Origin of the sequence: Micavibrio aeruginosavorus EPB (assembly GCF_000348745.1) — a bacterium.
Classification (GTDB): Bacteria; Pseudomonadota; Alphaproteobacteria; order Micavibrionales; family Micavibrionaceae; genus Micavibrio; species Micavibrio aeruginosavorus_A.
Window position 1 is genome coordinate 2,013,629 of sequence record NC_020812.1, and the last position, 57,671, is coordinate 2,071,299.

Genomic DNA, 57,671 nt, shown 5'->3' on the forward strand with positions numbered 1-57,671 from the left:
CAACCTGAACGACCTGGCTTTTATCACCAAGGTTCACCCGCTGGATCTGTGGCTGGCACACGAAAACACCAAGACGGATACGCCGTTGTCGTGGAGCGATGCCTACGCCGCCGCCACCGCCCCGAACGCAGAGGGCGAAACAGTGATGAAGGATATTTATTCATGGCTGTTGAAACCCCACAAAATGGAAGCCCAGAACAAACGTCTGCGCATCATTCTGGAAGAAGACGCCTTCAGCCATATTCACAAAATGTGGGCGAAAAACGGGTTTTCCTTTGAAAAGATGACGCCGTCACTGGGCTCCGCCCTGGGCGATTCCGGCGACACGCCGGCGGCTCTGGCCGAATTTTCCGGCATCATCGTCAACGGCGGCATCCGTAAACCCAGCATCCGTTTCACCGACATGACGCTGGCCCCGGATACGGAGGAACGCGAGCGCGCCTACACCCGAAAGCCGGAAGAATCCGTGCGCGTAATGCCACAGGAGGTCGCAGACGTTGCACTGGAAACCATGCAACTGATCGTGCGCGACGGGACCGGATTCCGCGCCGGGAAAGTGGTTCTGGATGACGGCCGCGTTTTGAACGTGGGCGGTAAAACCGGAACAGGTGACAACCGCGATAAATTCTTTACCGCGGGCGGCGGCATGACGTCCGCCGAGGTGAAGAACCGCACGGCTACTTTTGTGTTTGAAATTGATGACCCGGTTTCGGGAAAACGCTTCTTCGGCTCCGTCCTGCTCTATGTTGACGGTCCGAATGCCGCCAAACATAAATTCACCAGCGCCGGACCGACTCAGGTGTTGAAAAACATTCTGGTCATGCTGAAGCCGTTCCTGAACGAAGCCTGCGGCGTCACGGCCCCCGTACAAACGGCGACACTGGACAGCAAGAAAAACACGCCAAAGGCCCCAGCCCCGTAAGGACAAGCACCGGCCGACAACCGCAGGCAATGTGCCTTATACATTTACACGCACCCGTGAACGTCATATCGTTCACGGGTGTTGTTTTACGCGCAGGAAAGGCCACCAAACATTATGAATAATTTTCACAATATCCTGTTTGTCACCCTCGGAACCGACCATAAAGCCGAAGGCCTGAAACAAGCCATCAGCGTGGCTCGGAATAACAACGCCAAGCTGAAAATCCTGATTCTGGTCCCTGAAATGCCCGATGCCATGCCGGACTACCGCAAGCAACTGGATGATTTGATCCTGACCCACACGCGCAATCTTGTTGAAACCGCATCCGCCGCATTGCATGGACCACATACACCGCTCAACATCACCTATGATATTGAAGGCGGCAGCACCGCGGCCATTCGCATTATTCAACACGCGATAAAAGGCAAACACGATCTGGTCATCAAGGACGCCGACGTACGGGACGGCAACGCCGGGTTCAAGGCCCTGGACATGTCCCTGTTGCGCAAATGCCCCTGCCCCGTCTGGCTGTGCCGTCCGATCCCGGATTCGCGCGAAAATATGAGCATTGCCGTCGCCATTGATCCGGAAAGCCCGAACGCATCAGCCCACGCACTGTCGATCAGAATGCTGAAATTGGGGCGCGCCATGGCCGATACGTGCAATGGGACACTCAACATTATTTCATGCTGGGACCTACCCTACGAGGCCGCCCTGCGGGACAGCGCGTTTTTAAGCCGGCCTGAAAATGAAATCGAACATCACATTCGCGCCCGCGCCGCCGAACATCGCGAAGCGTTGCAAGGTCTGCTGGACGAAGCCGGGCAAACGGATCGTCAGGTCGTGCATCACCTGCGTGGCATTCCGGAGGATGTCATTCCGTCACTGATCCGCAACCATGGTATTGATGTCCTGATTATGGGCACCGTCGCCCGCGGCGGCATCGCCGGATTTATCATGGGCAATACGGCGGAAAATATCGTCCAAAACCTGACATGCTCCCTGTTGGCCCTGAAGCCGGATAATTTCGTTTCACCGGTAAAAACCGGGTAAATCAAAAGATAAACTTTGTTTTTTCATAAGTTTTGCATCGCATCACACTTGTATTTTGACAAATACAAGGGGCTGCGGCACCGTCCCCATCCTTATTCATAATTGACACTTTTAACAGGGGACAACCATGTCATCACTGAATGTAAGCGTAATGACCAAATTTCTGAAAGCAGCCGCACTGGGAACCGCATTGGCCGTTGCTGGCGGTGGTTGCGCCGCCGTGGGCGTTGGCGTACCGGGCGGTGGCGACAGCGTGAACACCGACCTGTTCAAGGACGAGAAAGATTTTCTGGCTCGCATGGACAAATTGAAATCCGTCACCGGCACCGACAAAGTTGTGACCAAAACCGAAGTGCTGAACATCCTGGGCGTGAAAGCGAAAAAATTGCGCAACATGGATCGTTCGGAAATTCGTGGCGCATTGGAAGGCACCGGCCCGAACGCGATGCCGCTGGTGAAATCCACGCTGACCGCCGACGTTCTGAAATGCCTGCAGGGCTCCAGCTTCCAATATGCGGATGATAACGGCAAATACGCCTTTAACAACCCGATCCGTTGGCAGAAAGAAACCAAGGGCTTCAATTACAATGTTCAAATGATTTTCAACACCTGCTCTGGCAAAGAGCCGGTTGTTGACACCGTTCTGGACAGCGGCGGCCCGACCTACAGCAAACGCAAGAAAACCGTGTTTGACCTGATCAACTCGGACAGCTTCTCTCTGCCGGGCATGTAATATTTTCATACATAAAACCCCCGCCCGGTTTGCGCCGGACGGGGGTTTTATTATGTCTGCGCTTTACAGCCCGAATTGATATCGCGCCAGAACGCCGATGATATGGTCATCAACACCATCTTCCTCAGTATTCTTCCACCCCGCTTCCAGCGTCAGGCCATTTTGGAAATCGTATCCGGCGGACATCTGGTTCAGATGATCGTCAATATCATCCGCACCCGTAACATCAATATTCCGCATCGTATGCGCCAGCGTCAGGTTCCAACGCTCATCCAATATCGTTTTGACACTGCCGCTCAGATAATCGCGGCCTTCGCCATCAACACCACCAAAATTCTGGATATCCGTATATTCGGCAAACAGGTCCAGATTGATGCGTTCATTGACAATCACGCGATGCCCCAGCGTCGCCACCCAGCCGGATTCATCCGCGCCACCCGTGGCATGATCGGCATCCCCCTCGCCGAGGAAACGATATCCTAATTTATAATACAGCCCATCGACGCCGGCGACATTGTCGCCATCCAGCCCTGCAACAAAGGATGAAAAATCTTCTGTATTCGATGCGCCACCGTCGTCTTTTTCAACCGTACCGCGCCCGCGAATAATGGACTGGCTCAAAATTGTTGTATCGGTGAAGAACGTCGATCCGGTCAGTGTATGCGTGCCCATCGTTTCGGTTTCAAACGCATAGGAAACGCCAAAGCCGATTTTTTCGGTGATTTCGTAATCTTCGGCGAAATCTTCGCCCCAGATCCCGCGCCCCCATTCCCAGCCAAAACCAAACGCCGGATTGAATTTCCCGGCAAACACGTGCCATGGACCATGCACGAAATTCAGTTTGATTTCCTCGGCATAAATCCCTTCATCTTCGAAAAATAAATCATCACCCGGCTCCGGATCGCGCACAGGCTCCAACACCAAGGTACCGTCGATATAAAAGTGATCATTCAATGTCAGCGTCGGCGCGACCTCGGTGCGGAAGAACATATTGGTGCGGTGATTGTCATCATTCGACGAATCCACCCCGCTTTCGCTTTGCAATTCCATCAGGACATCGGCACTGATGCTCTGGGCCTGCGCCTGACCACCGCACAGGGCGCTCGCGAATAAAAAAGAATAAAAACAATGCGATAACTTCATTTCGAGTCCCTTATGCTGGCTTTAGTTCTTGCTTAGAAATTTAGCCTATGCTAAATATTAAACATAGACCTAAATTGTATAAGGAACAACACCCCATGTCACGCGCCCATCGCACGTTTTCTTCCCGCCGCTTCACGGTTCTGGCTTTATTGACGTTGATCCTGGCCACCCCCCAGACCGCCGCGGCGGAGCAGGAAAAAATCAAGGCCGTGACCACCTTCACCGTCATCGCCGATATTGCGCGGAATGTCGCGGGCGATGCGGCCATCGTCGAATCCATCACCAAACCCGGTGCCGAAATTCACGATTACCAACCCACCCCGCAGGATATTATCCGCGCACAGGGGGCCGACATTATCCTCTGGAACGGGATGAATCTGGAACGCTGGTTCGAAAGGTTCCTGCAAGACGTCAAAGATGTACCCAGTGTTGTGGTGTCCGACGGGGTTGAACCCATATCCATTTACGAAGGCCCCTATACCGGGAAACCGAATCCACACGCGTGGATGTCGACCGAAAATGCCATTTTATATGTCGACAATATCCGCAAAGCCTTCATCGCCGCCGATCCGGCCAATGCCGATATTTATAACAAAAACGCCAGCGCCTATACGGACAAAATCCGCACCATCAAGGCGGATTTAACCCCGATGCTGGACAACATTCCCAAAGACCAGCGTTATCTGGTCACCAGCGAAGGGGCATTCAGCTATCTCGCCCGCGATTTGAAGATGAAGGAAGTGTATTTGTGGCCCATCAATGCGGACCAGCAGGGCACCCCGCAACAGGTGCGCGCCGTCATCGACCGCGTGCGTGAAAAAAATATCCCGGTCGTGTTTAGCGAAAGCACCATTTCCGACCGCCCGGCCAAACAGGTGGCATCGGAAACGGGCGCGGCCTATGGCGGCGTTCTCTACGTCGACTCGCTCAGTGAGCAGGATGGCCCGGTCCCGACCTATCTGGATCTGCTGAAAGTGACCACACACACCATTGCCGAGGGATTTCAGGCGGCCATGAAGAAAACTGCGGAGAAAAAATAATGAACGACGCCACAATTCACCTGCACAATGTCGGCGTGACGTACCCGAACGGGCACAGCGCCCTGCATGACGTCAATGTCACGCTGCATTCCGGGGTGATTTGTGGCTTGGTCGGCGTCAACGGGGCCGGGAAATCGACCCTGTTCAAAACCATGATGGGGTTTATCACCCCCACCACGGGCACGGTGACCATCGCCGGACAAAGCGTGAAGCAGGCCCTGCGCCGGAACATGGTGGCTTATGTCCCGCAGACGGAGGAAGTGGATTGGAACTTCCCCGTTCTGGTCGAAGACGTGGTGATGATGGGGCGGTACGGTCATATGGGATTCCTGCGCAACCCGAAACAGCCCGACCGCGATGCCGTGGACAGCGCCCTGAAACGCGTCGGCATGCTTGATTACAAAAAACGCCAGATTGGCGAACTGAGCGGCGGGCAGAAGAAACGCATTTTCGTCGCCCGCGCCCTGGCACAAGGCGGATCCATCATCCTGCTGGACGAACCGTTCACTGGCGTGGATATTAAAACCGAGGCGTCCCTGATCGAATTGTTCCGGTCACTGGCCGCCGAAGGGCGCATGATTTTGGTGTCCACCCACAATTTGGGCAGTGTGCCCAGTTTCTGTGATGAAGTGATCTTGATCAACCGGACCGTGATTGCGTATGGGCCAGTTGAAACAACCTTTACCGAAGCGAATTTGACGAAAGTCTTTGGCGGCATGCTGCGCCACCTGCAACTGGCGGGACGCGATTTGCATGATGACGAAGATTCACGCTGCGTTACGGTTCTGACCGATGATGAACGCCCGCTGGTTCTGTACGGAGAACAGGGCGGGGAACGGATCGTAAAAACAGGGCGCGATAAACCATGATCGACCTGCTTCTCGAACCCTTTACGTATATGTATATGGTGAAAGCCATTGGCGTCAGCGCGCTGGTCGGATGTGTTTGCGCGTTCTTGTCCTCTTATCTGATGCTCAAGGGCTGGTCCCTGATGGGGGATGCGCTGGCTCACTCCATCGTCCCCGGCGTGGCGTTGGCCTATCTCTTGGCGCTGCCTTATGCCGCCGGAGCCTTCTTCGCTGGCCTCCTGGCCGCGGGCAGCATGGCGCTGGTCCGGCAAAAAACGAAATTGCGCGAAGACACCATTATCGGACTGATCTTCACAACATTCTTTGCCGTTGGCTTGTTGCTGGTGTCCATCAACCCGATGGCGGTCAATATCCAATCCATCGTTCTGGGGAATATTCTAGCCATTTCCGATTCTGATGTAGCGCAGGTTGTCATCATTTCCGTGATCTGCCTGATCGCGCTCACTTTAAAATGGCGGGATTTGTTGGCGGTGTTTTTTGATGAAAAACACGCCCAATCCATCGGCCTGCATGTCATGCCGCTGAAAATTTTGTTTTTCACCCTGCTCAGCGCCGCGACCGTGGCCGCGCTACAGACCGTGGGCGCATGTCTGGTCATCGCCATGGTGGTGACACCGGGGGCCACGGCCTACCTTCTGACCGACCGCTTTGGCCGTTTGATCGCCCTTGCCGTGACCATCGGGACGTTGACCAGCGCCATGGGGGCCTATGCCAGCTATTACCTGAACGCCAATCCGGGTGGATTGATTGTCTGTTTGCAAACCCTTCTGTTCTTCGGTGCCTTTTTGTTTTCACCGAAATACGGGTTGGTGCCGCGCAAACGCGCCATGCGCAACGCCGCGATGGGGGTGTAGGACATGGACACGCTGTATTCATTCCTGATCGAACCGCTGTCGCATGATTTTATGCAACGCGCCCTGATCATCTCCACCATGATCGGCGTGGTGTGTTCGGTGTTTTCCTGTTTCCTGGTCCTCAAGGGCTGGTCCCTGATGGGGGACGCCGTATCGCATGCCGTATTGCCCGGCATTGCCATTGCCTATGTCATTGGCATGCCGATGGCGATTGGCGCCTTTGTCGCCGGACTGCTCTGCGCCGTCGGGACGGGGTATTTAAAAAATAACAGCCGGGTGAAGGAAGATGCCGTGATGGGTATTCTTTTTTCCGGTATGTTTGCGCTCGGCCTCGTCCTGCTGACCAAAATTGAAACCGACGTGCATTTGCTCCACATCCTGTTCGGCAACGTCCTGGGAGTTTCCACCCGCGATATGGTTGAGGCGGGAAGTATTTCCGCCATCGTCACCGCCATCATGGTGATCAAACGCCGCGACTTGATGCTGTATTGCTTTGACCCGGCCCACGCCGCCGTTCTGGGCCTGCCCATCAAATTCTTGCATTTCGGCCTGCTGATCCTTCTGGCCCTGACCATCGTTTCCGCATTGAAAGCCGCCGGCATTATTCTGGTGGTCGCCATGTTGATTGCGCCGGGGGCGATTGGCTTCCTGCTGACCCGGTCGTTTGACCGCATGATGATGGTGGCGGTTGGTGTTTCGGTCTTTTCCTGCCTGGCCGGAACGATTATAAGTTTCCACATCGATGCGGCGACGGCCCCATTGATCGTTGTTATTCAATCCCTGTTCTTTCTGGGGGCTTTGGTGTGGTCCACCACGCGCCGCCCAACGGTAAAGGCACACACATGACCCCGAAAAAGAAGAAACTGGTTCTGGCCGATCCGCAGACGCAATCGCAATGGTTTTCCCGCGTGCGCGAAGCCCATCAGACGGAAACCACCGAAGATTATGTGGAACTGATCGCCGATTTGATCGACGCGCAACAGGAAGCCCGATTGAGCGACCTGTCCACCCGGCTGGGCGTGTCCCATGCCACGGCCAGCAAGGTCATATCCCGCCTGAAGGATGAAGGGTATGTGGACAGCGAACCCTATCGATCCATCTTCCTGACGGATACGGGCCGGGCGCTGGCGCAAAAATGCAAGGAGCGGCATGAAATCGTTCTGGCCTTCCTGATCCGGCTGGGCGTGCCACCGGATACCGCCGAATTCGACGCCGAGGGCATCGAACACCATATCAGCGCCGAAACATTGGACATTTTCCGCCGCTTCAAGGGCTAAGCCCCCCTTTTCCACCGCCGACGCCTGTGCTAGTCATAAAGCCCAACAGACACACATAATAACGGTGAGCGGACTATGACGATTGAACAGGCGCTGGAAGCGGTTTACGCCTCTCTCGACAACGACAACGAAAACATTGATGAATGCATTGATGCGCTGAAAGCCGCCTTGAAAACCAATGGCGCGGCCAGCATCACCGTCGATCCGGCCCGCCTGCCGCAAAATAACCGTCAGGGTCGCAAAATGATGCAATCGTATTTCAAACGCCGCGGCGTTACGGTTGTTTTTGCATAAAAATCAATATTTTACCCGATATATACAGATCCTTGGCCCAACGCCTATATAATTGAAGGACCATCCTTTGGTAGTATGGCCGCACATTATGGGACGGGATCGGGTTTATGAGTGGCATTGAATTTTTTGGCATCGCCTGGGACATCTGGCTGATTTACGGCCTGATCATTGGCGTGTTTGTGGCGTTCCTTCTGGAGCGGATGCCACCTGACATTATCGCGCTCGGCGCGCTGGCCGTTCTGATCCTGACCGGAATTCTGTCCACCAAGGATGCGCTGAGCGTGTTCAGCAACCCGGCTCCCATCACCATCGGGGCCATGTTCATTATTTCCGCCGCACTGGAACGCACAGGATGTGTTGAGTATCTGGGGCGCAGCATCAATCGTTTCGCAGGCAAGGGGCAATTGGGTCTGATCCTGGCGGTCACGCCCGTGGCGCTGGTGATTTCGGCGTTTATGAACAACACACCCGTCGTTATTGTTTTAACACCCGTCCTGATCGCGCTGGCGCGCAAGATGGACATCGCATCATCCAAGGTTTTGATCCCCCTGTCCTATGCCGCCATTCTGGGGGGCACCACGACACTGATCGGCACATCCACCAACCTGCTGGTCAGCGGGATTGCGGAGAACAGCGGTGCGGCGCGCTTTTCCATGTTTGAAATTACCGCCCCCGGCTTGATCCTGGCCGCGGCCGGAACCTTGTTCATGGTGCTGATTGGTCGCCATCTGTTGCCCACACGCCAATCGCTGGCCAGCATGATCGGCGGCGGCACGGGTAAGAAATATATCGCCCAATTGCTGGTCCCGCACAATTCAGCCCTGATCGGACAAAAATTGACCAGTTCGATGCTGAACAAGGGCGAGGACACGCACATTCTGGACGTCATCCGTCACGGCGATTCCATGAAGGATCATCTGGATGAATTGTTGCTGAAAGCCGGTGACCGCATCGTCATGGAAACCAACGCCGGGGAAATTCTGGGTATCAAGGAATCCGGCGCCGTCGAATTTGACACCACCACGCTCAGCGATTTCGAACCGGTCAGCGCATCCCAAAACGTCGTGGTCGAAGGAATCGTGGGCAACAATTCCCCTCTGATCGGGAAAATGGTATCCGCCCTGCGCTTTCGCCGGAATTACGGCGTTTACGTGGTCGGCGTCCATCAGGCCGAGCACCGCACTGCCATCGGCGGCCCCAAGCGCCAGCAATTGCAAATGGGTGACGCCCTGCTGCTGGAAGGCCCCATTCAAGGCATGACGCAATTGTTCGAAGACAGCGGCCTGGTCAATCTGACCGTTCAGGAAGAACAGCCCATGCGCCGGAACAAGGCCCCGCTGGCCGTTCTGACCCTGATCGCCGTGGTCGGGCTGGCCGCGCTGGATGTTATGCCGATTGCGGCATTGGCGATTGTTGGCGCGTTTTTCGTCACCGTAACCCGCTGCATCGAACCGCGTGATATTTACAAGACCATCGACTGGTCGATCCTGTTCCTGATTTTCGGCATGTTGGGATTGTCATTGGGCATGGAACGCACCGGCGCGGCGGCGCTGGTGGTGGAACAAGTGGTGCAACTGGCCGAAACGCTGGGCGGGCCGCTGATGATTTTGGCGGTGTTCTATATCCTGACATCCGTCCTGACGGAAATTGTCAGTAACAATGCCGTGGCCGCCCTGCTGGCCCCGATTGCGATTGGCGTGGCCACATCACTGGGGCTGGATCCCAAACCGTTCCTGGTTGCGGTCATGTTCGCCGCCAGCGCCAGCTTCGCCACACCAATCGGTTACCAGACCAACACATTCGTCTATGGTGCGGGCGGATATAAATTCAAGGATTTTCTTGTCATCGGCATACCGATGAACCTGATCATGTTCGCGGTATCAATGGTTGTGATCCCGAAATTCTGGCCGTTCTAAAAATCAAACGTCCATCATTTCATCCCGCGTGATCCAGAAAACCTCACCCTGGCTATCCTCTGTATCCAGCCAGAGGAAGGGCAGATTGGCATATTCATCATCAATGATGTGCCGCCCGGTGCCAATTTCACACAACAGGCCCCCATCATCATTCAAATAATCGGGGGCATCCGCCAGAATGCGGCGAACAATATCCATGCCATCCCCGCCGCCATCCAGCGCCATGGACGGTTCCGCACGATATTCCGGCGGCAACACCTCCATCTCCGCCGGGTCGACATAAGGCGGATTGGTGATGATCAAATCATATTTTTTACCCTTCAACGGCGCAAACAAATCACCGTGATGCAGGCTGATGCGATCCGTCAATTCCAGTGTCTTCACATTCAATTCCGCAACAGCCAGCGCATCCTTGGACAAATCTACGGCATCCACCGTTGCGTTCGGGAACAAATGCGCCGCCAGAATGGCCAGACACCCCGACCCCGTGCACAGATCCAGAACGGATGTAATCTCCCACGGATCGGAAATGCCGATAAAGCCATCTTCGGCACAGAGAATTTCACCAATATAAGAGCGCGGCACAATCACGCGTTCATCAACGTAAAACGGAATGCCCTGAATATACGCACGGTTGAGCAAATAGGACGCCGGTTTACGCGTCGCAATGCGGGCATTGATCAAACTGATCATCTTCTCCCGCTCTGCCCCGATCAGTCGCGCATCCAGATACGGCTCCAACTGATCCACGGGCAGGTGCAAACCTTCCAGCACCATAAAGACCGCTTCGTCATAGGCGTTTGTGGTGCCATGGCCAAAAACAACATTCGCCTCAATCATGCGGCTGACGCCATAGCGAATAAAATCGCGCACGGTCAAAAGATCATCAAGAGCGGAAGAAGATGAGTGCGGCACGGTTTCAGGGTCCTGTGGTTATGGGGGGGGTCAAAGCCACATCCCTTGTACCATTCTCCCCCCCGCCCTGTCACCCGCGGGCTTGATCATCCGGCACACAGCACATCCACAACGCGGGCAATTTTATACCCCTCCGCCGGGTGCTTCACCCCGCGGACCCGCTTTTGCAGATATTGGCCCAGGACAAAAGGGTCATAGGATTCCGGCATGCCCGTCGGTCCGCGCGCATCATCATCCGCCGCCAAATCATCCGTCATCTGATCGTTCGACAGGGGCATCCAATCCGGTTCATCCGCAATCAGAGAATCCATGGAAATACCCAGCGTGGTGCGCAGGCGGACAAACCCCTCCACCGGGATGCGATCTGATCCCGCCTCATATTTCTGCACCTGTTGGTACGACACCCCCAGAATATCGGCCAGATCCCGTTGCGACAGCCCCACCACCTGTCGCAACAGGCGCAGATTTTCACCGATTTTTTCGTTTATATTCAAATCACTACGATTATCCTTGGCCATATCCGCCCCATCCATTAAAATTATAAAAGTTGCAATCAACTTTTATAAAAGTAACTCCGGACCCCATCCTTGGTCAAGGCCAAAAACAATTTTTACGTGTATTTTTGATTCATGGCACCAAAACCCGACACCAACGCTGAAACAGATTCCGATTTCATCGCACGCATTGCGCGCCTGGTCACCCGTGCCGGGGGCCAGAACGCATTGGCGCGCGCGAGCGGATTATCGCTGGGCGCCATTCAACGTTACCTGAAGGGGGGCGAGCCCACGCGCGGCGCGCTGATCCGTCTGGCCACGGCGGGAAATGTATCGCTCGACTGGCTGGTCTATGGCGGCATGGATGAACAATCATCGCCCGCGCACAATCCTGTTCCGGTCTACGGCTTTGCCGAATGCGGATTACAGGGGTGGTACAATCCCGTGCGGTATAAAATCAACGCGACGCTGGATTGGCCGGACCCGGAACTATACGCCGTGGTGGCCAGCGGGTTGAGCATGGTGCCCGAGGGAATTCACCCCGGCCATATCTGTATCATATCCCCCAACACACGGGCGCACACGGGCGATGCCGTGCTGATCCGCCGCAATGACGGCGCATCCACCATCAAACGACTGGTGCGTGAGGATGATATATGGGTGCATGTGCAGGGATGGCTGGACCCAGAGAAAGAGAACGCCCCCCAAATCCCCTACACCGATCAAATCAAGCGCAGCGTGATTGAACAGGTCGCCCCGGTAATTTTTATCAAGCGGCGCGCGTAAAGAACAATCCATCCAGCATGGGCAGAACATCATCCGACGCGGCGGCAAAATCCGGATTTCTAAATCCGCGATCGGCATGGCCATAGGTCAACGGGTTGCCGGACGCATCCACAACATTGCCCCCAGCCGCCAGCAAAATGGCGTGCCCCGCCGCACTGTCCCATTCCGATGTTTCCCCGGCACGGATATACAAATCGGCCTTACCAAAAGCGATGGCGCAAAATTTTAAAGCAGAACTGCGCTTCAGCAGCTTTTCCACCTTCAGCGATTCCAGATATCCATTCAGACGGTCCACATCACCATGATGGCGCGTGGTCATCACGGTCAGGCCGTTACGCGGGGCGCGGCGACAGGCAATATCTTTCTCCTGATCATCATCCACCATGTAACGCAACGCCGTGTCCGGACCATAGCCCGCGAACAATTCGCCAACCACGGGTGCATAAATCACCCCCAAGGCCGGAACGCCATTTTCGATCAGGGCGATATTGACGCAATATTCGCCACTGCCGCTGATAAAGCCCTTGGTGCCATCCAGCGGATCGACCAGCCAGAATCGTGACACACCGTTCAGATCGGGAATGCGCCCCGCGGCCACGGATTCTTCGGCCACCACGGGAACCGTGTCGTCGATATCGGCCAACGCTTTCAAAATAATCTCTTCCGCCGCATGATCGGCCAGAGTCACCGGTGACCCATCATCCTTGATCATCGTTTCGGGCACACCGGATTCGTCGAAATAATTCAGCGTTTCATCCCCCGCGGCAATGGCCGCGCGACGGACCATATTGCACAGCGCCCCATAATAAGCCGGGTCGAATAATTTATTCATGGATGCTCACGCCTTTTCATTTTTGGTTTTTGCAATCACGTAATCGACAATCATGCGCACACAATGGTCAATGTCATGGGTTTGCGTGTCCACGACCATATCCGGATTTTCCGGTTCTTCGTATGGGGAATCGATGCCGGTAAAATCGGCGATCTGTCCAATGCGGGCCTTTTTATACAAACCCTTGGGATCGCGCAATTCACATGTTGCCAGATCGGCCCGCACATAGATTTCATGGAAAGCCCCCGCCGGAACAAATCCACGCGCCCGCGCCCGGTCGGCGCGGAAAGGGGAGATAAAGGCGCTTAAAACCACCAACCCCGCATCCGCCATCAACCCCGCCACGGCGGCGACACGGCGGTTATTCTCGCTGCGATCCGCGGGGCTGAACCCCAGATCGGCGGTCAACCCACCGCGCACATTATCGCCATCCAGCACATAGGTGGCAAAACCGCGGTCAAACAACGCCCGTTCCACCCGCATGGCCAGGGTCGATTTTCCCGCCCCCGACAACCCGGTCAGCCAGAATACCCCACCACGATGCCCCATGCGCGTTGTACGTTCCGCCGCGGTCACCAATCCGTGAACCGTGTGCAAATTCGTACCACCACGGCTGGGGCGGACGCGTTGGTCCAGATACCCGGACACATCAACCCCACCCCCGGCGACCAGATCGGGACCATCATACAAACACAGACGCGACAGGGTCGAACCACCCCCGTCATGCCCCGCATCCAGAACCATCAGCCCTTGCGCGCGCAACGTCATATCGACCACCGCGTGGCGCGGGGCGGATGCGGCGTGGTAATGCGGCGTTAAATCATCGGCGGTGACCACGCGTTCAATCGCCTGCACACTGGCCACCAGTTCACGTGTGCCAACCCGGACCGTATAAACATCACCGGGCCGCACATCCGCATCCCCCAGCCAGACCAGCCGCGCCCGGAAAACATTGCTGAGAAACGGCCCGTGATCACCATGGCTGATCACATGCCCGCGTTCGACAAACACGCGGTCAGACAACACCAATCCCACAACATCCCCGGCCTGGGCCGTGATATGATCATGATCGTTGGGCCAGACCACAATCTTATCAACCGTTGTGGTTTCATTCAGCGGGGACAATAAAACCCGATCACCCACCCGGATCGTGCCGCGATCAACCCGCCCGACAATCACGCGCTGACCATCACGGCGATCAATATCCTGCACAATAAAGCGCAAAGGCCCACCATGATGTGCGGGCGGAGGCGTCAACCGCCCCAGCGCCTCGGCAATTGTGGGGCCGTCATACCAGCCCATCTCGTCACCACGGGACCGCACCATCACCCCATGGCGCGCGGCCACCGGAATAATCGACATGATCGCCAGATCCAATCCCGCCAGAAGGGCCCGCATATCCGCCGCGATCCGGTCAAACACAGATGAATCATAATCAATCGCGTCCATTTTATTGACCGCAACAATCACATGGCACACACCCAAAAGCTGGACCAGCAGGGCATGGCGGCGGGTTTGGTCACACACCCCTTCGGTGGCATCCACAACCAAGATCGCCGCATCGGCATCACTGGCCCCGGTCACCATATTGCGCAGAAATTCACGGTGCCCCGGCGCATCAATTAAAACGTACGATTGGTCATTCGCCTTGAGGATCCGGCGTGTAATGTCGATGGTCACGGCCTGGTCCCGTTCCGCCTGAAACGCATCCAGGACATAGGCCCATTCAAAATCATCGTTACCACGCGCAGTGGATGCCGCCCGCGCCGCATCGACCGCCCCATCGGGCAAACACCCGCAATCATGCAGAAGACGCGCCAGCAAAGTGGATTTTCCATGATCGACATGCCCGACCATAACGATACGAAGTGGGGTGTGCATTACATGTACCCCCGCGTGCGCAGAAGTTCGAACGAATTTTCCGTTTCACAATCCATCGACCGTCCGGCCCGTTCGGATGTGCGGGTTGAATCCAGTTCGCGGATAATATCATCAATACTGGCGGCCTCACTGACCACCGGATGGGTGATGTTTTTTTCCCCCAGCGACCGATAGCGCATCCCATCCCGCGCCAGATACAGCGGCACGAATGGAATGTTTTCACGTTGCGTATAACGCCAGATATCGGACTCGGTCCAGTTCAGCAACGGGTGAATGCGCACATGGCCGCCATCGGGCACCACGGGGCGGTAACAATCCCACAATTCCGGCGGTTGTTCGCGTACATCCCATGCGCCGAACGAATCGCGCGGGGAAAAAACACGTTCCTTCGCCCGCAACGCCTGTTCATCGCGGCGGATACCAACGATGACGCCGCGCAATTTTTCCTGCGCAATGAAGTTTTTTAGACCGACACTCTTGCGCTGTGCCGCGCGGGTGGCGGGGGGCAGGGTCGCATCCATCTCGGATTCCGGCGGGCATGGCACGGTGATATAGGGCAAGTTCCAATCCCGCACGAGGGCGTCACGAAATTCATAAACCGCCTCCAGCTCCTGTCCGGTGTCCAGCAGGACCAGCGGAAACGGCACGCGCCCGAAAAACGCTTTGCGCACCATCCACAACAACGCGGTGGAATCCTTGCCCATGGACCAGAGCATGCACAGCGGTGCCACCTGTGCCACCGCTTCGCGCAGGATGTACAAAGTCTGGTTTTCAAGCTGGGTTAAATGGTCGCGCATCATCAGGCCCAAACTTTAGCCGATTTGCCCCACCCGGAACAGGGCGCGGGCAATTGCTGCGTTGCATTGCGGCGCGTGAGCGATTAATCTACCCCCGTCTTCGCAGAGTGCGCGGGCGATGGGCCTTTTTTCTTGCCCAATCCCGCACAATCTGGGACAGTATTTCCAGAATATTGAAATCTCATTGCGCAAACCTCGAACCACAGATGGCCCGCAACTTGATGGATAAAGCCGCCGCCGCACAATTGCTCCCCCCTGTCGGCCTGATTGCCCAGCATGCCGGGGCGATCATCATGCATTATTATGCCAACACGGATGAAACGGCGCTGAAACTGGAAATCAAGGACGACAATTCCCCCGTCACCGCCGCCGACAAGGCCGCCAGCGACTATATCGTTCAGGCCTTAACCGAGCTGACCCCCACGATTCCGGTCGTATCCGAAGAAAACGACACCGACCCCAACACCGCCAATGGGGCCCCATACTGGGTCGTTGACCCGCTGGATGGCACCAAGGAATTTCTGGCCCGCACGGGCGGTTTCTGCGTCAAAATCGCCCTGATCGCAGAGGGGCGACCCGTGATTGGTGTGGTCTACAGCCCGGTGCAGGATGTCCTCTATATGGGGGCCACCGGCCTGCCCGCCATGCGCCAGATCGGGTCAGGCGCGATCCATACGATCCAGACCCGTCCAGCAGCCCCGGCCGAGGAAGCCGGGCGTTTGCGCGTCCTGTTCAACCAGACTCATGCCGACCCGGCTTTGTATGATGCCACCCGGGAACGGCTGGCGGATATCCTGCACCTGCCCGAAACCCCGGCGATCCGCCCCGGATTGCCCCGCAATCTGCAGGTCGCCCAAGGCACAGCCGACCTGCATGTCGGCACGGGCCGCGATGAAACACTGGAAAAAGGCGGCGGATATCAATGGGATATCGCCGCGGACCTGGTCATTTTGCAAGCCGCGGGCGGCAATATGCAACGCCTCAAAGACGGGGGCGAGGTCCTGTTCACCGCCCCACGGGACCGCCTGCCCTCTTATATCGCCTATGGTGACGCGGCCCTGCGCTATCGCCTGACCTTCGACTGATCCCCCCACCTCAACTGACGGGCCCTTGCGGATAAAACCGCTCATCTACCCCTTTGGGATTGATCCACAGGGGCGCATTTGCTTAAGTGGAGCCATTCCAGATTAAAAATTGCACCACTTGATTAAGACACGCGAAAGGTCATTCCCATGGTCGACAAGAACACCGCCCCGAAGGACGACGGCACAGTCCGACCGATGCCGCTGTTTTACACCAATCCGGCCCCGCTGGATTCCAAACGCCATGCGAACCTGGCGCTGAAAAAAAATTTTGGTTTTGATTACGCCTCCGATGTGAATGCCGTTCCGGTCAACATGATCGAGATGCCGCAGGTCTGCCACTTCTACCCGATCGCATTCAGCCCGGATGAAAACGCAACCCCGGTTGCGATCATGGGTCTGCGCGATAATGAAAACCTGTTCGTTGGAAACAAGGGCACGTGGGAAGAAGGCGCATACATTCCCGCTTATATCCGCCGTTACCCGTTCATCTTCTCCGAACTGCCGGGCAGTGATCAACTGACCCTGTGCGTGGACATCAACGACACAGTCACCGAAGAAAACGGCGAACAGAAATTCTTTGATGCCGATGGCAAGCCGAGCGCGCTGGCTCAGAACGCATTGGAATTCTGCAAGTCCTATCACGCCGCCGCCCAGCAAACGTTGGAGTTTTCGCGGTATCTGGCCGCCAGCGGATTGCTGGTGGATCGCAAGGCCGAAATCGTCGTGGCCGGAAACCGTCGCATCAACTTCGCCGGGTTCCGCATTCTGGACGAACAGAAACTGACCCAGATGGATGACAAGGACTTCCTGGAGTGGCGCAAGCGCGGCTGGCTGCCGTTCCTGTATGCCCACCTGTTCTCGGGCAGCCAGTGGCAACGTCTGACCCGCCTGCTGAATGAAAAGCTGGAAAAAGAAGACAGCAAAACGAAATAATTTAATCAGAGGGAGATTTCACCATGGCAAAAGTTGGCGCACAACGAGCCGCAGAATTAACAGGCCGTTCCAAATCCACCATCCAGCGCGCGATGGGCACGGGTAAATTGTCGTTCGAAGTGGACGCCAATGGCCGCCGCACCGTTGATGTATCCGAACTGGACCGCGTGTTCGGCCTGTTGCCGCAAGGCACCGGCCACGCCGCCCTGCAAAACAACGCCAGCGCCGAAGCCGAATTGAAACGCGCGGCCGACATGCTGGAAATTGAGCGCCTGAAAATGCGCGTCAAAATGCTGGAAGAACAGGTTGATTCGCTGAAGGACCAACTGGAAGACAACAAAGCCCAGCGCGACCAGTGGCAAAAACAGGCGCAGCAAGTCCTGCTGACCAGCCAGTACAGCCAGAAACAGGCCGAAGAACTGAAGGCCGAACTGGTTGAACAACAACGCCGCATTAAAATGCGCCGCATGCAGGAACTGGAAAAAGCTGGAAAATTGCAAAAACCGGCCAACCCGGCCCAAGGCATCAGCCAGAACGCCGATCAAACCGCCGGCGATTCCGGAAAGGCCGCCGCCGCCCAAATTCAGGGTCTGTGGCAAAAAATTCGCGGCGACAAAACCGCTCCGCTTAAGCCAACGGGTTTTTATGGATACGAAAAAGCCGGGCCCGAAAGCCCGGCTTTTTTCATGCCTCGATTTTTACACCCCCGATGGTGATGGGTTATTTTTCTATTTACCCGGTGGTGGTATGATAAGCCCATGAAACATTTGCTTTTGACCCTGTTTTTGACCCTGTCTTTATCCGCCCCGCTCGCTTTATCCGCCCGGGCGCAGGACACACTGTCCGCACCGCCACCGGGGGCCGATGCCGCATCAGAACGGCTGGGCATTCCCAGCGCGCCCCAGCACGTGACCGAAGGACAAATTGCCGCCGATGATGCCGCGGGCAAATCCCCCGTCCCGGCGACGCCCGCCGCACCCGACGCAAACGCGCAACCCGCACCGGGCACGGGGCTGACCATTCTGGCCCCGAAAGTTCCCGGCCCCCGCAGTGTCGCCGACATTCCACCGGAAGAATTGCCCAAGGAATTGCTGGATGAAATGGTCAGCGTCGAGAAGGAATGTAGTGACAACACGTATTTTTCCGCATTCCAGGATTGCCGTTGCATCGCCGTGAAATATCTGGACGAACGCATCAAGCGCGGCCCCTATGCCGTACGCAACATCATAATGAATGACGTGAACACCATGTGCCCGAACACGCCGGGCGTTGCGGGATATATCTATAAAAGCTGCACGGAATATATGAGCTGGGCCCGCCCAGATTACGAAGATTTCTGCCGATGCACCGCGAACAAGGTGGCCGAGCGTTACACACGCAATCCACGCATGAACAATGATTATATCGGCGGCCTGCGCAAGAATGCCATGCTGGAATGTGGCATGCCCGGCTTTGGCGCAACCAATGATCCGGATGTGAAATATTAAAGCGTCACACCAATCACCCATAAAAAAAGCCCCGGATTGATCCGGGGCTTTTTTTAAACCTGTGGCGCATTGTTACAACCGCGCAATATCAAACCCGGTCACAACATCCGCCCCATGGGACACGACATCCAGGGCCGCCTGCGCTTCGGGCAGAATATGGGCGAAGTAGAACCGCGCCATATCCATTTGCGTGGCCTGGAACGCGGCATCGGCTGCACCACCATGGGCCGCCAACGCGCGCCGCGCCATCATCGCCGCGCCCGATACGGTACCAAACGCATGCAGGAACGGGGCATCAATCGCCCCGACGCGATCGGGATCATTGGTCCCGGATTGCACCAGCGCCTGCGTCGCCGCACGCAACGCCGTCACGTTCGTTTTCAATGCGGTCGCCAATGTGCCCAGATCATTCTGGTTCGCCGCATTCAGGCGCGCGCACACGCCATCCATGTCATCCAGCCACGCCTGCGCCGCCGCCCCGCCATCACGCAGGATCTTGCGGAAGGCCAGATCAGCCGCCTGAATACCGTTGGTCCCCTCATAGATCGGCAGGATGCGGGCATCGCGGTAATATTGCGCCGCGCCCGTTTCTTCGATGAACCCCATACCGCCGTGAATTTGCACGCCAATCGATGTCACGCGCACCGCCATATCGGTGCACCAGCTTTTGACAATCGGGGTCAGGAAATCGACACGCGCCTGCATCGCCTTATCCCCCGTGTGGGCCAGATCCAGCGCGCGCGCCGCTTCGTATGCCATGGCGCGACCTGCTTCGACCTGCGCCTTCATTGACAAAATCATACGCACAACATCCGGGTGGTGAATGATCGCAACGCGATCCCCCGCGCCGGACAAGGCACGGCCCTGCACGCGCCCCTTGGCGTAATCAATGGCGGCCTGTGTCGCGCGATCGGCCACGGCCACACCCTGCAACCCGACGCACAGACGCGCATTGTTCATCATGGTGAACATGTATTTCAGGCCTTCATTTTCAACCCCGACCAGATATCCGGTGGCCCCGCCCGCATCACCATATTGCATGGTGCAGGTGGGCGATGCGTGAATGCCCAATTTGTGTTCAATACCGACGCATTTGACGTCATTGCGCGCACCCGGGTTACCGTTTTCATCCAGAATGAATTTCGGCACGATAAACAGGGAAATGCCCTTCACCCCTTCCGGTGCATCCGGCGTGCGGGCCAGAACCAGATGGATAATATTGTCGGCCCAATCATGTTCGCCGTATGTAATGAAAATCTTCTGGCCCGTGATTTTATAACTGCCATCGGCCTGTTTCACCGCGCGGGTGGTAATGGCCGATAAATCGGACCCCGCCTGCGGTTCGGTCAGGTTCATCGTGCCGGTCCATTCACCGGAAATCAGTTTTTCCAGATAGGCCGCTTTCAATGCATCGGACCCGTGGCTGTGAATGGCTTCAACCGCGCCCTGGTTCAGCAACGGGCACAGACCAAAGGACATGTTGGCCGCCTGCCACATCTCCATCACCGGGAAGGCCACAACCCACGGCAAACCTTGCCCACCGAAATCGGGATCAAACGGCACCGCGTTCCACCCCCCTTCGGCATAGTGTTTGTACGCATCGCGGAACCCCGGCGGCGTGGTTAAGACGCCGTCTTTCAACACGTTACCCACCTGATCACCGCTGTGGTTCAGCGGGGCCAGAACATCGCGCGCCAGTTTGCCGGCTTCGCCCAGGATGGCGTCAATTGTTTCCGCATCCAGATCCGCCGCCGCCGGAATGCCCCCCAACCCAATCACATCATTGAGAAGAAAGGCCATATCCTTTTGCGGGGGGGTGTAATCAGTCATTTTCGAAAAAATCCAGGTCAACGAAGGGGTTGGCATAAGACGCCCGAATCGGGCCCCTTCACTATATATCGCTCCCCGGTTGATTCGGAACCCATCTGGCACGGTCCTTGCGATGATCATTCCGAACAGGGCCGCCATTTGATCCGCCCCACCCTTTTGGATGATATGACAAAAAACCATGAATGTGAACGGTAATGCCATATATAACAAAGAGTTAGAAGCCCTGAGCCAGCGGGCTGGCGCGGACGTGACCGCCGCCATCCACAAAGCTAGCACGGCCACCGGGGTTGATTTTGCCTATTTGATGGAAAAAGCTGCCGCCGAGAGCAGCTTCGACACCGACGCCCAAGCCAAGACCAGTTCCGCCCGCGGCCTGTACCAGTTTATTGAACGCACCTGGCTGCAGATGGTGAAGGACCACGGCGCGCAATATGGCCTGGGCGATTATGCCGATCAGATTTCCAGCAATTACAAAGTCGCCGACAAGGCCGTGCGGAAAGAAATTCTGGCCCTGCGCGATGACCCGCAAATCGCCTCCTATATGGCTGCGGAATTTGCCGCCGATAACAAGGCGTATATGCAACAGAATTTGGATAAGGGTTACGGCGATATCGGGGCCACCGAAATGTATTTCGCCCACTTCCTGGGCGCGGGACAGGCGACAGCGTTCCTGAACGCGATGAAGGATAACCCGCTCCAAGCCGCCGCCGATTTGTTCCCCAAGGCCGCGAAAGCCAATTACAACGTCTTTTACAATTCCAAAACCGGACAGGCCAAATCACTGGCGCAAGTGTACGCGTTCTTTGACAAGAAGTTCGGCAGTGACGGCAGCATCGACACCGATGCGCTGCGCGCCAATCGCCTGGCCCCCGGTGTTCCATCACGCAAACCCGATCAATTTAAACCGCTGGACAGCAATGGTGACGGACTGCGCATTCAACCGCGCCCGCAATTTATCGCGACGCGCGATTTGGGCTTTGGCGAAGATGATGACGCAACATCCGCCGCAGGGTCCTTGTGGACCAACGCACAACTGTCCATGGCGAAATCATCGCTGTCCCTGCTCAGCAATGACAAATCGCGCGATGCTGTTCCAACGGGCGGGTTGATCACCGATCCGATCACCGTGATGACCATGGCACAGCTCAGCACGCCGGGGGATACGGGCACCAACACCGCCGCCCATCAGCGCAAGAAAGATGACGACGATAACCAAGGCGCGCACGAGCGCATCATGCGCCCCCGCCTGATGACATCCATCAGCGTTTAGACCCAGTTTCCAACTCCAGACCCACCTTGATCCCGGATGCGCAAGCATTCGGGATTTTTCTTTTTGCGCACCTCCACAAATATTCACATTCGGATTTTAAATGATTACTTGTAACTATAAATAAATACAAATCCGAATATAGTATTTATTATTCGAATACTGATTGTTAATATCAAATACTGATTGTTAATTTGTATTTAATATATATTTCACTGTTTAAATCTATACTTGAAATGATACGCATTTTTTGCTATAAAATAGACATGGACAAACAAGTATAGGAGGTCCAAATGACACGTTTTCTTCGCAAATGCTTTCACTGTGGTCACGCTCTGTCCGGTCGCTTTGGCCGTGCCGTTCGCGCCATGCAGGGATGCTGTGAAGGACGCGCGCGCAGCGCCCACCAAACGGTGAAGGCACCCATGAACACCCAAAAGACGGATGATGACATGTTCTGGTTCATCGCCATGATGGCGTTGATGATGAACAACTTCATGCCTCGACAAGTTGCATACCAGCCGGTCCGCGCCATGGATGCGTTCGAGATCAACGCATAATCATCCGTGATTGGGTTAAGATCAGGAAAAGCGCCGCAAATTTTGCGGCGCTTTGTTTATTCTTTCTCCTGTCATTCCCGCGAAAGCGGGAATCCATAGAGGACATCGGATCATCACCATGGATTCCCGCTTTCGCGGGAATGACAATATAGGAGACTATGCGTTTTGGGGGCTATTTCGCACTGCCTGCCGCGGCGCGGCGCAAACGGTCATTGATCGCCAGCCCGACACCCGTGTCGGGAATATCCATCACGGCAATCCCATTATTCTGCCCGTTATCCAATTCGCGCATCATGCGAAACAGATTGGAGGCCGCTTCGTACAGATCGCCGTTCTCGCTCAAATTCCGCAGGGCATGATCGGGCAATGCGCTGGCTGCACCCCCACCACGCACACCCATAAAGCGCGTAGAGCCAAAGGCCAGCAGAGCCTCGCCCGGCGCAACATCCACCGCCCGCATGCGCAACGGGATACCCGGCGCATAATGGCGGAGCAATTGCCCCGGTGATTTCACATCCGCCCCGCCATGATCACCCAGATCATACCCAACGTCGCACCCCAGAACATGGCCGATCTGTTCCGCCGTGATTGCCCCGGGACGCAGGACAACGGGCACCGCACCCGACATATCCAGCACCGTTGATTCCAACCCCACATCACACGCCCCCGCCGCCAAAATCATATCGACCGCATCCCCCAGGGAATCGGCCACATGTTTCGGCGTGGTCGGACTGATGGACCCGGATTTATTGGCACTGGGAGCCGCCAGCGGCACGGCACAGGCCCGCAAAAGATCCTGTGTCGCCTTCAACGCGGGCACACGAATAGCCAGCGTTAGCAAACCCGCAGAACATAAATCGGATACAGGGCAGTGTTCCGCCCGCGGCAGGATCATCGTCAACGGCCCCGGCCAGAACGATTCCGCGACCAGGCGCGCCGCATCATTCATCACGACCAGCTTTTCCGCCGCCGCGACATCGGGCACATGCACAATCAGCGGGTTAAACCCGGGGCGTCCCTTGGCCGCAAAAATCTTGGCCACCGCGACACCGTCCAGCGCATTGGCCGCCAGGCCATACACCGTTTCGGTCGGCATGGCCACCAATCCGCCATCACGCAAAATCTGCGCGGCGTCATTTAACGAGGAAGAGGACACAGCAACGATACGCGGCATTGAAAGCACCTAGCCCACGCGCATTGTTTTTCCGGGGGCGGGATGCAACCGCCCGCCGCTGACCGCGATTTTGCATCCGGTTGTTTCAGGCACCGACAAGGGCTGCCCCAGCAGAGACCGCACAGCCAGCCATGCAAACCCTTCGGCCTCGACCGCATCGCCGTTCCAGCCCAATGCGTCAATCGAATGAACGGGCACGCCCAGTACATCACGCAAGCCATCCATGATCACCGGGTTCAACCGCCCGCCACCGGCCACGTACCAGGCCTTTGGTGCCTCGGGCAGATGATCGCGCGCGGCGGCAATGGATTCAACGGTAAACCGGGTCAGCGTCGCCGCGCCATCCGCCGCGCTCATCCCGACCAGATCGCCAATGATATGCCACGCATCGCGGTCCAGCGATTTCGGCGGGGCCACGCGGAAATATTGGTGCCCCAGCCAACCACGCACCAGCCCATTGTGGAACGTTCCAGATTTGGCCAATTGACCATCCTGGTCAAATTCCGCGCCGGTCTGTTGGCGGGTCCAGTCATTGATGATGGCATTTCCGGGTCCGGTATCAAACGCACTCAATCGTCCATCGGCCCCGATCCATGTCACATTCGCCACACCGCCGATATTTAAAATCGCCACCGGCAAATCCAACCCCGATGACGCCGCCATGGCCCGGTGATAAAGCGGGATCAACGGCGCACCCTGCCCGCCATGCTTCACATCATTGGTGCGAAAATCATTGATGACATCAATACCGGTTTCGCGCGCCAGCAAATCGCCATCGCCAATCTGCCACGTAAAACCACCGGGCGCGTCATGCATGATCGTCTGGCCATGGAAACCGATCAGGTCCACATCCGCCGCATCCACCCCGGTCTGCGCCAGCAAAGCCCGGACCGCATCGGCATGGGCCATGGTCATCAAGGCCTCCGCCCGCGCTACGGTACCGTCATTGTCCACACGGCGCCCCAGACATGCACGCAAGGCATCCCGCACAGAATCCGCATAAGGAATCGTGATAAACCCCAGATGTGTCAGGGAATCCGCGCCATCGGTCCGGATCAGTGCCGCATCAATCCCATCCAGCGATGTGCCCGACATCAGGCCGATAACCGTGTATTCTCTTGGCTTTTGCATGGCTTCCTGCTATCACAATTTCGGAAAAACACCAATAAACGCTTAGATATCCGGGACTTGGCACCATGGCCAGCTATAAATCCGAATTCCTGAACATTTTACAACAACGTGGCTTTATCCACCAGTGCAGTGATTTTGACGGGCTGGACGCGAAACTGGCCGCCGGGTCATGCTCGGCTTATGTCGGCTATGACCCCACGGGCAAATCCCTGCATGTCGGGCACATGATTTCCATCATGATGCTGATGTGGTTCCAGAAATGCGGCCATAAACCCGTGACCCTGATGGGGGGCGGCACGGCCATGCTGGGCGATCCGTCGTTCAAGGATAAAACGCGCCCGTTGCTGACCAAGGATGAAATCAAAACCAATATCGCCAGCATTCAGGAAAGCTTTGCGTCCTATATCGATTATGACACCGCGACCAACGCCGCGACCATGGTCAACAATGCCGACTGGCTGCTGAACCTGAATTACATGGATTTCCTGCGCGAGTATGGCACGCACTTCACCGTCAACCGCATGCTGACCTTTGACTCGGTCAAACTGCGTCTGGACCGGGAGCAGCCGCTGACCTTCCTGGAATTCAACTACATGATCATGCAGGGGTACGATTTCGTCGAACTGCACCGCCGTTATGGCACGATCCTGCAAATGGGCGGATCGGACCAATGGGGCAACATGATCAACGGCGTTGAACTGGGCCGCCGCGCGGATAACGCGGAATTGTTCGTCCTGACTTGCCCGCTGCTGACCACCGCGTCGGGCGCGAAAATGGGCAAGACGGAAAATGGCGCGGTCTGGCTGCGCGGCGATATGTGCAGCCCATACGATTACTGGCAATACTGGCGCAACACCGAAGATGCCGACGTCGGCAAATTCCTGCGCCTGTTCACCATGCTGCCGCTGGATAAGATCGCAAAACTGGAAGCCCTCGGCGGATCGGACATCAATGAGGCGAAGAAAGTTCTGGCGTTTGAAGCCACCAAACTCTGCCACGGTGAGGCCGCCGCCCACGAAGCCGCCGCAACCGCGCAGAAGGTTTTCGAACAAGGCGGTGTTGGCGGTGATTTGCCGAGCATTGAATATGACCGCAACATTCTGGATTCCGGCATTGCCCTGGTCGATGTGCTGTGCGATCTGGACCTGGCCTCATCCAAGGGTGATGCCCGCCGCTTGATCCAAGGGGGCGGTGCCCGTGTCAATGATGCACAAATCAACGACGTGGCCCACACCATTGCGGCCAATGATTTGACCGGTGAGGGATATATCAAAATTTCATCCGGTAAAAAGAAACACGCGCTGGTCCGGGTTAAGGCATAAGCCAATCGCCAACCATCATATAAAAAACGCGGAAAGCATTCTTTCCGCGTTTTTTATTATTCAAAGAACAGCTTCCGTAAAAATCCCGGCGCCAGAACGGCCAGCGGGTTCACGGTGGTTGTCGGGTTGCTGGTCGGGCCACGAATAGTATAGGTGGCCGCAAACACCGCCCCGCCGCCGCCGGTAATGACATCGCCGATCAAGGGGATGCTGGAAATCAAATCATTCACCATCGACACCGGGACAATCGTACCCTTGATATCCATGGTTTGCTTGGCTTCATCCAACGTGCCCTGGAACGTCAACCCCATGGCGGAACCCGCCGTGCGACCATCCAGAATGGTCATCAGCGACCCGCCATAGCGTTGTTCCCAGAGAAAATTACCTTCCAGCTTGGTAAAATCGATCCCGTCACTGCCCAACAATTGCAAAATCCCCGGCAGGCTCATCGCGCTGAGCAAACGGGCCAGCACCGGAGCATTGACCACGCGGAAATCGGAAATCAGGGCATGGCCCTGTAATTTCCCGCGATACAAACCTTTGGGCGGCTGGCCATCGACACGCAAGGTGCCACCGACCATGTTCTCATAATATCCAAACGCCTTCAGCGCCGCGCCCGCATCATTGCTGTCGATCGTCAACACCATACGGCCCGTGCTGTCCGGCTTATAACGGAAGGTCAGCGTCCCCTTGCCCACCGCAGCATCGACATCCAGCTTCGTCACTTCGCTGCGGCGATCCATTTCCAGATCGACCTTGGCGTTTTTGATCGACTGATCCTTGTTGGTCAGCATGACCGGAACCTGAACCAAGGCCACGATCGCCGGGCCATCTTGCGCTGGCTGTTGTCCGGCCTTGCCGTCATTATCCAGGAACGGGCGCGCATCAAACGATTGCCCCGTTACATTCAGGCGCAGAATATCATCGGCGCCCTGCGTAAATTCCAGCGTCCCGCGCGTAGCCCCCAAACGGGCATTGGGGAATTTACCGCTGGATATTTGCGGGCCTTCCTTCGCCTGACGGAAATTCAGGATCGCATTGTCAACCTTGGCATCCGGTGTGGTGATGGACAGATTTTGAATATCGCGCAACACACCGCCCGGCCCCAGATTGACCCGCGCCGATGCGGTCGCCGGAACGGCTGGCTTCTTCTCATACTTGAACGGCTTCACCATCAATGTTGCGGGCGTGGCGTCAATATTCAGGTCGATGGCCACGCTGCCATCCTGCTTCTCGGTATAGGTGATCTTGGCCGGCGCGGACCCCGCGACCCAATCGGCCAGATCGGCCCCGAAATGGGCCCGCAATTCCGGATCAATCACAGTTTCGGCCACAACTTGATAATTATAAGGCTGACCCGCCGTGCTGAGAAACTGGGCCCAGCGGAATTTCATATCGCGCCCGGAGATTTTTCCCTGCCCCTCAACCGACACTTCGTTGCCCGCCATTTTCATGACCAGCCCGGTGCCCGCCACATCCAGCCCGCTGACCAGGCCCGGCATGACGACATTGTTCAACGTGCCATCCACGGTGACCTTGACGTCTTCTTCCTTCACATGTTCGGCCGTCGGCAAATCAACCCCGATTTTCAAATCGGCATCACCCGCCACCTTTTCCAACGGCACGGGGAAATCACGCCCCGCTTCGATCGGTTCGGCGCGAATATATTCAAACACAGTTTTCAGCGGCCCCGTCAGGCGCAGGTCAATATCCGCCGTTCCAACCCCATCCCCCGTCACGGTATCGATGACCACCGTGCCTTCGGACACGGCCATATCACCCAAAGCGGCCTTGTCCACCTTGAACGACAGCGTATCGGTTTTAATGTCAAAATGCCCCGACCCGTTGGCGGCCTTCACCTTCATCAACGGCGCACGGTAATCGATATCCATGTTTTCGATACCGAAATCGGCGGTCAGCGCGTCAACCGTCACATCCATTTCACCAGCAACATCTTCGCCCGTTTCCGGTGCCACCGATTTTTGCGCCTTCAATGACACCTTGATTTCGGCATCATGAACGCGCCCGCCGGATAAATGATCCAACACCCACGGCGTAATGGATTTTTCGGCCAAAACTTTCGGCCAGAGCGGGGCCACGCTGGCCTGCGGCAGGTCGGGAATGCGCAATGTGATCGGCGCGGTAAAACCGACATCCGGGTTGCCCGATACATCGGCCTGCGCCGATACAGCCAGACCACCAACCTGTACCGACACATCTTCGATATGGAAGATTCGGTCCGTGCGGTTGAACGAGGCTTTGACATTCATATTTTCAAACGCCAGCGGCGCATCATACAAATCCGGCAGGCTCACCTGCCCCGCCATAACCTGCAAATTGAAATTTGCGGTGTGCAAAGACAGGCCGCTATCCATGGCCAGCTCGACCGTTCCCTGCAACGGAATATCCTGTCCCTGCAACCACGCCAGTTCGGGGAATTTCGTCGCCAGGAAGGGGGTTGAAATACTCTGCACGTTCAACCGCGCCATCAGGGTCTTGCTGTCACGGTCGTACGCCGCATCCAGCATGATATTGGCATCGCCACGATCTTGTTCAATCCACAACGTGGATGTGGCCAGCAACCCGTCACGCCCCTTGCGGAACATGACATCCAGACGCGGGATCAACCATGATTGCTGGACCGCGTAATCTTCGACCATCATGCGCGCGCCGGTGACACGCACCATGCGCAGCGATTTCATCGGCCAGTCGACGGGCATGTCATCAACATCCTGCGACAGCGTATCCAGCAAATTGAACAAAAATTCACTCTGCGCTTCGGGCATATCCGTATCGGGCATCGCGCCATCATCCAGCCCGAGCGTAAATTTACGATCCGCCGTGCGCACAACCGTCAACAACGGACGATCAATAAACACCGCCCGCGGCACAACCTGGCCCAGCAACAACCGACCGCGCGCCAATGACAGGCCCAGCGAATCCATACCCAGCATGGTCCGGCTATCCGCACGATTGACTAGGCGCACATTCTGCAACGTAATCCGCGGGCGGGAATCAATTTGCGACCATTCCAGCAGGACGTGATCCATCTCAACCGCGATGCTGGGGTCAATATCGCTCAGCTCGGTTTGCAGGAAGGATTTGGCGAAGGCGATATCCAGCGACCCGGCCTGCAGGCGCAGCATCAGCGCGACGGCAGCCAAAACCAACAGGACAGCAAGAACCATCACCACCTCAACAGTGGCGAGCCCGATTTTCCGTAGAATACCCAAAGTGCGCTGGTTCACTCAAAAGCCCCATAGAACGACATGCCGATCATAATCCGGCCAAGCCCCGGAACCAACAGGACTTTTCAAGAACACTTGACCGAAATGACCAGAATGCCATGTTTAAACACAGCATCCGGCCCACCAAAGGAGAACACCATGCCCGCATTGAAAGAAGGGTCCAAGGCCCCCAGCTTTAAAATGAAGACCCAGAATGGCGACACCGTCACCCTGAAGGATTATGCGGGGGCACCCTTGGTTCTCTATTTTTATCCCAAGGACGATACGCCCGGATGCACCACACAGGCCTGTAGCTTCCGCGACAATTTGCCAAAATTCAAAAAATCGAAAGCCGCCATTTTGGGCGTCTCCCGCGATCCCGTGGACAGGCATGTGAAGTTTTCCAACAAATATGATTTGAATTTTCCGCTGGCCGCCGATGAGGATGGGACTGCCACTGAGAAATACGGCGTGTGGGTGGAAAAAAGTCTGTACGGCAAAAAATATATGGGCATCGAACGCACGACGTTTCTGATCGACGCGGATGGAAAGATTGCAAAGATCTGGCGCAAAGTAAAAGTCCCCGGCCATGCCGAGGACGTTTTAGATGCCGTCAAAGCCCTGTAAAAAATCAGAACGGCCAGAATTTGGGGGTGTTCAATTTTGCGCGAAGCTGTTCCATCTTCGCCTGATGCGCCTGTTCTTTTTCAATCATATCCCAAACGCGTTGACCAAGGCCGGACGACACAGATTCATACGCATCCAGATCATACACATCGGCATGATAAGAAAAAACTCTCCGCAGAACCGGACGGTCCTGCGGAGAGTTGAAAACGTAGTTCGGATAACCGGTCACAATTAAGCCGCGCTGATCAGCTTCGGCGGCACGACAACCTTGCGGCCCGCATCGGCGCGGTTCAGGTAATCATGCATGTGGCCAACCATTTGATCGATACGGTCGTTGTAGAAATGGTTCGCACCATCAACAACGCGGTAATCAACTTCAATACCTTTTTGCGCGCGCAGTTTCTGCACCAGCTTCTCGGCATGCGGTTCGGGAACGATGTTGTCTTTGTTGCCCTGAATAATCAGGCCCGAGGTCGGGCACGGGGCCAGGAAGGTGAAGTCATACATGTTGGCCGGGGGCGATACGCTGATCCAGCCACGGATTTCCGGGCGGCGCATCAGCAATTGCATGCCAATCCACGCACCAAAGGAAAAACCACCAACCCACACATACGGTGCGTTCGGGTTCAATTCCTGCATCCAGTCCAGCGCCGATGCGGCATCGGACAATTCGCCCTCGCCACGGTCATAGATACCCTGGCTGCGGCCGACGCCGCGGAAGTTGAATCGCAGAGTCGAGAATCCGCGCTCCACGAATGTCTGGAACATGTGGTACGTGATTTTGTTATTCATCGTCCCGCCATGCTCCGGGTGCGGATGCAGGACGAGGGCCAACGGCGCGTTCGGCGTTTTCGCATGGACGTAACGGCCTTCCAGACGGCCGGCCGGCCCGTTGAAAATAATCTCTGGCATAAATTCCCCTGACTCTTCGGTCTTCTTTGTTTTCGGTTCAAAACCGCTCGGAGGCCCCATACCCCCGGAAATCAACGGCACTGCCCCGATTTTCGTTTATCTCTGGTATGGCCCCGGGTATAGCAAGCCCAGCGCCAAAAGTCCAAAATTTTCCTGTAATTCATTGAATTTTATTGTTGATTCCCCTATTCTCCGGCCCGTTATGACCGACAATTTGAAGAACGAACCCGTTTATCTGGATTACAACGCCACGGCGCCTGCGCGCCCGGCGGTGATGGCGGCCATCACAACGGCCCTGACGCAGACGGGCAACGCCTCCTCTATCCACGGTTTTGGGCGTAAAGCACGCAAAATGATTGAAGATGCGCGCACGCAAATTGCCACCCTGTGCGCGTGTGATCGCAACTACGTCACCTTCACCAGCGGCGGCACGGAATCCAACAACATCGCGATCAAAAGCTTCGCCAATGCGCGCATTTTGATCAGCGCGATTGAACACCCCTCCGTGCTGGAGGCCGCACCCAGCGCAGAGCGTATTCCCGTCACATCCGCTGGGGTTGTTGATCTTGGCGCACTGGAACAGATGCTGACAAACGGCGCGCCCGTTGCGCTGGTGGCGGTCATGCTGGTCAACAATGAAACGGGTGTCATTCAACCCGTGGGGGATATCGTCCGACTGATCCGCCGCGTATCACCGCAAACGCGCGTGCATTGCGACGCCGTTCAGGCCGCCGGAAAAATCGCGATTGATCTCTCCGCCCTGCAAGTCGACAGCCTGTCCCTGTCCGCGCACAAGATCGGCGGCACGCACGGCGTTGGCGCATTGATTATCGCGCCCGGCGCGGATATCAAGGCCCTGATCCATGGCGGCGGACAGGAAAAGCGCATGCGCGCAGGCACCGAAAATGTTGCTGGAATCGCCGCTTTTGGCATTGCCGCGGACGAAGCGATCAAGGACCTGGATAAAATAAAAACCCTGGCCGATTTGCGCGACCGCATTGAACGCGAACTCTCCGCCATCGAACCGCGCTTGAAAATTTTCGGAAGCCAGGCCCCACGCGTGGGCACCACCACGCAAATCGGCCTGCCGGGTATTCCGGCGGAAACACAATTGATGGCGCTCGACCTGGCCGGCATTGCGGTTTCATCCGGGTCCGCCTGCTCCAGCGGCACGGTGAAAACCAGCCACGTCTTGCGCGCCATGGGCGCCAGTGACAATGACGCCATGGGGGCCTTGCGCATTTCCATGGGATGGGCCACAACACAAGCCGACGTCGACCGCTTCATCGCCGCATGGACCACCATGCATGCCCGATTAAAAGACAAGATTAAAAGCTAGAGGATCAAACAATCATGCCAACCATGACCTTCATCATGAAAGATGGAACCCCCAAAATGGTGGACGCGCCCAACGGCCTGTCCGTGATGGAGATTGCACAGAAACACGACATCGAACAAATTGAAGGCGCGTGCGGCGGATCATTGGCCTGCGCCACCTGCCACGTCTATGTCCACCCCGATTGGTGGGACAAGGTCCTGCCCGATACCGGGGATGTCAGCATGGAGGAGGAAGACATGCTCGACCTCGCCTTTGACCTGCAAAAAACCTCCCGCCTGTCCTGCCAGATCATGATGCGGGACGAGCTGGACGGGCTGATTGTCGCCCTGCCGGGTTCGAACCCGGCGTGGTCATAGGATTCGGGCCCCAAACCGGGCTGGTCAGCCGCCCTTGGGGCCACATTCGCCATTTTTTAATCGTTATAGGGGAAGAATGGGCCTGATAAAGTGGGCCCATTTCCTTATGTTAAATTTGCCTCCAGCCCCCGATCCGGCGTATGTTAAGCCGATGACACACGGGGCCGATCAGAACCAGTCTTCCCCAACCATCGCCATTCTGGGCGGCGGACAATGTGGCACAATCGCATTGCACGATATCCTGTTTCATTTTGAGAAATTCAAATCCGAAGATCCCGCCACACCCGCACCCAAAATCATCTGGGTCGATGCAAAGGGATTGTTTGGCCGGTGCGCCGCCTTTGACCCGGATCAACCGGACTGCCTGCTGACCAGCGGGCCGGCTTATGCGCTGAAGCCCAGCCTGTGCGCACCCGACGCCTTCACGCAATTTTATGCGGCCCATCACCCCCTTGCCGATATGGATCAATGCGTGCCCCGCCGCATCTATGGCGCGTTTATGCACGACCTGACCCTTGATGCGCTGAACACCGCCAAGGCCCACGGCATCACGGTTGAAACCGTAGCGGCCCGCATCGATTCCGTTACACGGGATGACCATGGCACGCTCACCCTGCACACGGCGGACGGGCAAACGATACAGGCCCATCATCTGATCGCCAGCCCCGGCCCATCGCGCAACACCGCCATGGATCATCTGCACGGCGCCCCCGGTTTTATTGCCAACCCATCCGATATTGCGTCCGTGCGCGCATCGGGTTTGGATTTCAACGATCCAAAATCAACCATCCTGTGCTTTGGCCCCGGCAATTCGTTTTTTGACGGCATCAATGTGCTGGAAAAAGAATTGGGCTATCGCGGGAAATATATTCTGATCAACGCGTCGGGCCGCACGCCATGGTCGGTGGGACCGGATTTGGATGAGCATGATGGCCTGCCCTATCACTTCACCCATTTCACGACACAATCAATGCCGGCCCGTGTCAGCTTTGCCACGCTCAAGGCCGCATTGGACCGTGATCTGGAAGATTTAAAGGACCCGGAAAAGAACCCGCGCGGGTTCGGTCCGGAATATCCGATTTATTATATTGCGGCCTATGCCATGCAATATTTCAAAAGCTGGGCCGATCATCACAAACCCGATGCCCTGACCAAGGGGCAAGCCGAATTGGCATTCCAGCAATTGCAGGATGACGCGATGATGCAGTTGAAATGCATATCCGCCCCTGATGACATCGCCCTGTACCAGGATTTGCGCGCCCAAGGCCGTTTGTTTGAATCGCATGGCCGCATTGTCATGGATCAGGTTGCGCCAGCCGCACGTGGTTTTTCCGTGCCCGTGCGATCCAATCTGGACCAGGCGTTGTACAATGTTCGGGTCGCTGGCTTTATGAACTGCAAACCATACCATTCAAACTGGGACACGCCTGTGAAGGACGAACCCGGCAATCTGTTACGCCAGATGGAACGGGATGAACTGATTCGCCGGGCCCCTGCCGGGGGCCACGGGCATGGTGAGCGGTATGACACAGCCCACGCCCGCGACAACGGGATCAGCGTGGTCGGCAGCAGCATGAGCCCCATCTGGGGCGTTCACTTGAGCGCCGCGCAAATCAACGTCGCCGCCCGCAACGCCCTGAACGGGGCCATCCGGGCCAGCCAAAGGGACCAAGACCCCCAAGGCCCTTCATCCGGCCCGCTTTCTGATTTTGGAGCCGGATTTGGCAGCATGGCGTATTAACGCCACCCGCCTTCAAACCACCCCACCCTCACATTATGGCAAAAACCTTGCATTTCTGCGGAAAAACCCTATATTCCGCCCCATGAGCGAAATAAAGCTGAACTCTTTAGGCATCAACAAAGCCCCCAAAGACACCCGCGTGGTTGTGGCCATGTCGGGCGGGGTGGATTCGTCCGTTGTGGCCGCCCTGCTGGCCGAGGAAGGCTATGACGTTGTCGGCGTGACGCTGCAACTCTACGACCATGGTGCGGCGCTGAAGAAAAAAGGCGCGTGCTGTGCGGGGCAGGATATTTACGATGCCCGCCGCGTCGCCGAAATGAAGGGATTCCCCCATTACGTTCTGGATTACGAAAGCAATTTCCGCGAACAGGTGATCGACGATTTCGCCGATTCCTACCTGCGCGGTGAAACGCCTATTCCCTGCGTACGCTGTAACCAAAGTGTGAAGTTCAAGGACCTGCTGGCCGTTGCGCGCGACCTGGGCGCTGATTGCATGGCCACGGGCCATTATATCCAGCGCAACGTCAATCCCGACACGGGCCGCGCCGAATTGATCCGCGCCCATGATCATGGCAAAGATCAGAGCTATTTCCTGTTCGCCACGACGCAGGAACAATTGGACTTCCTGCGCTTCCCGTTGGGGGGATGGACCAAGGACGTCACGCGTCAACATGCGCAGCGTTTGGGCCTGATCACCGCGGACAAACCGGATTCCCAGGATATCTGTTTCGTACCCAACGGCGATTACGCCGGCATCGTCAAACGCATGCGCCCCCAGGCGCAACAGCCCGGCGACATCGTGCATATTGATGGCCGCGTGGTCGGCAAGCATGATGGAATTGTCGGGTACACGATCGGCCAGCGCAAAGGATTGGGTATCGGCGGTGGGGTCAGTGAAAATAATGATCCGCTTTATGTCGTGCGCATTGACCCGGCCACAAACCGCATCATCGTCGGGCCTAAAGATGCCTTGGCGCGCGACATTCTGAATTTAAAGGATGGCAATTGGTTGATTGACACGCCCCCGGCACCGGGCGCATCACCCACCTGCGCGCTGGATGGCGAAGGGGTGGATCATATCCCGGTCATGGTGAAATTCCGGTCCGTCATGGCCCCAATCCCGGCGACGTTGCATCTGGATCACGATGGCCATGCGCGCATTCAACTGAATGACGCGCAATACGGCATATCCCCGGGGCAGGCCGCCGTCTGCTACATCAATGACCGCATGATCGGTGGCGGATGGATTGAATCCACCGCCCACAGCGTCATTCCACTGGCCGCGTAAATTACGCCGCCTGTTGTTTTTTTCTAGCATTCAGCGCCGTGATCATCTCTTCAGCCACCGCGCGGGATGATGCCGGGTTTTGCCCGGTGACCAGCCGCCCGTCATGCACGGCAAAGGCATGGAAATCATCACCGCTTTCAAACCGGGCCCCCAATTGACGCAGGCGCGATTCCAGCAGGAACGGCACCGCCAGGTCCAGCCCAACCGCCCGTTCTTCACTGTTGGTGAAGCCATTCACCATACGCCCCTGAACCAACGGCACGCCACGTTCATCAACAACACCGATCAACGCATTGACGCCATGGCACACCGCGCCGATGACCCCGCCGCGCGCCCAGATGGTGGACAGAATGGACCCCAGCACGTCATTGCCGGGCATATCCCACGCCGCCCCATGCCCGCCGGGAACAAACGCCCCGACATAGGCATCAACATCCACCCGGTCGATGGATTTGGTGGTCGCCAATTTTCGCATGGCTTTTGTGTCATTCAAAAACCGATCCACCGCCGGATCATTCTCACCCGTGTCTTTTAAACTGGCGGGGTCCACCGGGGCCGCACCACCGCGGATCGACACGATATCGACATCATACCCCGCGCGTTCCAAGGCATAATACGGCACCGCCATTTCTTCGAAAAAAAACCCGGTCACACGCCCGGTATCACCCAGCCTGGAATGCGAGGTGAGAATAAAAAGCACTTTATCTTTGGTTGTCATTTTGGCCTCCACAACGCTGCACACGTCGATCCGCCCTACCAATTCAGGTAGCCCCACCCCGGGACAGGACAATGCCCACCCCGTAAGCCCCTCAACCGCCCGGTTTTTTTAAGGCCCGCCCCGCGATTTTCCGCCAAAAACCCCCGCCCCATAGGCCAGACCGGAAAAATACGGCACCATGCTTGACATTTCCCCCGCCCCGCGTCATAAAACCCCCCGTTGGCGGCGTAGCTCAGCCGGTAGAGCAGAGGAATCATAATCCTTGTGTCGGGGGTTCAAGTCCCTCCGCCGCCACCATTAAAAAGCCCCTGCTGCAATCCAGCGGGGGCTTTTTAATGGTGGTGCTTGTCAGATCGTTTTCCATGGCACCGTGGCCACGAGGCCGTTGGGCACGTTATCAGTCAATATGATGTGCGTACCATGAAGATTGGCAACCCACTCAGCAATGGACAGGCCAAGACCGCTGCCCGTTTTTCCGGTCTTATCGACACGAACGAAGCGGCCAAAAACGTGTTTTTTTTCATCGTCCGAAAGACCAGGACCGGCATCAGAAATGGCCATCACCCCGTCCACTGACAGGGTGATTTTCACACATCCCCCGCCGGGCGTATATTTAATCGCGTTCCCGATAATATTACCCAGCAACAGAGGCAGGGTTTCACTTTGCCCCAAAACAAAGACAGAATCCGCTATCTCCGACACAAGCGATATGGATTTATCCTTCGCCAAAAGGCTAAATTCATGAATTTCCTGTCGTAAGCACTCAGACAAATCAAGGTGCTCAAACGAAGCTGTCTCATTCTGCAACCGCGCCAGAGATAAAAGCTGCTCCACCATGTGGCTGGCCCGCTCGATTGTTTCATGAAGGTTATTGAACCCTTCAGCAGCCGATTCATCCCCTTGGAACTGCCGCATCAGAACTTGTGTTTGCGTTTTCATCGCCGCCAACGGTGTGCGTAATTCGTGTGCCGCGTGATCCGTAAATTCTCGTTCACGACGAAAACTGTCTTCAATTCTGATGAACAAACGGTTCATAGCCGATGTAAGTGGAGCAATTTCGGACGGGATTCCGTTCATGGCAATAGGCTTAAGATCATCCGAATGCCGATGATCAACAAGAACAGAAAGACGCAAGAGCGGTTTGAGCGCATACCGTGTCCCTACATAGACAATAATAAAGATAACCGGGACAAACAAAACTATAGGTATAACGAGGCTAGTGACCAACTGCCCAATCAATTCATATCGAATTGCATAGCGTTCAGACGTTTCAACCCGGATATCCTTTTCCGCATCGACGAAAACAAAAAACCTCCACGGCTTTTCGTTTATCATCTGGTCGGAAAAACCGGGCGGCGCATGAAAATCGCCAAATTCTGCAGAATTCGCCGATTGTGTAACCAAATGATCACGATGCCAAATTCGAAACGCCATTTTCTTTTCATAGCGGTGCTGCAAATTCGCATTTTCGGGGCCCAAGGCAATTGTAACGTTTCCACCTTGCCCAATCTCGTGCTCGGTCATTTGCAACAAGGTTTTTGCAGAATGGACCAGCTGGGCATCATAAACCTCCTCAATTTCGTGCCACGAGAAGACGAAGGCGAGCAGAACAGTCAACAGGCATGCCAGAAGAACAGGAAAGCTAATCCAGATCAGAAGGCGTTTCCGCAATGAATAAGATTTATTTTTCATCTTGTTATCATATATCCAACGCCGCGAATCGTCTTGATTAAATCACGTCCTAACTTGCGACGCAGGGCCGCGACATGGACTTCAATTGTATTGCTCTCAATATCCTCTGAAGACCAGTCATAAATTCTTTGCTCGATTTTATCCTTGCTGACTGGGCGATCCAAATTGTGAATCAAAACATCAAAAATGGCACGCTCACGGCCGGAAAGAACAACAACCTTTCCGTCTTTTGTAAGCTTGCCGGTCGCTGGCTCAAAAACAATATCATGAACACTGACGATTGGCTCCGCGTGCCCCTGAGCGCGACGAACAAGGGCAGAACAACGCGCCAGCAATTCATCCAGATCAAATGGCTTAACCAGATAATCATCGGCACCAGCATTCAGCCCTTCAACGCGATGGCGGATCGCATCGCGTGCCGTCAGAAGTAAAACTGGAATTTGCGCCTTTTTAAAACGCATTTCAGCAAGAAAATCCAATCCCGACCGTCCAGGAAGGTTTATATCAAGAACCATAAGATCATAAGATTGTGTTGCCATCGCATCATCGGCCATTTCCGCCGATAAAACCCAATCAACGGCGAAGGACTCTTTCAAGCCCTGCGCCGTTGCACACCCTAGGTTTTTGTCGTCTTCAACCAGAAGAAGGCGCATAAAATAAAATGCCTTTAATTATAGCCACCTTCTCCAGTTTTCTTCTTTTCGTCTATTTTTGCAAGAGCTGCCTTAATTTCCTGTCTACGCCCGGCGTCCGCTAAAGCCCGACCTGGGCGATCCGGAGCCTGCAATGCGCGTTTTAAATATGTTGCAGCTTCATCATATCGACCATCCTGTATCAGGAAATCACCGTAAAAATAATTCGGATCAATCCCATTTGGATTGATAACTAACGCCTTTCTCAAGTGCTCTTCGGCCAAGTCATCATCGCCAAATCCAACCGGCCAGCCGGGAACCTGATAATATAAAGAGCCGAGAGATGTATGAGCCGATCCATCCAAAGCCCGCTCATCAATTTTTTCGGCTTGTTCAAGCAGATCCCTGGCCTTTTTGACTTTGGGCAGGGCAGACATTCCTTTTACAATGCCCGCATCCGTTGACAGGATGATTGCCTCCCATATTTTTGGCTCCGGACGATCCTGAAAGCTGGCGGTGACGCTGGCCGCATGGGCTTCCAACCGATGGATAGCCGCTAATTTTTCTTCATCATCCGGAATTTGGTACTTAATTCGCGACCATTCATTTTGCAGATATGAAATTTGCTCAGCGACAGGATCTACAACCTGGATCCCATTCACATCCTGTGCCCAGGACGGTACCGCATTAAGCAGAAGTGCGGCCATGAATGCGATATATGTTTTCTTCATAACTATTTTCTTTCTTTTCGTTAGGTTGGGAGAGAATAGATTCAGCAATTTCTTTATTACGGCGCAGGCCGCTATCAACAAGGGAAGGAAACGCAACATTAAGGATAGCGAATATACGCTCTGCATATCCCACGCGAACGTCGGATTCTCGCGCCTGAATGGCTTTAAATATGCGTTTCGCGATATGAATAGGGTCATCCTCCGGCGTTTTTGTTTCCTGATTGAGCAGTGCCTTTAGACCACTATTCGCCTTTGTTTTTACGGCACGCGGAGAAATGTGCGTTACCGCAATGCCAGAGCCGACCAGTTCGCGACGCAATGAATCCGAAAACCCCTTCAATCCAGCTTTCGTTGCGGCATAGAGACTGAAATATGGCAGGGGAATAAAACCAATCATTGAACCGATGTTGACAATCTGGCCGCTACCACGCGACTTCATGCCCGGCAAAACCGCTTGCGTCATACGTATGGGAACAAGGAGATTTAAATTCAGCATAGGAGCCGCTTTTTGCTTCTCACAGACTTCAAATTCGTTATAACCCGCCATATTAATAAGAATGTCCGGAGGGTCTGCTGCCAAGCGAGCGCAAACAACATCTAAATTTTCTGCCAGCCCGCCTTCTTCTTCATGTGAATAGACCGTCACAATCGCTCCCGCACCTTCCAGCAGCAAGACAAGCGGGCGACCTATTCCCCCCGTCCCTCCGGTAATAAACACGCGTTTGCGGTTAAGCGACATTTCGCACCTCCTGCTCGTGAGGAATGGAGCGTAGAACATTGGCAAAAAGGCGGAATGTATTATTTGCCACTTCAATAATCGCGGCCTGGTCCTCAGGATCATCAATTTTGTTGACCAAGTCCTCAAAGAACTTCAGATGTTCGATATCCAGCGCACCGTGGGAATACAGATATGTGAACGCCGTTTGTGGCAACCCCAAATTCCCCTTCACGGCATCGGCGCCTTTATTCGCAATTTGAATGGATGTGCTTTCCAACATGAACACCATCCCCAAAAAACCTACAGGGTTTTGGCGAGCGATATAATCGTAGTTATAGGCAACCAAGACCTGCGTTTCCAAATTCGGTGTTGCGTTCCGGGCTTCTTCCTTGTCACCGCCCGCCGCGGCGACATCGTTTAAAATCCATTCCTCATGGCCTTTTTCTTCCTCGATATATTCAGAAATCGCGTCATGCAGCCATTTCTTGCTTTCCGGTAATCGCACCCCCATCGCCATCATAAAGCGAACCGTATGGCGGACATGGTGATAGGCCTCCGTTAAATACGCAATATAGGTTTCACGGCTGATTTTGCCTTTTATTCCATCCATCAGCTGCGGAACGGCATAGAGTTCCTGACGAGCGCTTTCCGTTTCTTTAACAAGACGATCATAAAATTTCATTTTGCTCTCCTTTTGCAAATTCAAACGTGTAGCCATGATCCGATCCCGCCGCATACGGCCATTACCGGTTAACGTCCCATCCGCTGGTGTGAATGGGGCCGTCATCGAAAAATCAGAAATACGGGCATAATCAGGCAAATCTTTATTCACCCGATCAACAACCGCGGCGATTTCAACATCGGGACGCGACGGGACAATGAGCGCGCTTAAATGGGCCTGCCCGTCCCCATAAACAAAGGCCTGCGCTATATCTGGAAAGGATAGAAGTTTTGATTCCACCCACTCCGGGGCAACATTTCGACCAAAAGACGTAATCAAAACATTTTTGCGACGCCCCGTGACCGAGAGAAATCCATCATCATCAAGCGTGCCCAAATCGCCGGTTTTGAAAATTCCCGCATGGGGGGCGCCGACATACCCAAGAAAGGCTGGGTTCAAAATGACAATTTCACCATCAATAATATCCGTTTTCACATGCGGTAAAATCGTCCCAACCGTACCGCTACGATCCCGCTGTGGTACATTCATCGCAACTACGGATCCGCATTCGGACAATCCATAACCTTCGTAAACGGGCAATCCCATACTGCGCGCCGTTGACAGTAAAACCTTATCCACGCGGGCACCGCCCACTGCGATGAAATCCAAATCCAGCAAAGGCGCACGCGCAACAACCTGCCCCATTAAAAGACGAAGAATTTCCGGAACCAAAATAGCCGACGTTGCCTTTTCAGTAGACAACACACTATGCAGATTTTCGTATTGCGAACCAAAACTGCGCAAAGAGGGCAAAACAACAGTCGCCCCAGCGATCAACGCTGCATAAACTCCGGCAACGTTCTCTAAAAGCACAGCAAGAGGCAATACAGAGCAATGAACGCCCGCAAAATCCACCCCCAGCATATCCACAACACCTTGCGCTACGCTCAACATGGATTGCGATGAAAGACACACCCCTTTCGGCGTTCCTGTTGTACCCGACGTGAAGGTAATTTTTGCCGTCCCGAGCGGGAGATCAACAGGTATAAACGGAAGTGGCGAAATACCATCGTCCTTAATCAACCCATCGCAACCAGAGGATTGCAATGCGTGCTGTGTCTGCGCCTTCGTAAAGAAGGGCGGAATTGGGACAACAACAACGCCTTGAACAAGACAGGCCAGGTCCCACAAAACCCAATCAACTGAATTATCAAGCGCCAATCCTACACATTTGTAGCCCGTTAAAGCGGAGGATTTTTCCTGAACTTTATCCCAGACATCGGCATAAGAAACGACGCGCTTATCGTCACGTAGCGCAATACGGTTATAATCATCTGAACCCAACCGGATATGATTTTCGATCATGACAAATCCCCACGATAATGGAGCGCTGTCGTTAGCGGGGCCTCATGCGCTGTATATTCTGCCCCCATAAACGCCTGTAAACGTCGATAGCCATGATCGACACACCCAGCCAGAACGTGAGGATCCGTATCATAATATGTACCCCAACTTTCATCATGATGCAGGAGACGGGATGGGTCGGCCTGCGCCAAACGCTGCGGACGCAGGCCCATCATACGCAAGCGCTTTTCAATAAAATTCGTTCCCGTGACCACAGCATAACGTTGATCGTGATTATGAAGATATGCGGCCAGTGCCGCGAACAGGAACGACGAGGCCCCTCCGCCATTCGACGCAAGATTACCGATCTCGGTTATAGAATCCCGCGGTGATTGCAAAAGCTCATCAATCGGGGCTGATAGATATTGCTCCAGAAATAGAGGCTCATGCACGGCATAACGAAAACCAACAGCGGACAGGATAACACCGCCCGCATCCTGAACGCTCATCAGGATCGGGTAATGCACGTTAATTTTTGCGCCGTACGACTTTGCGTAAACGCCTTTAATAAAGGCCTCCACAGCCAACCGACCGCAAGTTTGTTGCGAAAAAACCGATACAGCCACAGGACGCGCCGACCCGGCCCGGAGGAACTGGGGCCTGGTCAGACGCAATCGACCGGAGGACAGGCCATTTTCTTGATAATCCAACTGATACATACGCAAAACCTTCAGATATCGTTCGATATCATCAAGAATGGCGCATCAAGCTGAGGCGAAACTGAAGCGGATTTTTTAACAAAATCAGAGCACTAATTATAATCAAGAGAGATCCGCCACGATCGACACCGTGCCCAGAGGCAACAAACACCGGAAACGTAACACAAGCCTGCGACAGAAAAATCGCGCGTGGGTTACCATCAATAATTGTTAAAACCCCGCGATTTCTGTGGGGTTTTTTAATGGGTGGCGTGCGCGGAATGTGGCCTATCGCGTCCCGCGGATAGCGTAGACGAGCAGGAGGATCCAGCCCGTCATCAGGCTAAGGCCGCCGATGGGTGTGCCGGCCGTTAAGCCCTCGGCCTGCCAGTACAGGGACGCATACAGCGTGCCGCAGAAAATCAGCGTTCCCACGAAAAACAAACATGCCGCAGCCATCAAGATTCGCGATGGGATAACACGGGTCATTCCATACAAAGCCACAGCCAAAAGCACGATACTGTAATTTTGGTGATAGCGGAGCGCCACGTCAAACCGATCCGTCATCGCCGTGGTCAAATTATCGACCAGCAGGTGATCACCCGCCGCCCCGAAAATAACAGACGACAATCCCATCAGGGCCGCCGCACACAATATCAATCTCATCAAACCTCTCTTCTGCCCCACACAGGGGAACAATGCTTTTTTATAGCAGAAAAATGCGGATGGAATAGCGTGCAAACACCCCTCTGGCCCACGGGAATTTGCGCGCTATCCTCCCTTGTATGGCTTTATCGTGTGTCTTGTTGTTAAGGAGAGTTCACCATGAAACTGACCGGGCAAATTGCTGAACAAAATCGGGACGTTACGGCCGCACCCGTGACGTTGCATGCCGGAATTAAAACACCGCGCGTCTGGATTGTCGTTGCGGATAAACATGGCGCGCGCATTTTCGAAAAAATTGACCGACATTTGAAATTGATTGGGGAGGCTTCGCCGGAGCAAGACTTACAATCCGCGTTGAACAACCGGACCATTGGACGATCTTTCAGCTCAGGCGGAGGCACCATCCATCACAAATATGAACCGCATATGGAGCAAGAGCGCGCCACCGCGTTGGATTTTGCGCATGATCTGGCCACGTTTCTGGATGATGCCGATGCCGCCCGTGAGTTTGACCGCCTGATTCTGGTCGCTGCACCGCGAACATTGGGCGATTTGCGCGCATCGATCAGCAAACACGTCCAACGCTCCATCATTGCGCAGGTTGACAAGAACCTGACCAAGCTGGACGAACGCGCGTTGGGCGATGCGCTAGAGGATGTTTTATGGCTTTAATGAATACGCCCGTGCGCCAGGCATGCACAGACCCACTTTTGACTTTTACCGTGAAGGGCGTATCCTTTTGGCTGTTCCATGTTTTGGGAACGTAAAACGAAGAAAAAGAAGGATCAACACCATGTTATCAATGCGCACCATTTTGGCCTTCGGGCTTTTTTCACTCCTGATCGGATTGACCATGACACAGCCGGCCCACGCCGAAACCGACCCGACAGGGTTGTGGTTGACACAGAACAAACGGTCCGTCGTTTCTGTTGAACCGTGCCAGGAAAATAAATCCATGATGTGCGGGTACATTCACTGGATCATCGAGGGCGGCATGCAGTTTGATGACAAAAATCCGGACGCCGCCTTGCACAACCGCCCGATGTGCGGTTTGCCGATTATCTATGGCCTGAAAAAATTGAGCGCCAACGAATGGGGCGATGGCAAGATTTACAAAGCCGACGAAGGCGATGTGTATGATGGCCAGATGGAAATGAACGATGACGGCACGCTGGCCGTCAGCGGCTATGTCGGCATTCCATTGTTCGGCAAGGAACAGACATGGACCCGTGTGAATGCCAGCGATTATCCAAAGTGCAAACGCGCCAAACGATAATCACGGGCACAATTGATCGCGGATAAAATCCGCAATCACCGCCCGCGATGCGGTGCTGGTGTAATGACCGAGGCCGGGAACGACGTGATGCGTCGCCCGGCCTTTGGTATAGGCGGACACCGCGTTAAACGCCGCCAGATACGCCGCCGTTGCAAATTCCGGATCATTGTCACCATGAATCATCAGGGTGTGCGGTGTCGCACTCATCGCCGGGTCATGGAAGAAGATGCAGCTGTGCCCCACCAGCGCCCCCAGATTGGCCCCACGGGTGAAGCCCGTGAACAACGCCACGCCGCCGCCTTGCGAAAACCCCATCAAGGCCACGTCGGCATCCTTCAGGCCCATCAAATCGCGTTGCGCATCAATAAATTCATTCATCACACGCGCGATATTCACCATGCGCGGATACAACGTTTTTAAATCACCATCAATGGCAAACCATTGCCGCAACATGGCGGGATCGTTACCATCATTACCGGCCAGAACCTCCTGCGGGATGTGCAGGACATCACCGTTATGTTTGCCGATGCCGTGCGGCACCACCAATTGTTCCGGGCCATGCGGGGCCACGACCAGCGCATCGGGCATCAACGCGCACACGGCCAGCGCCATCTTGTCCATATATTTGGCATTGCGGCCATAGCCGTGCAAAAGGACCACCAGCTTCTTCGCCTGACCGCTTTTGGGCCCATGGGCGACATATTCCAGATCGGCGCCGTTCATATTTTCATGTCCCACTCTTGCATATTGGCGTATCCCCTATTACCACAGAGTATATAAGACGTTTTTCCCGCCTTATAAGAGAATTTTATGGACCAGTACCAGTCTTACGCAAACCTGCCCGAAACCGCCCGCAATGCCGTGGTGGTGATTGGGAATTTTGACGGTGTCCACCGGGGCCATTGCGGCCTGTTCGACGCGGCGCGCATGATTGCCAAAAATACGGGACGCAAGCTGGCCGTCCTGACCTTTGAACCGCACCCGCGCCACCTATTCCGCCCGGACGACCCACCGTTTCGCATCACGCCCGCGGGGGTCAAGGCCGACCGTCTGGCCGCCCATGGCGTTGATATTCTGGTCAGCCTGAATTTCGACTGGCCCTTCGCCAGCCAGAGCGCGGATCATTTCATCCAGCACGTTTTAAAAGACGGATTGAACGCCGCGCACATCGTGGTGGGCCGTGATTTCCGTTTTGGCCAATTGCGCAAGGGCGACGCCGCCATGATTGACGCCGCCGGCATTCCCATCACCGTGATGGATAAAATCGCCGATGACGATGATAAAGACGGCGGGGGCGATGACATTTCATCCACCCGTATTCGCCAGGCCCTGGGCACCGGTGATATTGCCGAAGCCAATACCCTGCTCGGCTGGGAATGGGAAATGCGTGGCGTGGTGGAACAGGGCGACAAACGCGGCCGTGAACTGGGCTTCCCCACCGCCAATGTCGGGCTGGGCGATACGTTGCACCCCGCCTATGGCGTGTATGCGACATGGACGAAAATTGTCGAAGACGGCCCAGACGCACCATGGATTCCCGGTGCCACCAATATCGGCATCCGCCCAATGTTTGAATTAAAGGTCGGCCGGATTGAAAATTATCTGTTCGACTTTAATCGCGATATTTATGGAAAAACGCTGCGTGTGCGGCCTGTAACCCGCCTGCGCGGTGAGGCTAAATTTGATGGCCTCGACGCCCTGATCGCGCAGATTGCCGCCGATTGCGCCGAAGCCCGGGCCATTCTGGCCCAAAATCCCTAGGCCAGATTCGCCATTTTGGCCCAAAACCCTTGATTCTCTGGGGATTTCTGGCGATAGTGCCCCCCTCAATCCACTTCAGAATTTCAAGGGCGCGAAAATGAGCGACGCGGACAAGTACAAGGACACCGTCTTCCTGCCGAAAACGGATTTCCCGATGCGCGGGGAATTGCCGAAACGCGAACCCGAAATTTTGAAAAAATGGCAGGACATGGATCTGTACCGCGCCACGCGCGCCACATCCGCCGGGCGTCCGAAATGGGTGTTGCATGATGGCCCCCCCTACGCCAACGGCGACATCCACATGGGCCACGCATTGAACAAGACATTGAAAGATGTCGTGAACCGTTTTTACCAAGGCATGGGATATGACGCGCCGTATGTGCCCGGTTGGGATTGCCACGGCCTGCCCATCGAATGGAAGGTGGAAGAACAATACCGCAATGCCGGCAAGAACAAGGATGATGTGGATGCGATTGCGTTCCGCGCCGAATGCCGCGCCTTTGCCCAGAAGTGGGTGGATACGCAAAGCGCGCAGTTCCAGCGTCTGGGCGTCAATGGCGATTGGGCCAACCCCTATTTGACCATGACCCACCGGGCCGAAGCGGGAATCGTCCGCGAAATCCACAAATTCGCCACCAATGGCGGGCTGTACAAGGGCGTGAAGCCCGTGATGTGGTCCACGGTTGAAAAAACCGCTTTGGCCGAAGCCGAAGTGGAATACAAGGACCACAAATCCATCACCGTATGGGTGAAATTCCCCGTGCGTGGGCAAGCCAACACATTCATTGTGATCTGGACCACCACGCCGTGGACATTGCCGTCCAACCGCGCGATTGCGTTTGGTGACGCGCTGGATTACGCCGCCTATACCATCACGGCGGTGAAGGATGAAGCGCGCGCGAAAGTGGGCGAAACACTGATCCTGTCCACCAAGCTGGCCGATGATGTGAAAGCCAAAGCCCATATCGAAGAGTGGACGCAAGCCCCCGTATCGTTCGACCTGAACAAAACCGTGTGCGATCACCCGTTGCATGCGCATGGGTATGATTTTGACGTGCCCGTTTTGGCCGGTGATTTCGTGACCGACGACACCGGGACCGGGTTCGTGCATATCGCCCCCAGCCATGGGGAAGACGATTACTGGCTGTATATGAAGCATTTCGGCGCAAAGGATATTCCCGACAACGTCACCGATGACGGGAAATTCCGTGACCATGTGCCGTTATTTGCGGGCATGGAAGTGTTAACCGAAAAGGGCGAAATGGGCGGCGGGAATTTCGCCGTTCTGAAAGCACTGGATGAAAATGGCGCCCTGCTGGCCAAGGGATCGATCAAACACGATTATCCGCACAGCTGGCGGTCCAAGGCCCCGGTGATTTTCCGCACCACGCCGCAATGGTTTATTGGCATGAACGCCATCACCACCGCAGCCCATGGCGACAACAATGCACCGTTGCGGGAAAAGGCACTGGCCGCGATCCGCGATACACGCTGGGTCCCCACCAAGGGCGAAGCCCGCATCACCGCGATGATTGAAAACCGCCCGGATTGGTGCATTTCGCGCCAACGCGCATGGGGCGTGCCGATTGCCCTGTTCGTACACAAAGAAACGGACGAGGTGTTGAAGGATGCCGATGTCCTGTCCCGCATTGCCGATGCGTTTGAACGCGAAGGCGCCGATGCGTGGTGGAGCCATGACGCGCAATACTTCCTGGGCGGACAATATAACCCGGACGATTACCATCAAGTGTTCGACATTGTCGATGTCTGGTTTGAATCCGGCTCCACCCATTCCTTCGTTCTGGGCGACACCAAAACATGGCCGGATTTTGAAGGCGTTGGCAAAGCCGATTTGTATCTGGAGGGATCAGACCAACACCGCGGCTGGTTCCATTCATCCCTGCTGGAATCATGCGGCACGAATGGCGTGGCCCCGTATAAAACCGTTTTGACCCACGGGTTCGTTCTGGATGACAAGGGCTACAAAATGTCCAAATCATTGGGCAATGTTGTGGACCCGTTGAAAATGATGGATGAACATGGCGCGGATATTATCCGCCTGTGGACCATGTTATCGGATTACAGCGAAGATATCCGCATCGGCAAGGACACGTTGAAGGTCACCGCCGATCTGTACCGCCGCATTCGCAACACGTTCCGGTATTTGCTGGGCGCGTTGGACGGGTTTGATAAATCCGAAATGGTGCCGGAATCCGAATATAAAAACATGCCGGAACTGGAACAACTGGTCCTGCACTGGTTGGCCGAAATTGACGGTGATGTGCGCGGCCATATTGAAAATTATGAATTCGGGCGTTTGGCGCACCGGTTGCATAATTTCTGCGCCGGGGAACTCTCCGCCTTCTATTTCGACATTCGCAAGGATCGCCTCTATTGCGACCGCCCGGATTCGTTTGAACGCCGCGCATGCCGCACGGTGATGGCGAAAATTTTTGATTGTCTGGTCACCTGGCTGGCGCCGATTTTGGCCTTCACGGCGGAAGATGCATGGAATTATCGCCCCCGCGGCGTGTTTGCACAGGATACGGACAGCGTGCATTTGCGCACCTTCCCGGTCATTCCGGCGGATTGGAAGAACGAGGAACTGGCCACCAAATGGGCCACGTTGCAGGATATTCGCCGCGTGATCCTCGGCGCGCTGGAGCCGAAGCGCAAAGACAAGACCATCGGGTCATCACTGGAAGCCCACCCGGTTGTGTACCTGAACGCAGACATGGCCAAGCTGGTCGAGGGCATTGATCTGGCGGAGCTGAGCATTACATCGCAGGCCAGTGTAAAAACCGAAACCGCCCCGGCGGATGCGTTCACATTGAACGACGTCCCCGGCGTGGCCGTTGTGTTCACCCGCGCCGAAGGCGGCAAATGCCAGCGCAGCTGGCGCATCGTGCCCGATGTCGGGTCCGATCCGGAATACCCGGATTTGTCGGCCCGCGATGCGGACGCCGTGCGGTGGTATCAACAGAACAAGAAGGCGGCGTAATTTATCATGCTTCTGGGCCCCCCGTATGCACGTGTCGCATTTCCGCTGGCTGGTCTTTTGCTGGTTCTGGATCAGATCAGCAAATGGTGGATCACGGAAATCATGATCAAACCGCTGGTCACCCCAGCGAACGAAGCCGCCACGGCAATGCCGTTTCTGAACTGGCTGTTCTCGGCGGGGGACCGCTTTCCCTTTGCCCAGATCGAGGTCTTGCCATTTTTCAACCTGGTCATGGTCTGGAACCGGGGGGTCAGTTTTGGCCTGTTTTCCCAAGGGCATGATTACGGCCCGGCGATTTTGACAATCGTATCCCTGTTGATTATGACGGCGTTTGCCGTCTGGCTGGTCCGGGCGAAAAGCGCGTGGCTGGCCACGGGTCTGACGCTGGTGATTGGCGGGGCCGCCGGGAACGTGATTGACCGGGTCCGATTTGGGGCCGTGATCGATTTTCTGGATGTCCATGTCGCCGGTTTCCACTGGCCTGCCTTTAATGTGGCGGATTCCTGCATTTCCATCGGCATTGCCCTGATCCTGATTGATGGGCTATTCTTGGAACCGAAACGTAACAAAGGTGTATCGCAATGACCAAAACACTGACCCGCGCCATCATCATCGCCGGATGCGCCCTGTCCTTATCCGCCTGTGAGGGGGCCAAGGAACAATTGGGCCTGACCCGTCAGGCGCCGGATGAATTTGCCGTTGTCAAACGCGCCCCGCTGGAAATGCCGCCGGATTACACAATCCGTCCGCCCCGCCCCGGTGCCCCGCGCCCGCAGGAAATCGCCGTCACGGAAGAAGCCCGCAACGCCGTTCTGGGTGAAACAACCCGCAGCACGCAGGCCAGCGGTGCCGAAGCGGCCTTGCTGCAACAAACCGGTGGCGTTTACGCCGACCCATCCATTCGCGGCGTCGTTGATGCCGAAGCCACGATGTCCGACAAAGAGGACAAACCCGTGGCGACCCGCCTGCTGGGTCTGGGCAGCGGCAAGACCGAGGCGCAGATTGTTGATCCCGCCGCCGAGGCCGAGCGCATCCGCACCAATACGGAAGCGGGAAAACCGGTCACCGATGGCGAAACGCCATCCATCAAGGACAAATAAATTCACCCCGGATGAAATAAAAAACCCGCCAGATATTGGCGGGTTTTTTATTGATGACGACCACGATGATTTAAGGGGACGGCAAAGTCCGCGCCGGGGGCATGGCCGGGCCGCTGCGTACATTTCCACCGCGCGGTAAGGCGTACAGGAACACGGGCCGTTCCAAATTATCCATCAAATATTGCAGCGACACATCCTCGCGCGCAACGGCAAGGTTAAACCGTGCCGCGCGGGACATTTCCATGGCCAACGTCATATAATCGTTCAGTCGTTTGTCCAGATCGGGCGTGACCTGAATGGGTTTCGGGTAGTTCTTGATGACCAGCAGCGTCGACGCCATCGACAGGCAGTCCTTCGCCAGATCGACCTGCTGGCTGGCCAGATCCAATCCCGCGGCCGTGACCTTGCCGAGAGAAATTTTTAAATCGCTCACGGACGGGCGCGCCGTCTTGTCCTGCATAAAGGGGGCGGCAATATCGCGGTGTGTTTCATCGATCCGGCGCGCCGACAGCAGGAAATTTTTCAAGGTCGTATGATAATCGGAAAAACTGTTCGTTTCACCGCGGAAAATGGGCATTGTTGGCACCACTTGGACATTCAGCTCCTGCAAATATTGCAAACGCAACAGACGGTCGCGCGTCATGCGATCAATCGTGCTTTGCTCCTGCGGGCAATGTTCAATCACGGTTTTGATGTGGTTGGTCACCATGGACGCCAGAATACCACCCTTGCGCACGGCCCCCAGAATGCGGCCCGCGATGGTCTTGTCCAGATCCTTCATGCCATCATAGGCGCGATCACATTCATTCTTTGACGCGCGGGCATTAAACGCGGCGGCCAACGCCCAGTCCTTGAATGTGGACAGCGGAACGGGCGCATCGCTATTGATCTGATCAAAGCTTTTATCAAGTTCACGCAGAGCATCGACAGTGGCGTCGTGCAAATTCCAATTATACGGCTTCATCAAAAACCCCAGATATCCTGTTTTTTACGCCGGCTTTTGCCGGTCATTTTTACTTTTTGAAATTATAGAGAAACGCCGGACGTTGTACATCCCGTGCGTAATATGCCCCACGCAATAATTGATCGGCCAGCCCCAGATCGTTCCCGGCCCCGCGTGTCAGGGCCTGTGCCAGATAGGTAAACAACATCGACACATCCTCGTCCCCGCTGATATTGGCCACCCGTTCGGATGCGGCACACACCACGGCGCGTTGGGATATTTTCTGTTTCAAAACGGCATGATCCAACGCCTGCTCCGCCATCGCGTCACAGGCATGGGCCAGCCGGTTCCGCCGGACCTGCGCATCATCGCCGGACACGGGTGCGCCATCGTCACGGCGATCAACCACCTCGTCAAAGGCGCTGCTGGCCAGAAAATGGACGCGATCCATTTCAATTTCCGTCCGGCGCGCGGATTGTTTGGCAAATTCGGCCATATTGGGAATGGCGATCAGCATGTTGCTGGTCGCGTGAGCCTGTTGTTTCTGCTCCTGCGCAACCTGGCCCCAGAATTGAATATAATCGCGCAATTTCGCGTCATATTCGGCTTCGGGAAAATCGCCGATGACCGATGCCATGTGGCGGCCAATCGCTTCAAGGCGCGTATTACATTTCACAACGTGATTGCGCATATTGCCCAGCAGAATCGTGACCGCGTCCTGCCACGCGACTTGATATTGCATCAGGCCAAACCGCCCGGCGCGGGCATTAAACGATTCTTTCAGCGCCAGTTTTTTCAGCGCGGCCAGCGTTTGCGGCGTGGCCGGAACGGTCAGCGCAGTGACGGATTCAGCCAACCCCGCCATCCCCGCCCGGGTCTGGTCGTGCAAGCCCCAATTATATGTATTGTGCGTTGTCATGGCCTGACGTTAGCGTCTTTTTGTCAGTTATGTCAAAGTTTTAAACCCCCTTTATTTGGGGTTTTGCTTTGCCCCGATTCTCGGGTAAACCAGAAGACATGAAACACATTTTGATTCCTGTTTTTATTGGTTTTTTCCTCATCTCCCCGTCCGTCTTGGCCCAGGGCCAGACCGACCTCGGCCAGACAACGGTCCAGGCGCCTGTCACGGACCCCGCATTACCGCAACGCACAAAAATTTTTGGCGCGGAAGAGGCCACGCTGGCCAACGGGCTGCGCATCGTGGTCATTCCCAATCACCGCGCCCCCGTGGTCAGCCATATGGTGTGGTACCGCGTCGGCGCCATCGACGAACCCGCCGGGCAATCGGGCATCGCGCACTTTCTGGAACATTTGATGTTCAAGGGATCGGAAAACGTACCCCCGGGTGAATTTTCCAAACGCGTGCGCGCGATGGGCGGGAATGACAATGCCTTTACGTCCCAGGATTATACCGCCTATTTCCAATCCATCGCCGCTGACCGTCTGGAAGATGTTATGGCGATGGAGGCCGACCGGATGCGCGGCCTGACCCTGCCTGCGGATCAGGTTTTGTCCGAACGCGATGTCGTATTGGAGGAACGTCGTCAAAACACCGACAGCAACCCCAACGCCCAGATGCATGAACAAATGCGCCATGCGCTGTTCCCCGGTCATCCCTATGGCATTCCGGTGATTGGTTGGCCGTATGAAATTGCAAAACTGTCCCGTGAAAACGCGATGGATTTTCACAATAAATGGTACGCCCCCAACAACGCGACCGTGGTGATTTCGGGCGATGTAAAATTGGCCGACATTATGCCGATCGTTGAAAAAACATATGGCGCGGTTGTCGCTCGCGACGTCCCCGCACGCACCGCACCGCCGGTGATGAATGTACCGGGCGAATCCCGCATCGTGATGCAGTCCGCGCGTGTGCACCAGCCGGTATTTCAGCGCATGATCCGCATGCCGTCCCTGCGCCAGAACCGCAACGATGCCATTGCGTTACAAGTTGCGGAAAGCATCCTGTCCGATGGCGCGTCATCCCGTTTGTATAAAGCGCTGGTGGTCGATCAGAAAGTCGCCGTCGGTGCCGGTTTTTCGTACAACCCCACCGCATGGGATGATGCGACCGCCGCCCTCTATGCCATTCCCGTCGACGGCGTCGCCATGGACGCCATAGAGGCGGCCACCGATGCGATTATCGCCACATTCGCCCGCGATGGCGTCACCGATGACGAACTGGCCACCGCCAAAATTCGAATGAAGGACAGCGCCGCTCTGGCCCGCGATAGTTTACAGGGCCCGGCCATGATCTTCGGCCAGACCATCACCACCGGCGGCACGATTGACGATGTCGAATATTGGGCCGATGACATTGATGCGGTAACCGCCGCCGATATTAAACGCGTGGCGCAATATTTGATCAAACCGGCGGGCACGCATGGCCGCGGTGTCACAGGGTGGATTTTACCCGCCCCCACACCCGATAAAATCATTAGCGAAGACGAACCGGTCCCCGCAGAAAATGCCACGCCGGAGACCACAACACCCGCCAACGATAACGCCACCAACAGCACAGATGGGGCCCAACAATGAAACCCCTGATCCTCAGCGCCGTTCTCATCCTCAGTGTCGCCGCCCCCGCCATCACCCCCGCATGGGCGGCGGAGGTGACGACCATAGAATCATCCGTCAACGCAGAGCCAGCCGAGCGCTTCCTTGATATTCGCTCCGTCACCAGTGATGGCGGTATTACCGCATGGTTTTTGGAAGATCATTCGGTCCCGGCCATCGCGATTGAATTCGCCTTCGCCGGCGCGGGGGCCTCGCTGGACCCGCAAGACAAGCAGGGGCTGGCCCGGTTGGCATCGAACACACTGGACGAAGGTGCCGCAGATATGGATTCGCAAGCCTTCCAGAAAACACTGACCGACAATTCCATCTCCCTGCGATTCGATGTGGGGCGCGATGATTTTTTTAGTTCATTGAAAAGCTTGACCCGTCACCGCGATCTGGCCACCGATTTGATGGCCAAGGCCCTGACCTCGCCGCGGTTCGATCAAGACCCCATCGACCGGATGAAGGCCGCGAATATCAGCCGGATTAAATCACAATTGTCCGACCCCGATTGGATCGCCGCGCGCATTATGAATGACGTGGCCTTTGCCGGGCACCCCTACGCCATGAACAGCGGCGGTACAGTCAGCGGTTTCGCCGCAATCACCGCGGACGACCTGCGCCATTTCACAACAACCAGCTTCGCCCGCGATAATTTATTGGTTGCCGTGGCCGGGGACATTACCGAAGACGAATTAAAACCCCTGCTGGACAAAATGTTCGGGGCCCTGCCGGAAAAATCGCAAATCCAGACCATTTCGGATCTGACCATTCAGGGCGGCAACACCATCACCCTGTTTGACAAGGATGTGCCGCAAACATCCATTCAAATGATGCAGGGTGGTATTGACCGTTCCGATCCCGATTATCACGCCGCACAGGTGATGAACTTTATCCTTGGGTCGTCTGGCTTCGGCAGCCGCCTGACCGAAGAAATCCGTGAAAAACGCGGCCTGACCTATGGCATCTATTCATCGATGTACCAGCTGGACCATGTCAAGGCGCTGAGCGTGTCCACCTCCACCCGGAATGACAAGGCCGGCGAAGTGATGGGCCTGATCCGCACGGAATGGATCAAAATGCGCGACGAACCCGTCAGCGCGGATGAATTAAAGGCCGCGCAGGATTACCTGACCGGGTCCATGCCACTGGCCCTGACGTCGACACAGGGCATTGCCGGACTGATCCTGGGCCTGCGGCTGGATGATCTGCCCATTGATTATCTGGATGGCATTACCGCGCGTTATAATGCCATTACGGCGGATGATGTGGCGCGCGTATCCAAACGCCTGCTGACCCCGGATGCGATGACCACGGTGATTGTCGGCAAACCCGAAGGCATCACACCGACCACAACCCGTACGGATTTACCCAATGTTGAATAACACGCTCCCCGAATGGGTGACGCTGGACACGCATGCGCGCACCATGCGCTATGTGCATATGAATGATTTGATGCATGCGGATCGCGCAAAGGCCATGCGCCTGTCGTTGCCGGGCCTGTATGCCGATTTTTCGCGCCAGCGCATGAATGATGATACGCTTGGCTTGCTCCTGGCCCTCGCCCGCGCCTGTGATTTAGAGGGCTGGCGTGACCGCATGTTCAGCGGTGCGCCCATTAACACAACGGAAAACCGCGCCGTTTTACACACCGCCCTGCGCCGCCCGGCAAAGGACAGCGTCATCGTCGATGGTGAAAACGTCATGCCGTTCATCCATGACGTCCTGAACCGGATGAAAACCATCACCGACGCCATTCATTCCGGTGCATGGACGGGCCATACGGGCAAGCGCATCACCACCATCATCAATATCGGCATTGGTGGATCGGATCTGGGCCCGCACATGGTGGTCGAAGCCCTGCGCCCGTTCCATGTCGATGGCATCACCGTGAAATTCGTATCGAATGTCGACGGCACCCATTTGCACAATGCCCTGCAAGGGTGTGACCCGGCCACGACCTTGTTCCTGATTGCATCGAAAACATTCACGACGCAGGAAACCATGAAAAACGCGCAAACGGCGCGGGCCTGGTTGCTGGCGAAACTGAAGAAGGACGATGCGATTGCCAAGCATTTCATCGCCCTGTCCACCAATGAAAAGGCCGTGACGGACTTCGGCATCCACCCCGATAACATGTTGCCCTTCCGCGACTGGGTCGGTGGACGGTTCAGCCTGTGGTCATCCATCGGATTATCCATCGCACTGGCCGTTGGCTTCGATCATTTCCGCAGCCTGCTGGATGGCGCGAACGCCATGGACCGGCATTTTCAGACGGCCCCCCTGCACCAGAACCTGCCCGTTCTTATGGGCCTGATCGGTGTATGGAACCGCAATTTTATGAACTGTTCCGGTCTGGCCGTCCTGCCCTATGACCAGAATTTGATCCACCTGCCCGCTTTCCTGCAACAGGTGGACATGGAATCGAACGGCAAGCGCGTCAACCGTGATGGCGAGGCATTACCCTATGCCACGGCACCGATCGTCTTCGGCGAGCCGGGCACGAACGGGCAACATGCGTTTTATCAGATGTTGCATCAGGGGACCGATATCGTACCGTGTGAATTTATCGGATCCCGCGAAACTTTTGCACCCTATGCCGACCACCACCACATCCTGCTCGCCAACATGATCGCGCAGGCGCAAGCCCTGATGACCGGGCGCAGCGAGGAACAATCCAACAACAACCCGCACCAGACCTTCCCCGGCAACCGCCCATCGGTCACATTGCTGTTTGACCGGATGGACGCCTTCAATCTGGGGCAACTGATCGCCCTGTATGAACACCGGGTCTTCGTTCAGGGGATTATCTGGGGCATCAATTCTTTTGACCAGTATGGGGTCGAGCTGGGTAAGATTCTTGCGAATTCCGTTCTGGATTCGGGAAAAAACCCGGAATCTCAAGGCCAAATCGACCCCGCCGGGGCCGCTTTGCTGTCCCTGCTCGCCTAAAAATGAAGGGCTAACACCCGGATATTTAAGATTTTTTAGGCTCCGTCCGGTAGGATGGACGGAACGAATAAGAACAAAAACGCAAAAATTGCGTGTGTGAGGATACCCCGCCCGATGAGTACTGGCCTGCAAAA

Annotated in this window: 56 protein-coding genes and 1 tRNA gene (2 of these 57 running past the window's edge); 34 read left to right on the top strand and 23 right to left on the bottom strand. The window is 55.7% G+C overall.

The genetic code is table 11. The features are described 5' to 3' along the window. The 3 genes from A11S_RS09415 to A11S_RS09425 all read left to right on the top strand — a co-directional run. Nucleotides 1-922, top strand: the 3' end of a protein-coding gene (locus A11S_RS09415; protein ID WP_041802674.1) for a transglycosylase domain-containing protein. Its footprint begins 2,381 nt before the window's first position; 922 of the gene's 3,303 nt are visible here — the last part of the coding sequence; the start codon falls outside the window, past its left edge; it ends in the stop codon at nucleotides 920-922. Between the two features lie 114 nt (nucleotides 923-1,036). Continuing rightward, complete coding sequence (locus A11S_RS09420) at nucleotides 1,037-1,975, top strand: universal stress protein (protein ID WP_015468291.1); 939 nt, start codon at nucleotides 1,037-1,039, stop codon at nucleotides 1,973-1,975. Nucleotides 1,976-2,126: 151 nt separating this feature from the next. Next, nucleotides 2,127-2,708 carry a hypothetical protein gene (locus A11S_RS09425; protein WP_235067749.1) on the top strand — a complete coding sequence of 194 codons (582 nt, stop codon included), beginning with the start codon at nucleotides 2,127-2,129 and terminating at the stop codon, nucleotides 2,706-2,708. Between the two features lie 63 nt (nucleotides 2,709-2,771). Here the strand turns inward: A11S_RS09425 and A11S_RS09430 are convergent, their stop codons facing one another. Next, nucleotides 2,772-3,851 carry a hypothetical protein gene (locus tag A11S_RS09430; RefSeq protein WP_015468293.1) on the bottom strand — a complete coding sequence of 360 codons (1,080 nt, stop codon included), beginning with the start codon at nucleotides 3,849-3,851 and terminating at the stop codon, nucleotides 2,772-2,774. A gap of 95 nt (nucleotides 3,852-3,946) precedes the next feature. Here A11S_RS09430 and A11S_RS09435 point away from each other — a divergent pair, with 95 nt between their 5' ends. The 7 genes from A11S_RS09435 (at nucleotide 3,947) to A11S_RS09465 (ending at nucleotide 10,101) form a co-directional block, all read left to right on the top strand. Then, a complete protein-coding gene (locus A11S_RS09435) occupies nucleotides 3,947-4,891 on the top strand; it encodes a metal ABC transporter substrate-binding protein (protein WP_015468294.1) in 945 nt (314 codons plus the stop codon). Further along, nucleotides 4,891-5,760 carry a manganese/iron ABC transporter ATP-binding protein gene (locus tag A11S_RS09440; RefSeq protein ID WP_015468295.1) on the top strand — a complete coding sequence of 290 codons (870 nt, stop codon included), beginning with the start codon at nucleotides 4,891-4,893 and terminating at the stop codon, nucleotides 5,758-5,760. The genes A11S_RS09435 and A11S_RS09440 overlap by 1 nt, the downstream gene beginning before the upstream one ends. Beyond that, nucleotides 5,757-6,614, top strand: coding sequence for a metal ABC transporter permease (locus A11S_RS09445; protein ID WP_015468296.1), 858 nt, complete (start codon nucleotides 5,757-5,759; stop codon nucleotides 6,612-6,614). Before A11S_RS09440 ends, A11S_RS09445 begins: the two co-directional genes overlap by 4 nt. 3 nt (nucleotides 6,615-6,617) lie before the next feature. Further along, nucleotides 6,618-7,460, top strand: a complete 843-nt coding sequence (locus A11S_RS09450) for a metal ABC transporter permease (protein WP_015468297.1) — start codon at nucleotides 6,618-6,620, stop codon at nucleotides 7,458-7,460. Beyond that, entirely contained in the window at nucleotides 7,457-7,891 is a 435-nt protein-coding gene (gene mntR, locus A11S_RS09455) for a manganese-binding transcriptional regulator MntR (protein ID WP_015468298.1), read from the top strand. Before A11S_RS09450 ends, mntR begins: the two co-directional genes overlap by 4 nt. A gap of 75 nt (nucleotides 7,892-7,966) precedes the next feature. Continuing rightward, nucleotides 7,967-8,185, top strand: coding sequence for a hypothetical protein (locus tag A11S_RS09460; protein ID WP_015468299.1), 219 nt, complete (start codon nucleotides 7,967-7,969; stop codon nucleotides 8,183-8,185). A 107-nt stretch (nucleotides 8,186-8,292) separates the two neighbouring features. Next, nucleotides 8,293-10,101: an SLC13 family permease gene (locus A11S_RS09465; protein WP_015468300.1), complete on the top strand. Its 1,809-nt coding sequence runs from the start codon at nucleotides 8,293-8,295 to the stop codon at nucleotides 10,099-10,101. Nucleotides 10,102-10,104: 3 nt separating this feature from the next. On the opposite strand, the gene prmB is transcribed toward A11S_RS09465, so the two are convergent. Together prmB and A11S_RS09475 are read right to left on the bottom strand one after the other, a co-directional pair. Continuing rightward, entirely contained in the window at nucleotides 10,105-11,016 is a 912-nt protein-coding gene (gene prmB / locus A11S_RS09470) for a 50S ribosomal protein L3 N(5)-glutamine methyltransferase (RefSeq protein WP_015468301.1), read from the bottom strand. 86 nt (nucleotides 11,017-11,102) lie between these two features. Continuing rightward, the gene (locus A11S_RS09475) at nucleotides 11,103-11,534 is read right to left on the bottom strand and encodes a helix-turn-helix domain-containing protein (protein WP_015468302.1); all 432 of its coding nucleotides are present in this window, start codon (nucleotides 11,532-11,534) and stop codon (nucleotides 11,103-11,105) included. Nucleotides 11,535-11,645: 111 nt separating this feature from the next. Between A11S_RS09475 and A11S_RS09480 the strand changes: the two genes are divergently transcribed. After that, nucleotides 11,646-12,296 (top strand): LexA family protein, encoded by a 651-nt coding sequence (locus A11S_RS09480; protein ID WP_015468303.1) that lies wholly within the window; start codon nucleotides 11,646-11,648, stop codon nucleotides 12,294-12,296. On the opposite strand, the gene cysQ is transcribed toward A11S_RS09480, so the two are convergent. The 3 genes from cysQ to cysD are packed head-to-tail and all read right to left on the bottom strand — an operon-like array spanning nucleotide 12,280 to nucleotide 15,809. Further along, the gene (gene cysQ / locus A11S_RS09485; RefSeq protein WP_015468304.1) at nucleotides 12,280-13,128 is read right to left on the bottom strand and encodes a 3'(2'),5'-bisphosphate nucleotidase CysQ; all 849 of its coding nucleotides are present in this window, start codon (nucleotides 13,126-13,128) and stop codon (nucleotides 12,280-12,282) included. The genes A11S_RS09480 and cysQ overlap by 17 nt on opposite strands. Nucleotides 13,129-13,134: 6 nt before the next feature. After that, nucleotides 13,135-15,009, bottom strand: a complete 1,875-nt coding sequence (cysC, locus tag A11S_RS09490) for an adenylyl-sulfate kinase (RefSeq protein WP_015468305.1) — start codon at nucleotides 15,007-15,009, stop codon at nucleotides 13,135-13,137. After that, on the bottom strand, nucleotides 15,009-15,809 hold the full coding sequence (gene cysD / locus A11S_RS09495; protein ID WP_015468306.1) for a sulfate adenylyltransferase subunit CysD: 801 nt from the start codon (nucleotides 15,807-15,809) through the stop codon (nucleotides 15,009-15,011). The genes cysC and cysD overlap by 1 nt, the downstream gene beginning before the upstream one ends. 218 nt (nucleotides 15,810-16,027) lie before the next feature. Between cysD and A11S_RS09500 the strand changes: the two genes are divergently transcribed. The 4 genes from A11S_RS09500 (at nucleotide 16,028) to A11S_RS09515 (ending at nucleotide 19,311) form a co-directional block, all read left to right on the top strand. After that, entirely contained in the window at nucleotides 16,028-16,891 is an 864-nt protein-coding gene (locus tag A11S_RS09500) for a 3'(2'),5'-bisphosphate nucleotidase CysQ family protein (protein ID WP_148285132.1), read from the top strand. 147 nt (nucleotides 16,892-17,038) lie between these two features. After that, nucleotides 17,039-17,824, top strand: a complete 786-nt coding sequence (locus A11S_RS09505; RefSeq protein WP_015468308.1) for a SapC family protein — start codon at nucleotides 17,039-17,041, stop codon at nucleotides 17,822-17,824. 23 nt (nucleotides 17,825-17,847) lie between these two features. Beyond that, the gene (locus tag A11S_RS09510) at nucleotides 17,848-18,540 is read left to right on the top strand and encodes a MerR family transcriptional regulator (protein ID WP_015468309.1); all 693 of its coding nucleotides are present in this window, start codon (nucleotides 17,848-17,850) and stop codon (nucleotides 18,538-18,540) included. Nucleotides 18,541-18,582: 42 nt separating this feature from the next. Then, complete coding sequence (locus A11S_RS09515; RefSeq protein WP_015468310.1) at nucleotides 18,583-19,311, top strand: hypothetical protein; 729 nt, start codon at nucleotides 18,583-18,585, stop codon at nucleotides 19,309-19,311. A 72-nt stretch (nucleotides 19,312-19,383) separates the two neighbouring features. On the opposite strand, the gene A11S_RS09520 is transcribed toward A11S_RS09515, so the two are convergent. Beyond that, the gene (locus tag A11S_RS09520) at nucleotides 19,384-21,141 is read right to left on the bottom strand and encodes an acyl-CoA dehydrogenase (RefSeq protein WP_015468311.1); all 1,758 of its coding nucleotides are present in this window, start codon (nucleotides 21,139-21,141) and stop codon (nucleotides 19,384-19,386) included. A gap of 178 nt (nucleotides 21,142-21,319) precedes the next feature. On the opposite strand from A11S_RS09520, the gene A11S_RS11710 reads away from it, so the two are divergent. Both A11S_RS11710 and A11S_RS09530 read left to right on the top strand, forming a co-directional pair. Next, nucleotides 21,320-22,411 (top strand): lysozyme family protein, encoded by a 1,092-nt coding sequence (locus tag A11S_RS11710; protein ID WP_015468312.1) that lies wholly within the window; start codon nucleotides 21,320-21,322, stop codon nucleotides 22,409-22,411. A 290-nt stretch (nucleotides 22,412-22,701) separates the two neighbouring features. Continuing rightward, entirely contained in the window at nucleotides 22,702-22,968 is a 267-nt protein-coding gene (locus A11S_RS09530) for a hypothetical protein (protein ID WP_041802677.1), read from the top strand. Nucleotides 22,969-23,140: 172 nt separating this feature from the next. Here A11S_RS09530 and A11S_RS09535 read toward each other — a convergent pair whose 3' ends face one another. Beyond that, entirely contained in the window at nucleotides 23,141-24,142 is a 1,002-nt protein-coding gene (locus A11S_RS09535; protein ID WP_015468314.1) for an L-threonylcarbamoyladenylate synthase, read from the bottom strand. A 9-nt stretch (nucleotides 24,143-24,151) separates the two neighbouring features. Next, nucleotides 24,152-25,273: an anhydro-N-acetylmuramic acid kinase gene (locus tag A11S_RS09540; RefSeq protein ID WP_015468315.1), complete on the bottom strand. Its 1,122-nt coding sequence runs from the start codon at nucleotides 25,271-25,273 to the stop codon at nucleotides 24,152-24,154. A 65-nt stretch (nucleotides 25,274-25,338) separates the two neighbouring features. Between A11S_RS09540 and tyrS the strand changes: the two genes are divergently transcribed. After that, the gene (gene tyrS, locus A11S_RS09545; RefSeq protein ID WP_015468316.1) at nucleotides 25,339-26,595 is read left to right on the top strand and encodes a tyrosine--tRNA ligase; all 1,257 of its coding nucleotides are present in this window, start codon (nucleotides 25,339-25,341) and stop codon (nucleotides 26,593-26,595) included. A gap of 56 nt (nucleotides 26,596-26,651) precedes the next feature. On the opposite strand, the gene A11S_RS09550 is transcribed toward tyrS, so the two are convergent. Next, entirely contained in the window at nucleotides 26,652-29,843 is a 3,192-nt protein-coding gene (locus A11S_RS09550) for a YhdP family protein (protein ID WP_148285133.1), read from the bottom strand. 138 nt (nucleotides 29,844-29,981) lie between these two features. Here A11S_RS09550 and bcp point away from each other — a divergent pair, with 138 nt between their 5' ends. Further along, nucleotides 29,982-30,449, top strand: a complete 468-nt coding sequence (gene bcp, locus A11S_RS09555; protein WP_015468318.1) for a thioredoxin-dependent thiol peroxidase — start codon at nucleotides 29,982-29,984, stop codon at nucleotides 30,447-30,449. 4 nt (nucleotides 30,450-30,453) lie between these two features. On the opposite strand, the gene A11S_RS09560 is transcribed toward bcp, so the two are convergent. Next, complete coding sequence (locus A11S_RS09560; protein WP_015468319.1) at nucleotides 30,454-30,678, bottom strand: DUF2335 domain-containing protein; 225 nt, start codon at nucleotides 30,676-30,678, stop codon at nucleotides 30,454-30,456. Nucleotides 30,679-30,680: 2 nt separating this feature from the next. Then, on the bottom strand, nucleotides 30,681-31,361 hold the full coding sequence (locus tag A11S_RS09565) for an alpha/beta hydrolase (RefSeq protein WP_014103599.1): 681 nt from the start codon (nucleotides 31,359-31,361) through the stop codon (nucleotides 30,681-30,683). Between the two features lie 202 nt (nucleotides 31,362-31,563). Here A11S_RS09565 and A11S_RS09570 point away from each other — a divergent pair, with 202 nt between their 5' ends. The 4 genes from A11S_RS09570 to mnmA all read left to right on the top strand — a co-directional run bounded on the left by A11S_RS09570 (nucleotide 31,564) and on the right by mnmA (nucleotide 36,085). Then, entirely contained in the window at nucleotides 31,564-32,700 is a 1,137-nt protein-coding gene (locus A11S_RS09570; RefSeq protein ID WP_015468321.1) for a cysteine desulfurase family protein, read from the top strand. 14 nt (nucleotides 32,701-32,714) lie between these two features. Further along, nucleotides 32,715-33,056 carry a 2Fe-2S iron-sulfur cluster-binding protein gene (locus A11S_RS09575; RefSeq protein WP_015468322.1) on the top strand — a complete coding sequence of 114 codons (342 nt, stop codon included), beginning with the start codon at nucleotides 32,715-32,717 and terminating at the stop codon, nucleotides 33,054-33,056. A 106-nt stretch (nucleotides 33,057-33,162) separates the two neighbouring features. Then, on the top strand, nucleotides 33,163-34,797 hold the full coding sequence (locus A11S_RS09580) for an FAD/NAD(P)-binding protein (protein ID WP_015468323.1): 1,635 nt from the start codon (nucleotides 33,163-33,165) through the stop codon (nucleotides 34,795-34,797). 82 nt (nucleotides 34,798-34,879) lie between these two features. Then, complete coding sequence (mnmA, locus tag A11S_RS09585; protein WP_015468324.1) at nucleotides 34,880-36,085, top strand: tRNA 2-thiouridine(34) synthase MnmA; 1,206 nt, start codon at nucleotides 34,880-34,882, stop codon at nucleotides 36,083-36,085. Nucleotide 36,086: 1 nt separating this feature from the next. Here mnmA and A11S_RS09590 read toward each other — a convergent pair whose 3' ends face one another. Continuing rightward, the gene (locus A11S_RS09590; RefSeq protein WP_041803155.1) at nucleotides 36,087-36,803 is read right to left on the bottom strand and encodes a type 1 glutamine amidotransferase domain-containing protein; all 717 of its coding nucleotides are present in this window, start codon (nucleotides 36,801-36,803) and stop codon (nucleotides 36,087-36,089) included. 221 nt (nucleotides 36,804-37,024) lie between these two features. Between A11S_RS09590 and A11S_RS09595 the strand changes: the two genes are divergently transcribed. After that, nucleotides 37,025-37,100: transfer RNA gene (locus A11S_RS09595), tRNA-Met, on the top strand. A 51-nt stretch (nucleotides 37,101-37,151) separates the two neighbouring features. On the opposite strand, the gene A11S_RS09600 is transcribed toward A11S_RS09595, so the two are convergent. The 7 genes from A11S_RS09600 to A11S_RS09630 all read right to left on the bottom strand — a co-directional run bounded on the left by A11S_RS09600 (nucleotide 37,152) and on the right by A11S_RS09630 (nucleotide 43,945). Then, nucleotides 37,152-38,495: an ATP-binding protein gene (locus tag A11S_RS09600; RefSeq protein WP_015468326.1), complete on the bottom strand. Its 1,344-nt coding sequence runs from the start codon at nucleotides 38,493-38,495 to the stop codon at nucleotides 37,152-37,154. Beyond that, nucleotides 38,492-39,148 (bottom strand): response regulator, encoded by a 657-nt coding sequence (locus A11S_RS09605; protein WP_015468327.1) that lies wholly within the window; start codon nucleotides 39,146-39,148, stop codon nucleotides 38,492-38,494. The genes A11S_RS09600 and A11S_RS09605 overlap by 4 nt, the downstream gene beginning before the upstream one ends. 14 nt (nucleotides 39,149-39,162) lie before the next feature. Further along, on the bottom strand, nucleotides 39,163-39,858 hold the full coding sequence (locus tag A11S_RS09610; RefSeq protein ID WP_081604782.1) for a hypothetical protein: 696 nt from the start codon (nucleotides 39,856-39,858) through the stop codon (nucleotides 39,163-39,165). Then, nucleotides 39,815-40,597 (bottom strand): SDR family NAD(P)-dependent oxidoreductase, encoded by a 783-nt coding sequence (locus tag A11S_RS09615; protein ID WP_015468329.1) that lies wholly within the window; start codon nucleotides 40,595-40,597, stop codon nucleotides 39,815-39,817. The genes A11S_RS09610 and A11S_RS09615 overlap by 44 nt, the downstream gene beginning before the upstream one ends. After that, on the bottom strand, nucleotides 40,587-42,602 hold the full coding sequence (locus A11S_RS09620) for an AMP-binding protein (RefSeq protein ID WP_015468330.1): 2,016 nt from the start codon (nucleotides 42,600-42,602) through the stop codon (nucleotides 40,587-40,589). The genes A11S_RS09615 and A11S_RS09620 overlap by 11 nt, the downstream gene beginning before the upstream one ends. Further along, entirely contained in the window at nucleotides 42,599-43,300 is a 702-nt protein-coding gene (locus tag A11S_RS09625; protein ID WP_051054897.1) for a thermostable hemolysin, read from the bottom strand. The genes A11S_RS09620 and A11S_RS09625 overlap by 4 nt, the downstream gene beginning before the upstream one ends. 267 nt (nucleotides 43,301-43,567) lie before the next feature. After that, complete coding sequence (locus tag A11S_RS09630; protein ID WP_041802680.1) at nucleotides 43,568-43,945, bottom strand: DUF423 domain-containing protein; 378 nt, start codon at nucleotides 43,943-43,945, stop codon at nucleotides 43,568-43,570. A gap of 159 nt (nucleotides 43,946-44,104) precedes the next feature. Between A11S_RS09630 and A11S_RS09635 the strand changes: the two genes are divergently transcribed. Continuing rightward, nucleotides 44,105-44,617: a host attachment protein gene (locus A11S_RS09635; RefSeq protein ID WP_015468333.1), complete on the top strand. Its 513-nt coding sequence runs from the start codon at nucleotides 44,105-44,107 to the stop codon at nucleotides 44,615-44,617. A 121-nt stretch (nucleotides 44,618-44,738) separates the two neighbouring features. Further along, nucleotides 44,739-45,221, top strand: a complete 483-nt coding sequence (locus A11S_RS09640; RefSeq protein WP_015468334.1) for a DUF2147 domain-containing protein — start codon at nucleotides 44,739-44,741, stop codon at nucleotides 45,219-45,221. Here the strand turns inward: A11S_RS09640 and A11S_RS09645 are convergent, their stop codons facing one another. Continuing rightward, a complete protein-coding gene (locus A11S_RS09645; protein WP_015468335.1) occupies nucleotides 45,222-45,944 on the bottom strand; it encodes an alpha/beta hydrolase in 723 nt (240 codons plus the stop codon). Nucleotides 45,945-46,031: 87 nt separating this feature from the next. Here A11S_RS09645 and A11S_RS09650 point away from each other — a divergent pair, with 87 nt between their 5' ends. The 4 genes from A11S_RS09650 to A11S_RS09665 all read left to right on the top strand — a co-directional run bounded on the left by A11S_RS09650 (nucleotide 46,032) and on the right by A11S_RS09665 (nucleotide 51,083). Then, complete coding sequence (locus A11S_RS09650) at nucleotides 46,032-46,982, top strand: bifunctional riboflavin kinase/FAD synthetase (protein ID WP_015468336.1); 951 nt, start codon at nucleotides 46,032-46,034, stop codon at nucleotides 46,980-46,982. Between the two features lie 97 nt (nucleotides 46,983-47,079). Continuing rightward, a complete protein-coding gene (gene ileS, locus A11S_RS09655; protein ID WP_015468337.1) occupies nucleotides 47,080-49,983 on the top strand; it encodes an isoleucine--tRNA ligase in 2,904 nt (967 codons plus the stop codon). A gap of 6 nt (nucleotides 49,984-49,989) precedes the next feature. After that, nucleotides 49,990-50,568 (top strand): signal peptidase II, encoded by a 579-nt coding sequence (gene lspA / locus A11S_RS09660; RefSeq protein ID WP_015468338.1) that lies wholly within the window; start codon nucleotides 49,990-49,992, stop codon nucleotides 50,566-50,568. After that, nucleotides 50,565-51,083, top strand: a complete 519-nt coding sequence (locus tag A11S_RS09665; protein ID WP_015468339.1) for a DUF3035 domain-containing protein — start codon at nucleotides 50,565-50,567, stop codon at nucleotides 51,081-51,083. Before lspA ends, A11S_RS09665 begins: the two co-directional genes overlap by 4 nt. 70 nt (nucleotides 51,084-51,153) lie before the next feature. On the opposite strand, the gene A11S_RS09670 is transcribed toward A11S_RS09665, so the two are convergent. Together A11S_RS09670 and A11S_RS09675 are read right to left on the bottom strand one after the other, a co-directional pair. Further along, nucleotides 51,154-52,047 (bottom strand): hypothetical protein, encoded by an 894-nt coding sequence (locus tag A11S_RS09670; RefSeq protein ID WP_015468340.1) that lies wholly within the window; start codon nucleotides 52,045-52,047, stop codon nucleotides 51,154-51,156. Nucleotides 52,048-52,096: 49 nt separating this feature from the next. Continuing rightward, nucleotides 52,097-52,945, bottom strand: coding sequence for a hypothetical protein (locus tag A11S_RS09675; RefSeq protein ID WP_015468341.1), 849 nt, complete (start codon nucleotides 52,943-52,945; stop codon nucleotides 52,097-52,099). 98 nt (nucleotides 52,946-53,043) lie between these two features. Between A11S_RS09675 and A11S_RS09680 the strand changes: the two genes are divergently transcribed. The 4 genes from A11S_RS09680 to A11S_RS09695 form a co-directional block, all read left to right on the top strand. Beyond that, nucleotides 53,044-54,564 (top strand): M16 family metallopeptidase, encoded by a 1,521-nt coding sequence (locus tag A11S_RS09680; RefSeq protein WP_015468343.1) that lies wholly within the window; start codon nucleotides 53,044-53,046, stop codon nucleotides 54,562-54,564. After that, on the top strand, nucleotides 54,561-55,970 hold the full coding sequence (locus tag A11S_RS09685) for a M16 family metallopeptidase (RefSeq protein ID WP_015468344.1): 1,410 nt from the start codon (nucleotides 54,561-54,563) through the stop codon (nucleotides 55,968-55,970). The genes A11S_RS09680 and A11S_RS09685 overlap by 4 nt, the downstream gene beginning before the upstream one ends. Next, nucleotides 55,960-57,537 (top strand): glucose-6-phosphate isomerase, encoded by a 1,578-nt coding sequence (gene pgi, locus A11S_RS09690; protein ID WP_015468345.1) that lies wholly within the window; start codon nucleotides 55,960-55,962, stop codon nucleotides 57,535-57,537. The genes A11S_RS09685 and pgi overlap by 11 nt, the downstream gene beginning before the upstream one ends. Before the next feature lie 114 nt (nucleotides 57,538-57,651). Beyond that, on the top strand, nucleotides 57,652-57,671 hold the beginning of the coding sequence (locus A11S_RS09695) for a pentapeptide repeat-containing protein (protein WP_015468346.1). The gene runs 1,261 nt beyond the window's last position; 20 of the gene's 1,281 nt are visible here — the first part of the coding sequence; its start codon is at nucleotides 57,652-57,654; the stop codon falls past the right edge of the window.

Bases quoted from the DNA above. Each gene is read 5' to 3' on its own strand.
- A11S_RS09565 (WP_014103599.1), bottom strand. From the start codon at position 31,361: ATGCCAGAGATTATTTTCAACGGGCCGGCCGGCCGTCTGGAAGGCCGT.
- A11S_RS11710 (WP_015468312.1), top strand. From the start codon at position 21,320: ATGAATGTGAACGGTAATGCCATATATAACAAAGAGTTAGAAGCCCTG.
- A11S_RS09590 (WP_041803155.1), bottom strand. From the start codon at position 36,803: ATGACAACCAAAGATAAAGTGCTTTTTATTCTCACCTCGCATTCCAGG.
- A11S_RS09540 (WP_015468315.1), bottom strand. From the start codon at position 25,273: ATGCAAAAGCCAAGAGAATACACGGTTATCGGCCTGATGTCGGGCACA.
- A11S_RS09505 (WP_015468308.1), top strand. From the start codon at position 17,039: ATGGTCGACAAGAACACCGCCCCGAAGGACGACGGCACAGTCCGACCG.
- A11S_RS09480 (WP_015468303.1), top strand. From the start codon at position 11,646: ATGGCACCAAAACCCGACACCAACGCTGAAACAGATTCCGATTTCATC.
- A11S_RS09445 (WP_015468296.1), top strand. From the start codon at position 5,757: ATGATCGACCTGCTTCTCGAACCCTTTACGTATATGTATATGGTGAAA.
- A11S_RS09605 (WP_015468327.1), bottom strand. From the start codon at position 39,148: ATGCGCCTTCTTCTGGTTGAAGACGACAAAAACCTAGGGTGTGCAACG.
- A11S_RS09665 (WP_015468339.1), top strand. From the start codon at position 50,565: ATGACCAAAACACTGACCCGCGCCATCATCATCGCCGGATGCGCCCTG.
- A11S_RS09450 (WP_015468297.1), top strand. From the start codon at position 6,618: ATGGACACGCTGTATTCATTCCTGATCGAACCGCTGTCGCATGATTTT.
- ileS (WP_015468337.1), top strand. From the start codon at position 47,080: ATGAGCGACGCGGACAAGTACAAGGACACCGTCTTCCTGCCGAAAACG.
- A11S_RS09580 (WP_015468323.1), top strand. From the start codon at position 33,163: ATGTTAAATTTGCCTCCAGCCCCCGATCCGGCGTATGTTAAGCCGATG.
- mnmA (WP_015468324.1), top strand. From the start codon at position 34,880: ATGAGCGAAATAAAGCTGAACTCTTTAGGCATCAACAAAGCCCCCAAA.
- A11S_RS09535 (WP_015468314.1), bottom strand. From the start codon at position 24,142: ATGCCGCGTATCGTTGCTGTGTCCTCTTCCTCGTTAAATGACGCCGCG.
- lspA (WP_015468338.1), top strand. From the start codon at position 49,990: ATGCTTCTGGGCCCCCCGTATGCACGTGTCGCATTTCCGCTGGCTGGT.
- A11S_RS09465 (WP_015468300.1), top strand. From the start codon at position 8,293: ATGAGTGGCATTGAATTTTTTGGCATCGCCTGGGACATCTGGCTGATT.
- A11S_RS09425 (WP_235067749.1), top strand. From the start codon at position 2,127: ATGACCAAATTTCTGAAAGCAGCCGCACTGGGAACCGCATTGGCCGTT.
- A11S_RS09440 (WP_015468295.1), top strand. From the start codon at position 4,891: ATGAACGACGCCACAATTCACCTGCACAATGTCGGCGTGACGTACCCG.
- A11S_RS09630 (WP_041802680.1), bottom strand. From the start codon at position 43,945: ATGAGATTGATATTGTGTGCGGCGGCCCTGATGGGATTGTCGTCTGTT.
- A11S_RS09650 (WP_015468336.1), top strand. From the start codon at position 46,032: ATGGACCAGTACCAGTCTTACGCAAACCTGCCCGAAACCGCCCGCAAT.
- pgi (WP_015468345.1), top strand. From the start codon at position 55,960: ATGTTGAATAACACGCTCCCCGAATGGGTGACGCTGGACACGCATGCG.
- cysC (WP_015468305.1), bottom strand. From the start codon at position 15,009: ATGCACACCCCACTTCGTATCGTTATGGTCGGGCATGTCGATCATGGA.
- A11S_RS09420 (WP_015468291.1), top strand. From the start codon at position 1,037: ATGAATAATTTTCACAATATCCTGTTTGTCACCCTCGGAACCGACCAT.
- A11S_RS09635 (WP_015468333.1), top strand. From the start codon at position 44,105: ATGAAACTGACCGGGCAAATTGCTGAACAAAATCGGGACGTTACGGCC.
- A11S_RS09570 (WP_015468321.1), top strand. From the start codon at position 31,564: ATGACCGACAATTTGAAGAACGAACCCGTTTATCTGGATTACAACGCC.
- A11S_RS09460 (WP_015468299.1), top strand. From the start codon at position 7,967: ATGACGATTGAACAGGCGCTGGAAGCGGTTTACGCCTCTCTCGACAAC.
- A11S_RS09685 (WP_015468344.1), top strand. From the start codon at position 54,561: ATGAAACCCCTGATCCTCAGCGCCGTTCTCATCCTCAGTGTCGCCGCC.
- A11S_RS09620 (WP_015468330.1), bottom strand. From the start codon at position 42,602: ATGATCGAAAATCATATCCGGTTGGGTTCAGATGATTATAACCGTATT.
- A11S_RS09520 (WP_015468311.1), bottom strand. From the start codon at position 21,141: ATGACTGATTACACCCCCCCGCAAAAGGATATGGCCTTTCTTCTCAAT.
- A11S_RS09625 (WP_051054897.1), bottom strand. From the start codon at position 43,300: ATGTATCAGTTGGATTATCAAGAAAATGGCCTGTCCTCCGGTCGATTG.
- cysQ (WP_015468304.1), bottom strand. From the start codon at position 13,128: ATGAATAAATTATTCGACCCGGCTTATTATGGGGCGCTGTGCAATATG.
- A11S_RS09575 (WP_015468322.1), top strand. From the start codon at position 32,715: ATGCCAACCATGACCTTCATCATGAAAGATGGAACCCCCAAAATGGTG.
- A11S_RS09645 (WP_015468335.1), bottom strand. From the start codon at position 45,944: ATGAACGGCGCCGATCTGGAATATGTCGCCCATGGGCCCAAAAGCGGT.
- mntR (WP_015468298.1), top strand. From the start codon at position 7,457: ATGACCCCGAAAAAGAAGAAACTGGTTCTGGCCGATCCGCAGACGCAA.
- A11S_RS09510 (WP_015468309.1), top strand. From the start codon at position 17,848: ATGGCAAAAGTTGGCGCACAACGAGCCGCAGAATTAACAGGCCGTTCC.
- tyrS (WP_015468316.1), top strand. From the start codon at position 25,339: ATGGCCAGCTATAAATCCGAATTCCTGAACATTTTACAACAACGTGGC.
- A11S_RS09435 (WP_015468294.1), top strand. From the start codon at position 3,947: ATGTCACGCGCCCATCGCACGTTTTCTTCCCGCCGCTTCACGGTTCTG.
- cysD (WP_015468306.1), bottom strand. From the start codon at position 15,809: ATGATGCGCGACCATTTAACCCAGCTTGAAAACCAGACTTTGTACATC.
- A11S_RS09615 (WP_015468329.1), bottom strand. From the start codon at position 40,597: ATGTCGCTTAACCGCAAACGCGTGTTTATTACCGGAGGGACGGGGGGA.
- A11S_RS09515 (WP_015468310.1), top strand. From the start codon at position 18,583: ATGAAACATTTGCTTTTGACCCTGTTTTTGACCCTGTCTTTATCCGCC.
- A11S_RS09530 (WP_041802677.1), top strand. From the start codon at position 22,702: ATGACACGTTTTCTTCGCAAATGCTTTCACTGTGGTCACGCTCTGTCC.
- bcp (WP_015468318.1), top strand. From the start codon at position 29,982: ATGCCCGCATTGAAAGAAGGGTCCAAGGCCCCCAGCTTTAAAATGAAG.
- A11S_RS09680 (WP_015468343.1), top strand. From the start codon at position 53,044: ATGAAACACATTTTGATTCCTGTTTTTATTGGTTTTTTCCTCATCTCC.
- A11S_RS09675 (WP_015468341.1), bottom strand. From the start codon at position 52,945: ATGACAACGCACAATACATATAATTGGGGCTTGCACGACCAGACCCGG.
- A11S_RS09670 (WP_015468340.1), bottom strand. From the start codon at position 52,047: ATGAAGCCGTATAATTGGAATTTGCACGACGCCACTGTCGATGCTCTG.
- A11S_RS09600 (WP_015468326.1), bottom strand. From the start codon at position 38,495: ATGAAAAATAAATCTTATTCATTGCGGAAACGCCTTCTGATCTGGATT.
- A11S_RS09500 (WP_148285132.1), top strand. From the start codon at position 16,028: ATGGATAAAGCCGCCGCCGCACAATTGCTCCCCCCTGTCGGCCTGATT.
- A11S_RS09610 (WP_081604782.1), bottom strand. From the start codon at position 39,858: ATGAAGAAAACATATATCGCATTCATGGCCGCACTTCTGCTTAATGCG.
- A11S_RS09640 (WP_015468334.1), top strand. From the start codon at position 44,739: ATGTTATCAATGCGCACCATTTTGGCCTTCGGGCTTTTTTCACTCCTG.
- A11S_RS09430 (WP_015468293.1), bottom strand. From the start codon at position 3,851: ATGAAGTTATCGCATTGTTTTTATTCTTTTTTATTCGCGAGCGCCCTG.
- A11S_RS09475 (WP_015468302.1), bottom strand. From the start codon at position 11,534: ATGGCCAAGGATAATCGTAGTGATTTGAATATAAACGAAAAAATCGGT.